The sequence below is a fragment of the Curtobacterium sp. MCBA15_001 genome (assembly GCF_001864835.1).
Classification (GTDB): Bacteria; Actinomycetota; Actinomycetes; order Actinomycetales; family Microbacteriaceae; genus Curtobacterium.
On the sequence record NZ_MJGI01000009.1, the window covers coordinates 55,634 to 105,371 of the forward strand.

At 69.8% G+C, this 49,738-nt stretch carries 52 protein-coding genes and 1 pseudogene; 24 read left to right on the forward strand and 29 right to left on the reverse strand.

The features are described 5' to 3' along the window. Window positions 1-45 precede the first annotated feature (45 nt). From BIU90_RS05015 to BIU90_RS05030, 4 genes are all read right to left on the reverse strand, one after another. Window positions 46-252: a hypothetical protein gene (locus tag BIU90_RS05015; protein ID WP_071299191.1), complete on the reverse strand. Its 207-nt coding sequence runs from the start codon at window positions 250-252 to the stop codon at window positions 46-48. 109 nt (window positions 253-361) lie between these two features. Beyond that, on the reverse strand, window positions 362-931 hold the full coding sequence (locus tag BIU90_RS05020; RefSeq protein WP_071299143.1) for a hypothetical protein: 570 nt from the start codon (window positions 929-931) through the stop codon (window positions 362-364). A 26-nt stretch (window positions 932-957) separates the two neighbouring features. Further along, window positions 958-1,173 carry a hypothetical protein gene (locus BIU90_RS05025; RefSeq protein ID WP_071299144.1) on the reverse strand — a complete coding sequence of 72 codons (216 nt, stop codon included), beginning with the start codon at window positions 1,171-1,173 and terminating at the stop codon, window positions 958-960. Between the two features lie 55 nt (window positions 1,174-1,228). Then, a complete protein-coding gene (locus BIU90_RS05030; RefSeq protein ID WP_071299145.1) occupies window positions 1,229-1,783 on the reverse strand; it encodes a TetR/AcrR family transcriptional regulator in 555 nt (184 codons plus the stop codon). Between the two features lie 166 nt (window positions 1,784-1,949). Here BIU90_RS05030 and BIU90_RS05035 point away from each other — a divergent pair, with 166 nt between their 5' ends. Next, window positions 1,950-2,609 (forward strand): hypothetical protein, encoded by a 660-nt coding sequence (locus tag BIU90_RS05035; RefSeq protein WP_217640898.1) that lies wholly within the window; start codon window positions 1,950-1,952, stop codon window positions 2,607-2,609. A gap of 20 nt (window positions 2,610-2,629) precedes the next feature. Here BIU90_RS05035 and BIU90_RS05040 read toward each other — a convergent pair whose 3' ends face one another. Together BIU90_RS05040 and BIU90_RS05045 are read right to left on the reverse strand one after the other, a co-directional pair. Continuing rightward, complete coding sequence (locus BIU90_RS05040; protein ID WP_083403713.1) at window positions 2,630-3,760, reverse strand: GDSL-type esterase/lipase family protein; 1,131 nt, start codon at window positions 3,758-3,760, stop codon at window positions 2,630-2,632. A gap of 99 nt (window positions 3,761-3,859) precedes the next feature. After that, window positions 3,860-4,801, reverse strand: a complete 942-nt coding sequence (locus tag BIU90_RS05045) for a LysR family transcriptional regulator (protein ID WP_071299147.1) — start codon at window positions 4,799-4,801, stop codon at window positions 3,860-3,862. 72 nt (window positions 4,802-4,873) lie between these two features. On the opposite strand from BIU90_RS05045, the gene BIU90_RS05050 reads away from it, so the two are divergent. From BIU90_RS05050 to BIU90_RS05085, 9 genes are all read left to right on the forward strand, one after another. Then, entirely contained in the window at window positions 4,874-5,854 is a 981-nt protein-coding gene (locus BIU90_RS05050; protein ID WP_071299148.1) for a putative oxygenase MesX, read from the forward strand. Between the two features lie 40 nt (window positions 5,855-5,894). Beyond that, window positions 5,895-6,944, forward strand: coding sequence for a methionine synthase (locus BIU90_RS05055; RefSeq protein ID WP_071299149.1), 1,050 nt, complete (start codon window positions 5,895-5,897; stop codon window positions 6,942-6,944). A 131-nt stretch (window positions 6,945-7,075) separates the two neighbouring features. After that, complete coding sequence (locus BIU90_RS18200; RefSeq protein ID WP_139195115.1) at window positions 7,076-7,465, forward strand: hypothetical protein; 390 nt, start codon at window positions 7,076-7,078, stop codon at window positions 7,463-7,465. An 83-nt stretch (window positions 7,466-7,548) separates the two neighbouring features. Then, complete coding sequence (locus BIU90_RS05065) at window positions 7,549-7,836, forward strand: hypothetical protein (RefSeq protein ID WP_139195116.1); 288 nt, start codon at window positions 7,549-7,551, stop codon at window positions 7,834-7,836. A gap of 18 nt (window positions 7,837-7,854) precedes the next feature. Beyond that, complete coding sequence (locus BIU90_RS17835; protein ID WP_175470139.1) at window positions 7,855-8,196, forward strand: SdpI family protein; 342 nt, start codon at window positions 7,855-7,857, stop codon at window positions 8,194-8,196. Window positions 8,197-8,317: 121 nt separating this feature from the next. Then, on the forward strand, window positions 8,318-8,743 hold the full coding sequence (locus BIU90_RS05070; protein ID WP_071299152.1) for a PRC-barrel domain-containing protein: 426 nt from the start codon (window positions 8,318-8,320) through the stop codon (window positions 8,741-8,743). Between the two features lie 299 nt (window positions 8,744-9,042). Then, a complete protein-coding gene (locus BIU90_RS05075) occupies window positions 9,043-9,696 on the forward strand; it encodes a hypothetical protein (protein WP_071299153.1) in 654 nt (217 codons plus the stop codon). A 25-nt stretch (window positions 9,697-9,721) separates the two neighbouring features. Next, on the forward strand, window positions 9,722-9,913 hold the full coding sequence (locus tag BIU90_RS05080; protein ID WP_071299154.1) for a hypothetical protein: 192 nt from the start codon (window positions 9,722-9,724) through the stop codon (window positions 9,911-9,913). Window positions 9,914-10,195: 282 nt separating this feature from the next. Then, window positions 10,196-11,347, forward strand: coding sequence for a DUF6183 family protein (locus BIU90_RS05085; protein WP_071299155.1), 1,152 nt, complete (start codon window positions 10,196-10,198; stop codon window positions 11,345-11,347). A gap of 24 nt (window positions 11,348-11,371) precedes the next feature. Here BIU90_RS05085 and BIU90_RS05090 read toward each other — a convergent pair whose 3' ends face one another. Continuing rightward, window positions 11,372-12,649, reverse strand: coding sequence for an MFS transporter (locus BIU90_RS05090; RefSeq protein ID WP_071299156.1), 1,278 nt, complete (start codon window positions 12,647-12,649; stop codon window positions 11,372-11,374). 122 nt (window positions 12,650-12,771) lie between these two features. Continuing rightward, complete coding sequence (locus BIU90_RS05095; RefSeq protein ID WP_071299157.1) at window positions 12,772-13,140, reverse strand: hypothetical protein; 369 nt, start codon at window positions 13,138-13,140, stop codon at window positions 12,772-12,774. 137 nt (window positions 13,141-13,277) lie between these two features. Here BIU90_RS05095 and BIU90_RS05100 point away from each other — a divergent pair, with 137 nt between their 5' ends. The 4 genes from BIU90_RS05100 (at window position 13,278) to BIU90_RS05115 (ending at window position 16,792) form a co-directional block, all read left to right on the forward strand. Beyond that, entirely contained in the window at window positions 13,278-13,556 is a 279-nt protein-coding gene (locus tag BIU90_RS05100) for a hypothetical protein (RefSeq protein WP_071299158.1), read from the forward strand. After that, the gene (locus BIU90_RS05105) at window positions 13,553-15,424 is read left to right on the forward strand and encodes an alpha/beta hydrolase (RefSeq protein WP_071299159.1); all 1,872 of its coding nucleotides are present in this window, start codon (window positions 13,553-13,555) and stop codon (window positions 15,422-15,424) included. Before BIU90_RS05100 ends, BIU90_RS05105 begins: the two co-directional genes overlap by 4 nt. Window positions 15,425-15,524: 100 nt before the next feature. Then, window positions 15,525-15,977, forward strand: coding sequence for a hypothetical protein (locus BIU90_RS05110; RefSeq protein ID WP_071299160.1), 453 nt, complete (start codon window positions 15,525-15,527; stop codon window positions 15,975-15,977). Window positions 15,978-16,339: 362 nt separating this feature from the next. After that, window positions 16,340-16,792 (forward strand): hypothetical protein, encoded by a 453-nt coding sequence (locus BIU90_RS05115; protein WP_071299161.1) that lies wholly within the window; start codon window positions 16,340-16,342, stop codon window positions 16,790-16,792. 78 nt (window positions 16,793-16,870) lie between these two features. Here the strand turns inward: BIU90_RS05115 and nrdF are convergent, their stop codons facing one another. The 4 genes from nrdF to nrdH all read right to left on the reverse strand — a co-directional run bounded on the left by nrdF (window position 16,871) and on the right by nrdH (window position 20,833). Beyond that, window positions 16,871-17,845, reverse strand: coding sequence for a class 1b ribonucleoside-diphosphate reductase subunit beta (gene nrdF, locus BIU90_RS05120; RefSeq protein ID WP_071299162.1), 975 nt, complete (start codon window positions 17,843-17,845; stop codon window positions 16,871-16,873). A gap of 105 nt (window positions 17,846-17,950) precedes the next feature. Continuing rightward, window positions 17,951-20,056: a class 1b ribonucleoside-diphosphate reductase subunit alpha gene (gene nrdE / locus BIU90_RS05125; protein WP_139195118.1), complete on the reverse strand. Its 2,106-nt coding sequence runs from the start codon at window positions 20,054-20,056 to the stop codon at window positions 17,951-17,953. A 17-nt stretch (window positions 20,057-20,073) separates the two neighbouring features. Continuing rightward, window positions 20,074-20,490 (reverse strand): class Ib ribonucleoside-diphosphate reductase assembly flavoprotein NrdI, encoded by a 417-nt coding sequence (nrdI, locus tag BIU90_RS05130; protein WP_071299163.1) that lies wholly within the window; start codon window positions 20,488-20,490, stop codon window positions 20,074-20,076. Between the two features lie 109 nt (window positions 20,491-20,599). Next, window positions 20,600-20,833, reverse strand: coding sequence for a glutaredoxin-like protein NrdH (gene nrdH / locus BIU90_RS05135; RefSeq protein ID WP_071299164.1), 234 nt, complete (start codon window positions 20,831-20,833; stop codon window positions 20,600-20,602). Window positions 20,834-21,199: 366 nt separating this feature from the next. On the opposite strand from nrdH, the gene BIU90_RS05140 reads away from it, so the two are divergent. Further along, window positions 21,200-22,405, forward strand: a complete 1,206-nt coding sequence (locus tag BIU90_RS05140) for an MFS transporter (RefSeq protein WP_071299165.1) — start codon at window positions 21,200-21,202, stop codon at window positions 22,403-22,405. Between the two features lie 314 nt (window positions 22,406-22,719). After that, complete coding sequence (locus BIU90_RS05145; RefSeq protein WP_071299166.1) at window positions 22,720-23,538, forward strand: aldo/keto reductase; 819 nt, start codon at window positions 22,720-22,722, stop codon at window positions 23,536-23,538. Window positions 23,539-23,580: 42 nt separating this feature from the next. On the opposite strand, the gene BIU90_RS05150 is transcribed toward BIU90_RS05145, so the two are convergent. Beyond that, window positions 23,581-23,910 carry a hypothetical protein gene (locus BIU90_RS05150; protein WP_071299167.1) on the reverse strand — a complete coding sequence of 110 codons (330 nt, stop codon included), beginning with the start codon at window positions 23,908-23,910 and terminating at the stop codon, window positions 23,581-23,583. Window positions 23,911-24,136: 226 nt separating this feature from the next. On the opposite strand from BIU90_RS05150, the gene BIU90_RS05155 reads away from it, so the two are divergent. Beyond that, entirely contained in the window at window positions 24,137-24,985 is an 849-nt protein-coding gene (locus BIU90_RS05155) for a hypothetical protein (protein ID WP_139195119.1), read from the forward strand. Window positions 24,986-25,075: 90 nt separating this feature from the next. Continuing rightward, window positions 25,076-25,597 (forward strand): ribonuclease H, encoded by a 522-nt coding sequence (locus tag BIU90_RS05160; RefSeq protein ID WP_071299169.1) that lies wholly within the window; start codon window positions 25,076-25,078, stop codon window positions 25,595-25,597. On the opposite strand, the gene BIU90_RS05165 is transcribed toward BIU90_RS05160, so the two are convergent. Then, window positions 25,594-25,845: a DUF6458 family protein gene (locus BIU90_RS05165; protein ID WP_071299170.1), complete on the reverse strand. Its 252-nt coding sequence runs from the start codon at window positions 25,843-25,845 to the stop codon at window positions 25,594-25,596. The two genes, BIU90_RS05160 and BIU90_RS05165, sit on opposite strands and share 4 nt — an antisense overlap. Window positions 25,846-25,928: 83 nt before the next feature. Next, complete coding sequence (locus BIU90_RS05170) at window positions 25,929-28,478, reverse strand: RNA helicase (protein WP_254786950.1); 2,550 nt, start codon at window positions 28,476-28,478, stop codon at window positions 25,929-25,931. A 163-nt stretch (window positions 28,479-28,641) separates the two neighbouring features. On the opposite strand from BIU90_RS05170, the gene BIU90_RS05175 reads away from it, so the two are divergent. Further along, a complete protein-coding gene (locus BIU90_RS05175) occupies window positions 28,642-29,652 on the forward strand; it encodes an LLM class flavin-dependent oxidoreductase (protein ID WP_071299172.1) in 1,011 nt (336 codons plus the stop codon). 428 nt (window positions 29,653-30,080) lie between these two features. Here the strand turns inward: BIU90_RS05175 and BIU90_RS05180 are convergent, their stop codons facing one another. Beyond that, window positions 30,081-32,588, reverse strand: a complete 2,508-nt coding sequence (locus BIU90_RS05180; RefSeq protein WP_139195120.1) for a glycoside hydrolase family 3 protein — start codon at window positions 32,586-32,588, stop codon at window positions 30,081-30,083. A gap of 148 nt (window positions 32,589-32,736) precedes the next feature. Between BIU90_RS05180 and BIU90_RS05185 the strand changes: the two genes are divergently transcribed. Next, window positions 32,737-33,327 (forward strand): TetR/AcrR family transcriptional regulator, encoded by a 591-nt coding sequence (locus tag BIU90_RS05185; RefSeq protein ID WP_083403716.1) that lies wholly within the window; start codon window positions 32,737-32,739, stop codon window positions 33,325-33,327. 166 nt (window positions 33,328-33,493) lie between these two features. Beyond that, window positions 33,494-34,357 (forward strand): NAD(P)-dependent oxidoreductase, encoded by an 864-nt coding sequence (locus tag BIU90_RS05190; protein ID WP_071299173.1) that lies wholly within the window; start codon window positions 33,494-33,496, stop codon window positions 34,355-34,357. A 56-nt stretch (window positions 34,358-34,413) separates the two neighbouring features. Here the strand turns inward: BIU90_RS05190 and BIU90_RS05195 are convergent, their stop codons facing one another. Together BIU90_RS05195 and BIU90_RS05200 are read right to left on the reverse strand one after the other, a co-directional pair. Next, on the reverse strand, window positions 34,414-35,994 hold the full coding sequence (locus tag BIU90_RS05195) for a class I SAM-dependent methyltransferase (protein WP_071299174.1): 1,581 nt from the start codon (window positions 35,992-35,994) through the stop codon (window positions 34,414-34,416). A 32-nt stretch (window positions 35,995-36,026) separates the two neighbouring features. Continuing rightward, the gene (locus BIU90_RS05200; protein WP_071299175.1) at window positions 36,027-36,398 is read right to left on the reverse strand and encodes a helix-turn-helix transcriptional regulator; all 372 of its coding nucleotides are present in this window, start codon (window positions 36,396-36,398) and stop codon (window positions 36,027-36,029) included. Between the two features lie 101 nt (window positions 36,399-36,499). Here BIU90_RS05200 and BIU90_RS05205 point away from each other — a divergent pair, with 101 nt between their 5' ends. Continuing rightward, window positions 36,500-37,747, forward strand: a complete 1,248-nt coding sequence (locus tag BIU90_RS05205) for an MFS transporter (protein WP_071299176.1) — start codon at window positions 36,500-36,502, stop codon at window positions 37,745-37,747. An 11-nt stretch (window positions 37,748-37,758) separates the two neighbouring features. Here BIU90_RS05205 and BIU90_RS05210 read toward each other — a convergent pair whose 3' ends face one another. Then, the gene (locus BIU90_RS05210) at window positions 37,759-38,172 is read right to left on the reverse strand and encodes a TIGR02611 family protein (RefSeq protein ID WP_071299177.1); all 414 of its coding nucleotides are present in this window, start codon (window positions 38,170-38,172) and stop codon (window positions 37,759-37,761) included. A gap of 97 nt (window positions 38,173-38,269) precedes the next feature. After that, window positions 38,270-38,602: a TraR/DksA C4-type zinc finger protein gene (locus tag BIU90_RS05215; protein WP_071299178.1), complete on the reverse strand. Its 333-nt coding sequence runs from the start codon at window positions 38,600-38,602 to the stop codon at window positions 38,270-38,272. 55 nt (window positions 38,603-38,657) lie between these two features. Between BIU90_RS05215 and BIU90_RS05220 the strand changes: the two genes are divergently transcribed. Together BIU90_RS05220 and BIU90_RS05225 are read left to right on the forward strand one after the other, a co-directional pair. Continuing rightward, window positions 38,658-39,689 carry an LLM class flavin-dependent oxidoreductase gene (locus BIU90_RS05220; RefSeq protein ID WP_071299179.1) on the forward strand — a complete coding sequence of 344 codons (1,032 nt, stop codon included), beginning with the start codon at window positions 38,658-38,660 and terminating at the stop codon, window positions 39,687-39,689. 98 nt (window positions 39,690-39,787) lie between these two features. Beyond that, a complete protein-coding gene (locus tag BIU90_RS05225) occupies window positions 39,788-40,237 on the forward strand; it encodes a DUF2510 domain-containing protein (protein ID WP_083403717.1) in 450 nt (149 codons plus the stop codon). A gap of 34 nt (window positions 40,238-40,271) precedes the next feature. On the opposite strand, the gene BIU90_RS05230 is transcribed toward BIU90_RS05225, so the two are convergent. The 9 genes and pseudogenes from BIU90_RS05230 to BIU90_RS05265 form a co-directional block, all read right to left on the reverse strand. Further along, window positions 40,272-41,309, reverse strand: a complete 1,038-nt coding sequence (locus tag BIU90_RS05230) for a site-specific tyrosine recombinase XerD (RefSeq protein WP_071299196.1) — start codon at window positions 41,307-41,309, stop codon at window positions 40,272-40,274. 60 nt (window positions 41,310-41,369) lie between these two features. Beyond that, window positions 41,370-41,945 carry an NUDIX hydrolase gene (locus BIU90_RS05235; RefSeq protein ID WP_071299181.1) on the reverse strand — a complete coding sequence of 192 codons (576 nt, stop codon included), beginning with the start codon at window positions 41,943-41,945 and terminating at the stop codon, window positions 41,370-41,372. A 110-nt stretch (window positions 41,946-42,055) separates the two neighbouring features. Then, window positions 42,056-43,735, reverse strand: a complete 1,680-nt coding sequence (locus BIU90_RS05240) for a CTP synthase (protein ID WP_071299197.1) — start codon at window positions 43,733-43,735, stop codon at window positions 42,056-42,058. 154 nt (window positions 43,736-43,889) lie between these two features. Further along, complete coding sequence (gene recN, locus BIU90_RS05245) at window positions 43,890-45,584, reverse strand: DNA repair protein RecN (RefSeq protein ID WP_071299182.1); 1,695 nt, start codon at window positions 45,582-45,584, stop codon at window positions 43,890-43,892. A gap of 87 nt (window positions 45,585-45,671) precedes the next feature. Further along, the gene (locus tag BIU90_RS05250; RefSeq protein ID WP_071299183.1) at window positions 45,672-46,592 is read right to left on the reverse strand and encodes an NAD kinase; all 921 of its coding nucleotides are present in this window, start codon (window positions 46,590-46,592) and stop codon (window positions 45,672-45,674) included. Next, the gene (locus tag BIU90_RS05255) at window positions 46,589-47,404 is read right to left on the reverse strand and encodes a TlyA family RNA methyltransferase (RefSeq protein WP_071299198.1); all 816 of its coding nucleotides are present in this window, start codon (window positions 47,402-47,404) and stop codon (window positions 46,589-46,591) included. Before BIU90_RS05255 ends, BIU90_RS05250 begins: the two co-directional genes overlap by 4 nt. A 61-nt stretch (window positions 47,405-47,465) precedes the next feature. Continuing rightward, window positions 47,466-47,624 (reverse strand): hypothetical protein, encoded by a 159-nt coding sequence (locus BIU90_RS18600; protein WP_175470140.1) that lies wholly within the window; start codon window positions 47,622-47,624, stop codon window positions 47,466-47,468. A gap of 10 nt (window positions 47,625-47,634) precedes the next feature. After that, window positions 47,635-48,609 (reverse strand): HAD-IIA family hydrolase, encoded by a 975-nt coding sequence (locus BIU90_RS05260; protein ID WP_071299199.1) that lies wholly within the window; start codon window positions 48,607-48,609, stop codon window positions 47,635-47,637. 31 nt (window positions 48,610-48,640) lie between these two features. Beyond that, a pseudogene (locus BIU90_RS05265) lies at window positions 48,641-49,738 on the reverse strand (hypothetical protein); the annotation flags it as partial.

A 49,738-nucleotide genomic window follows, 5' to 3' on the forward strand; every position in this document is an offset into this window, starting at 1 on the left:
ACCGCGCCTCCCGTCCGCGAACTGGTCGCGACCCGACCCGACGCGTCAGTCGGCGAGCGCGGCGATCGCGTGCGCCCAGAGGAAGTGCTTGTTCCTGCCCAGGTCGCCGATCGTCGTGATGTTGAACGCCGCCTTCAGGTGCTCGGCGTCACTGTCGCTGACGCCCTGCAGCGAGGCGACGGGGAGCGCCGCCAACTCGTCGAGCGGCGTGTTCTCGTGGGCCTTGTCGAGCTTGTCCTTGATTCCACTCATGACCATCTCCGTCGTTGGACCGGCAGCACCGGACGATGCCGCTCGGATCGGAACGTAGGCTCCTGAGCGTCGCGTCGTCAAGGACGACTTCGAGGCGGTCTGACGGGCGTCAGCACGACGGTCGGATCCAGTCCGTCAGCGGCGTGAACCTCGCCCGTGGCAGCGTCTCGTCCGGCGACACCGGACGGACCTGCGTCACGATCGTGACCTCGGCACCGTCCATCCGCCGCCGTGCGATCCCGTCGCGCTCGTCCACCACGAGCGTCGTGCGGAACGCCGGGTCGTGCTGGTGCTCGAAGGTCACGAGGATCGAGTGGACCCCGACGTGCTGTACGAGGACGGGCGAGAAGCTCTCGGGTCCGCGGCCCCAGCAGACCAGGCGGTCCGGCAGCGCCATCCGGACGACCCCGCCGGCCGCGGTGCTGTGCTCGAACGTGTCCTCGAAGTCGCTGTCCTCGGAGTGCAGGACGCCGTCCCGGAACGAGATCGTCGGCATGCGCTGTCGGTCCAGCGTCCAGGCCTGACGGACGTCGTCGATGTCGAGCCGGAACTGCCGATGCTCCCGCGCTGACACCTGGTGCACGCCGTCCAGGACGAACCGTCCGGGCGTGCGGAGCGCGGCGAGCTCCTCGGCGATCGCGCTGCCGTCGGACCGGCACAGGACCTCGTCGAACCGCATCGTTCCATCCTGCACGCGCTGCGGGGTCAGTACCCGCGTCGGTACAGCGACCGGAAGACGAACACCCACGCGATCAGGACGACCAGGCCGGCGATGCCGATCCACGCGCCGACCGCGCCGCCGTTGAACAGGGCCCAGAAGCACAGCATCGTCAGCGCACCGGTGGCGACGCCCAGCGGCTTCCGGTACTTCGTCGTCCAGGTCTCCAGCGCGGCTGGGTCCTGGTCCTCGGGGTCGGTCATGACGCGAGCGTAGACGCCGGCTGTCTCGACCGTCGCGGCGCCCTGCCCGATCCGCTCACGCCCGGTCGAGGCCGGCCACGTACGCGGTCAGGACCCTGTGCGCGTCGAGCGGCGCGACGTCGGCGGTGCGGTACAGCAGCAGCGCGTCGATCAGCCCGACGAAGTCGATCGCCGCGCGGTCCGGCTCGACGATGCCGAGTGCGCTGAGCAGCGCTCGAGCAGTCTCGACGAGCTGCGCGCGGACGGGGTCGGCTCCGGTGAGCGGGAGGCGGAGGTCGTGGTCGTCCCGGAGCTCCAGCAGGAGCGCGAGTCGTGCCGCCTGCGCGTCGGCGCGCTGTGCCAGGCCTTCGAGGAACCCCGTCGCGATCTGCACCACCGCGACGTCGTCGAGGTCGTCCGGCAGATGCACCGCGGCGAGGTCGGTGGCGAGCTGCTCGGTGACGCGTTCCGCGACCAGCACCGTCAGGTCACGGCGCGTGCTGGCGTAGTACGAGGTCGACCCCGGCGGCAGCCCGGCCTCGGCATCGACAGCGCGGTGCGTCAGGGCTCGCATCCCGCCACGCGCTGCGAGTCGGATGCCCGCGTCCGCCAGGTCTCCGAGCCGGGCCATGCCTTCCCCTCACTGTCCCGACGAGTGTAGTGTCCTCTACAGATGTAGAGACGTGTCGGCGGCGACGGCGTCACGAAGGGTGGGTGCGGTCATGCGGGTAGCGGTCGTGGGCGGCGGGGAGTCCGGTGCGGCCATCAGCCGGGCAGTGGCAGCGCGAGGATGCAGCGTGACGCAGCTGTCGCGGACGACGGGGTTCGACGTGCTCCACGACGATGCGATGGCCGCAGTCTCGGGCGCGGACGTGGTCGTCGAGGCTACCGGACGCTTCACCATGAGCCGGCGGTCGGCGACGCGCTTCTTCACGGCATCGACCAGCGCGATCGGCGGGGCGGCCGCGGCGACCGGAGCCCGGCACGTGCTGCTGTCGATCGTGCACTGCATGCGGCCGGAGGTGCAGGGGTACGGCTACTTCGCCGGCAAGACGGCACAGGAGGCAACCGCTCGTTCCGTCAGCCCGGACCTGACCATCGTCCGGTCGACGCAGTGGTTCGAGTTCGCTCGCCAGAACCTCCAGCGGATGCACCTCGGACCGGTGGCGCTCGTCCCGGTGATGACCATCGCACCCGTGGCACTCGACGCGGTGGCCGAGGTGATCGCCGACGTGGTCGTCGGCGACCGCACCGCGACGGAGATCGACGTCGCCGGACCGGAGACCACCACGCTGTGGTCCATGACGACAACGCTCAGGGGCCGCGGCCCTGCTCCGGTCCTCCTCCCGATCCCGGGCCGGACAGGACGCGCGTTCCGCGACGGTGCGCTGCTCCCCGCCGCCGGCACCGAGGTCGTCGGACCGCGCTTCCGCGACTGGGCCGCAGGGAACGGGTAGCGGCAAGCCCCGCCCGAGCGTCAGCCCGCGTGCGCGTCGAGCGTCGACAGCACGAGCTTCGCGATCCGCTGCTGCCCCGTGTCGTTCGGGTGGATGCCGTCCTTCGAGTAGATCCCGGCGCCGGAGTAGTTCGCCTTCGGGAAGGTGTCGTCCATGCTGACGTACGCGGCCCCGACCTTCGCGGCGGCCCGCTTCGTCGCGGCGAGGTACTCCGACCACGGGCTCGACATGTTGCTCGTCATCGAGGACGCCGGCGTGAACTCCCCGATGACGACCAAGGACGGCTTCGAGGGCAGTGCGGCGAGCGCCTCGAGGAACGCCCGGTACTGCGTGCCGAGCTCCGCGGGCGTGATGTGCTGCGCGTCGTTGCCGCCCAGCGTGACGGTGACCAGGTCCGGTGCGGCCCGGCGCATGGCCGTCAGGAACCCCGCCTGGTCCTCGGTGAAGGTCGAGATCGTCGCCCCGGAGTGCGCGGAGTCGTACAGCTGGATGCCCTTGTCCCGGTCGCCGTCGTAGATCGTGAAGCCCTGCAGCGAGAACGACCCGACCGCGGTGACGGTCACGGTGTGCTTCCCGCGCTGCAGACTGTCCACCTTCGTCACGGTGCCGGTGCTGGCCGTGCCCGTCGTCGACACCGTCCGCTGGGCACCGCCGTCGATGCTGTAGGTGAAGTCGCCCGATCCCTCGTAGCGCGTCCACCAGATGTCGATGCCGGTCCCGGTGAACGGGTACGTGCGCGACGCACCGGCCTGCATGGCGACGGACCGGTAGCCCAGGTCTGGCACCGTCTTGTCGAACTGGCTCGACCCGGAACCGTCCGTCGCCCAGTCGCCCCAGGTCGAGTCCGGCGCGTACACGGCGAACTGCGCGGGCAGGTACCCGGCGCCACCGCGGGCTCCGGACGTCGGGTGGTCCTTCCGGAGCTGGTCGAGCGTCAGGTCCATCCAGCGCGTGGACCGGGACGATGCCCCCTGGCCCTCGGTGATCGAGTCCCCGAGCGCCACCCACCGCGCGGGCGCGTCGGTCCGGTCGGCCACCGCAGCGTTCCACGCCGCGAGCGGCTCGTCCTCCGTGGTCTGCGACGAGGCGCACCCGGTCGCGAGGGTCGCGACGAGTGCGACGATCAGCCCGGCGACCATGCGTGATGCCATGCGGTCACAGTAACGGCCCTGGCCGTGTGGGCGGCTGGCCGACGGACGGGAGGCACGTGGCGGGCCCGCCACGCGCCTCCCGTCCGGTGCCCGGTCCGCTCACCCCAGCGGTTCCACGCCGTAGCTGGTGACCACCGCCCGCAGCTCGTCCAGGTACGTCTGCGCCTGCACGGTCAGCGGGACCGAGGCGTGGGAGATCCACCCGATCTCGATGCGCTCGTCGACGTCGAGCGGGATCGCGACGATCTCGGGGTCCAGGTCGTCGCTGATCAGTCCGGTCGAGATCGTGTACCCGCCCAACCCGATCATCAGGTTGAAGATCGTCGCGCGGTCGGAGACCCGGATCTCCCGCTTGCTCGACATCGTCGAGAGGATCTCCTCGGCCAGGTAGAAGGAGTTGTTCGCGCCCTGGTCGAACGTCAGCCGGGGCAGGTCGGCCAGGTCGTCGAGCGTCGCCCGCTCCCGTGTAGCCAACGGGTTCCGCCTGGCGACGAAGATGTGCGGCTGGGCGACGAAGAGCGGGGTGAACACGACGCCCGCGTCCCGCAGCAGCTTGCCGAGGACCTGCTTGTTGAAGTCGTTGCGGTACAGGACGCCGACCTCGCTGCGCAGGGTCCGGACGTCCTCGATGATGTCCCACGTCCGGGTCTCCCGCAGCGAGAACTCGTACTCGTCGGCCGCCGCGGCCCCGACCATGCGGACGAAGGCCTCCACCGCGAACGAGTAGTGCTGTGCGGACACCCCGAGCAGCCGCCGCGAGGCCTGCCCGCCGACGTACCGCTGTTCGAGCAGCGAGACCTGCTCGACGACCTGTCGTGCGTAGCCGAGGAACTCGACCCCGTCGACGGTGAGCACGACGCCCCGGGCCGAGCGGGTGAACAGCGCCCGGCCGATCCGCGCCTCCAGGTCCTTCATCGCCGCGGACAGCGTCGGCTGCGCGACGTAGAGCAGGTCGGCGGCCGCGCTGATCGAACCCTCCGTCGCGACCTCGATGAAGTAGCGGAGCTGCTGCAGGGTGATGTCGTTCGACACACGGGCCATAGGCGCAGGCTATACGACTGCATAGCGACTCGGTATTACCTGATGACTGACGCTTGCCGCGATGATCGGGACATGGCGAATGACCTGACCTTCAGCATCACGCGGACGCGGTTCGACGAGGACTACTCCCCCGCGGACAGCTCCCGGCTGACCACCAACTTCGCCAACCTGGCCCGCGGCGAGCACCGGCAGCAGAACCTGCGCAACGCCCTCGCCATGATCGACCGCCGATGCAACGACCTGGCGTCTGCTCCCGGCGCTGGTGCGTCCGCTGACCGGTTCCGGGTGGAACTCGACATCGTCTCCGTCACGGCGCACTTCGTCGACGGTGACTCCTCGGGTTCATTCCCGTTGCTCGAGATGCTCGACGTCGCGATCCTCGACCAGCACACCGGCGAGCGCCACCAGGGCATCCTCGGCAACAACTTCTCGTCCTACCTGCGCGACTACGACTTCGCCGTGCTGCTGCCGTCGCTCCCCGCGCTGCCCGCCGACTTCGGTCACCTGCACGGGCAGCTGTTCCAGCGCTTCCTGGAGTCGTCGGCCTTCCGTGCGGAGTTCGACCTCGAGCCGGTCGTCTGCATCAGCGTCTCGACCAGCCAGACCTATCGGCAGACCGGGTTCGTGCACCCCGTCCTCGGCGCCGCGTACGCGCACGAGCACTCCTCGCTCACCGACGACTACTTCGGCCGGATGGGCATGCGGGTGCGGTACTTCATGCCCCCGCGCGGGGCGGCCCCGCTGGCGTTCTACACGCGCGGCGACCTGCTCAGCGACTACTCGGACCTGCAGCTCATCGGCACGATCAGCACGATGGAGACGTTCCAGCAGATCTACCGCCCGGAGATCTACAACGCGAACACCCCCGCGCCGAGCACCTACCGGCCGAGCCTGGCGCACGAGGACTACACGGTGCCGCCCGTGTCGTACGACCGCGAGGAGCGCAGCCGCCTCGCCGTCACCCAGGGCCGGTACACCGAGGAGCACCTCGTGACGCCGCACCGTGCGCTCCTCGAGCAGTGGGCATCCCGTCCCGCCGCCGTCGCAGTCTGACCACCTTCTTGCTGTTCCAACCGTCTGGATCCTCCACGCCATGAGCACCCTCCTGCCCACCGCCATCGTCGGCAGCCTGCCGAAGCCCTCCTGGCTCGCCGAGCCCGAACAGCTCTGGTCCCCCTGGCGTCTCGACGGCGCCGCACTCGCCGAGGGCAAGCAGGACGCCCTCCGCGCCGCCGTCCACGAGCAGGAGCGCGCCGGACTCGACATCGTCAGCGACGGCGAGCAGACCCGGCAGCACTTCGTCACCACCTTCATCGAGCACCTGGACGGTATCGACCAGCAGCGCAAGGAGACCGTCCGCATCCGAGACCGCTACGACGCGGCGGTCCCCACGGTCGTCGGCGCTGTGAGCCGCCCCGCTCCGGTGTTCGTCGACGACGCTCGCTTCCTGCGCGCCCAGACCGACCGGCCGATCAAGTGGGCGCTCCCCGGCCCGATGACGATGATCGACACGCTCTCCGACCAGCACTACAAGAGCCGCGAGAAGCTGGCGTGGGAGTTCGCCACGATCCTCAACCAAGAGGCCCGCGAACTCGAGGCCGCCGGGGTCGACGTCATCCAGTTCGACGAGCCCGCGTTCACCGTCTTCCACGACGAGGTGCAGGACTGGGGCGTCGCCGCACTCGAACGCGCTGCCGAGGGCCTGCGCGCCGAGACCGTCGTGCACATCTGTTACGGCTACGGCATCGAGGCGAACAACAGGTGGAAGGAGACCCTCGGCGCGGAGTGGCGGCAGTACGAGCAGTCCTTCCCGCTGCTGCAGCAGTCGTCGATCGACACCGTGTCGCTCGAGTGCATCCACTCCCACGTGCCGCTCGAACTCGTCGAGCTGATCCGCGGGAAGAAGGTCATGCTCGGCGCGATCGACGTCGCGACCGAGACAGTGGAGACCCCGGACGAGGTCGCCGCGGTGCTGCGTCGGGCGCTCGAGTTCGTCGATGCCGACAAGCTCATCCCGAGCACCAACTGCGGGATGGCGCCGCTGGCGCGGGGGGCTGCGCTGTCGAAGCTCGGCGCGCTGGCCGCCGGTGCGGACATCGTCCGCGCCGAGCTCGCTGGCGTGACCGCCGGGGCGGTCCGGTAGCGCGGCGTCGCGTCGGCCGCATGGCTGGCTCGGTCCTGCCTGGAGGCTCTACCGACGTCCGCCCCTCAGCTCGCGCCCATCGCCTCTACAGCAGCTTCACGCGGGTGAACCATCCATGCCAGCATGCGTCCATGCGACTCTGGCCGAACCGCCCTCGACGCCAACCTGCTGATGAGGAGATCGACCCCCGGGTCCCGAAGCTCGCTGACTGGGATCGGAACGGCATCATCGGCACGATCGGATCGGGACCCGCAGCAGGGTCGACGGTGGTGGCTCATCCGCACTGGAACGAAAACGGCTTCGACTGGTACGAGCTGGAAGTACTGGATGGCCCCGAACAGATCCTCGACGAGGCTGGTCGGCTGGTGATGGACGACTGCGTCGTGGACCAGCGGGTCCCTGGCGAAGAAGGCGGACTCATCGACGCCGTCACCCGCGAGGTCGACGTCCGCTGGTGGACAGACAGGGAGCGCATCGACGCCTTCTGGGCCACGCACTGGGGCTCGACCTCGCCCACCTGACCAGCGCCCCCTCCGGTCCAGACGCGTGGGACCATCCGCCGCTGGTATTGCAGATACTCCTGATTGTGGGCATCCTGCTGTCCATGAAGAAGTGGATCCGCATTCCCGGGGTCGCCATCGGCGCAGCCGCCACGGCGTTCGGATGCCTGTACCTCAGTCCGCTCCTCGCCGGATGGGCTGGTGCAGTCACGCTGTGGCTGGCGACGACTCGTTGGGGGACGAACCCGCCGGTCGACCTCCCCGCCAACACCGAGGTCGACCCGGCCGACGTCCGGCGCTACCGCGAAGAGCACCCCGGGACATCGATCGAAGCAGCATTCCGGGCAGTCGCCGATGCGACGACAGCGCCTCCCTCCGATCGGGCGCGGTGAGACGGCATGGGTGGAGCGATGGTGTTTGCGTTGGTTCTCGAGATCGGTACCGCTGTCCTCGTGACGTGGGTGACCTGGATCGCAGCCGTTGGACGACTTTCCCGCAATCCGCTCGCCGGTGTCCGGACGTCGGTCACGATGTCCAGCGAAGCGGCTTGGCGGATCGGACACCGGGCAGCTCTGAGTCCGACGATGATCTCCGCAGCGATGACGGTTGTCTGGTGCGCGCTGAGCATCACCATCGTGCCGCTCCGCACGCCGAGCTCGGTGATCGTCGCTGCAGGCGTCCTCGTGGCTGGCGCGCTGATCTCTGTCCCGGTGGCACACCGTGCCGTGCGCCGAGCCTCACCCGAGCGCTGACTCGGTTCGAGTTCGGTCTGCCTGAGCCGCAGTCCTGGTGGCATCTGCGCACGCGGTGAGTGCTCCGGCGACGGGCACGGCCTGACACGATCGGGTCAGGCCAGGGGCGTTGACTACGCCCATGATCACCAAGAGCATGATCCACGAGGTCGAGAACGCGACCGTCCGAGATCGCAACGGCGCATCGGTCGGCAAGGTCGCGCAGGTTTTCCCCTCAGATGACGACGGCAGCGCAGCGTTCGTCAGCGTCAAGGCAGGGCTCTTCCGGGGCGAGACCACGCTCGTCCCGGTCGAGGACGCCTCGTTCGACGGCACGGACCTGCACGTCAGCTACACGAAGAGCGCGATCAAGGACGCACCCTCCTCCCCAGCCGGGAACCGCCTGTCGCCCGCCCAGGCGAACGCCGTCCGCGAGCACTTCGGGCTGTCGCCCATCGGCAGGGCGACCGGCGACATGGGTGACCCGTACGAGAACCTCGACCAGGCAGGCAGCGGTCCGGCAGGCGCAGACGACACCGAGGGCGCGGGCACGACGCCCCCGGCGTGAGCAGCACCGGCTCGACGATGTTCACGTCCTCCCTCGTGGACATCAGCTGCCGGACAGCACGGCCGCCCGAATGAGCTCTGCGAACCTGCAGTCCCGTGGCATGCTCCTGTCATGAACGAGCCGGCGCTGGCTGGTCCGTGTGCGACGCGCCGGCGGGCCACCACATAGGCAACCGGTCCGTTGCGTTGCCGGAACACCAGAGTTGAAATACCCGGTTGCGCGTGTCGCGTTTCACGTGCAAGGTGGTCCTCATCGAGCAACCGCTCGAGCTAGCAACGTCGCTAGATCAGGAGACCGCCTTGAATCTCATCACCGCCCCCAAGCGCCGCCTCGCATTCGTCGCGACTGCGGCTGTCGCATTGCTCGGCTCATCGCTCATCGCAGGACCCGCGCACGCCGCGGAACTCGGCGCCGATGAGTCGACTTTCATCTCCGCCGGAGAACTCGACTCGCTGGCTCCGAACGGCAGTGCCGCTCTGGATCCGAACGTCTTCCTCGAAGGAATCGAGCAACTCGAAGCATCCAGCGTGCCGCGACAGACGATCACCGAGGGAGGTCGCACCTACCACCGGTTCGTCGTCGCCGAAGGCGCGATCACGCTGCCCAGTGCGGATGATCTCCGTGGGGCCATCGCGGAGACGAAGGAGTCCGAGAGAGCAGACGGCACGATCACGACGTTCCTCGAAGCCCACGTTTCCGGTATCCGGACGGCAATCGGGTTCAACACCGTCGACCAGCAAGCACTCGCGGCAGGAGGTGGAGCCGCCATCGGCGCTGCGATCTGTCTGATCCCCGGCGTCGGTTGGGCAGCATGCGCGGCCATCAGCGTCGTTGTCAGCGTCGCGACGACGTACATCTTCAAGAACGGCATCTGCAGTAGTGGACGGCAGCTCTGGTGGTACGACGTCAACGGCGGTTCGACCGTAGGCTGCCGCTCATCTGCACCGTTCTGATCCCGCGCCAGGAAGGAGAATTCGCATGAACGCATGGCTGCTCTACATCCTGATCGTCATCGCTGCCCTCGCAGCACTGCTCGCGATCGCTCACGGCCTGCCCTCGGCATCGTCCTCCGTCTTCTTCATCGGCACTCCAGTGGTCGTGATCGGGGCCGGACTCGGCGCGAAGTTCGTCAAGGAGACACGGAAGAGCCGTCGCGCTCACCGGTCCTGACTTGCGCCGACCGAGGTGGATCGGGCGAGGCAGCGCTCGAACGCTCAGCGCTGCGCATTCCGGTCCGACTGGAGGCGCGGTGCCAGCTGGCACCGCGCCTCCAGTCCGCAGCCACTCCGACTCGTGGGACAGATCATGAGATGGTGACAGCGGCCGCGCGCTCGGGACCACCCTGGTCCAGAGACCGGGCCCGCCGAGCCCGGAGCAGTTCGCTACTGTCGTCCCGTGGGGTCCTCGTCCCTGCCACCGACAGCGACGAGGCGCATCCGGCGAGGGGGGCCGATGGACGACGACAGCGCATCTGCGCCGGGCAGCGACGACGTCGACGCGTTCGTGGAGTGGGTGCTGACGCTCACGAGCTGGGGTGCAGCGTGGGACCTGCTCGCAGCGAGGGCGGACGAAGGCGACTTCCGATTCCTCGGCGACGTCGTGATCGCTGCACAGGAACGGCAGCGGACGGACAACGACCTGCCCGCCTCACTCGGCAGCGTGAGCGACCATGCCCGAATGCTGCTCGCCAGCTCCCCGACCGGCGCTGCGGCGGTGGAGTACCCGCGCACCGCTGCGGCCGCATCGGACCGTCGCCTGGCACACGATGCCGGCAGCGTTGCGGGCCGTCAGCCGCTCGCGCTCGCGGTGCAGTCCTTCGCGGGGCCAGCGGACACGGAGCGAGCCCACCGGTTCCGCGAACTCCTGGCCCAGGAGCTCCTCCTCAGGAACCCCGGCGCCGACGCGGACCCGACGCTCGCGGCGTGGTTCGCCTCCGAACGCCCGTCGGATCCGCTGCAGTGGCTCCCTCCGGTCCTCGCGGACTTCGAGCGCGACGCGCTGCTCAGGGAGTACAACGGCCGCGGGAGTTCCTGGCGCATCCCGTTCGGTCCGGTCTGCAGTGTGACGAGCAACGTGGCTCCGACTGCTCGCCCGCATCGACCGCTCCCGTGGCGGCCGCAGGCGGAGGATCCGGAGCGTGCCGCTCGTCTCGTCGCGTCGTTCGAGGACTTCTGGAAGACCGAGATCCGCACGGTCTCGTTCGACGCACCCGTCGGCTCGGACGACATCCCGGACGCCCTGCTCTCGCTCGGCATGGACGCACTCGCCGGTGTCGAGTTCGGGCCGAACCTGTGGTGCAAGGAAGTCACAGCGCACGAGGTCTGGGAACAACTGTTCGGCGCGTCCGCGACCGGGGGTGCGTACGGCTCCGGCTGGGGTGGCGGCATCGGCCGCTCCGTCGCTGCGAAGGGCCTCGCTGCGCTGATGGGCCTCGGCGCGGACGTGCCGTTCGCTGCGATCGAGGGCTCCGTCGCTCAGTTCCGGTGGTTCCGGTTCGACGCGCAGTCCGACTGGTACGAGCAGGTCGCATGGGACTCCGGCGTCGCCTGTCTCACGAGTGACCGTCGACACCTGGCCGTCGTCGCGGCGTCCGACACCGACTGACCGAGTCTCCGGTTCCAGCGAGGCTCACACCCTGTTGGCCGCTGCCCTCGCGGCGTACCCCCACGCGACGAGCGCCCCGACGACCAGCACCGCCGAGAAGATCGCGATCGCGCCGTTCACCCCGAGCAGCGTGCCGACCACACCGAGCGTCACGCCACCACCGGTTCGCAACCCCGACGCGAACATCCCGAACACGCCCAGGGTCCGCCCGCGCTCACCCGCCGGCGCCTCGAGCTGCACCAGGCTCTGCGCGATCGACATCGAGGCGATCTCCCCCATGCCCGCGATGACGAGTACCACGAGGGCGACCACGACACTCGAGGTCAGCGAGAACGCCAGGACCGCGCCGCCGAACACCACGGTCGCCAGGACGGCGGCGCGCAGCGACGGCTTCAACAGTCCGGTCGCTTCGAGCAGGAACCCGCCGACCACTCCCCCGAGGCCCATCGCGAACAACAGCGCACCGTACGTCGCATCCGCGCCGGAACGCCCCGCCAGCCCGTTCGCGAACTCCGGCATCGCCGAGGGCAGCGCGTTGCCGACCGTGATCGCGACCAATCCGCCGATCACGATCATCGCGACGATGACGTGGTTCGACCCGATGCTGCGCAGCACGCGCACGACCTCGCAGAGCGTCATCCGCGGAGGCGTGTCCAGATCAGCAGCATCCCGCACGTGGCCGGTGAAGCGCGTCCGCCCCATCTGGATCATCATCGGCAGGTAGAGCAGCACGTTGACGAAGATGCCGACCGTCGGTCCGAGCTGCAGCAGGAGCACCGATCCGACGACCGGACCCAGCAGGATCCCGAGGCTCTGGAACGTCGAGTTCATCCGCACCGCGCTGGGCAGGTCGCGCTTCTCGACGAAGTCGTGGAGGAGCATCTGCTCCGCCGGAGCCCACAGCGCACCTGCAGCACCGTGGCCGAGTAGCAGGACGCACGCCCAGCCCACGCTGAGCGAATCGGTCAGGAAGAGCACACCCCACCCGATCGAGACCAGCATGAACAACGCCTGCGCGACCTGGATGATCCGCCGGCAGTCGTACTTCTCCGCGAGAGAGCCGGACCACACCGAGAGCAGCAGGAACGGCAACCAGTGACTGATCACCTGGAACCCGACCAGTGTCGGCGAGTGGAACGTCTGCCAGAGGACCCAGTAGCTGATCACGTGCTCGGTGTTGTCCGCCATCATCGACAGCCCCGACGTGAACAGGTACGGCCGAGAGCTCCGGTTCCGGAGCGCCGCGAATCGTCGCGGCGCCGCCGTCCGCACGTCGGGAACGGGCGGCTCGAACTCAGTCATGTCGTGCACTCCGATGGAGGTCTGTACCCACGCTCCCGAGTATCGCGCCTCTCGGCGCCCTCCTCAGGACGCCAGTCGCCTCGGCTCCTTTCCCGGCTTTCCACCCAGCCTGGAGGCCCGGCTCAGTCCTCACGATCAGGTCGCGTTGCAGGGCAGACGACCAGAGCGTCCGCCCGGTCCCGCGCATCGTCCTGCAGCAATGACTCCTGAAGCGCACGGGCGGCCAGCTCATTCGTCCCGGCGTCAGTGCTCGCGAAACGTCGACGCCGCCGTCCGTTCGCGTTGATGAGTTCGACGACGAACGGCGATCCGACTTCCGCTGCGAGCCGCATCGCTGCCTCCTCGCCGAGGAGGACCCGCTCGGGATGCCGCGCGTACTTGTCCAGCAGGGTCTGGAGACCGGCCGTCAGCTGCATCTCGTCCCAGGCAGGCTGATCGTCCGCGAAGGCATCGACGCGGATCACGTACCCGTCCTCGCGCTCCTGCTCCATGAGTCGAGCTTGCCATCACGAGTGACGGAGGAGGGAACCGACTCTGCGCCTTGACATCTGATGTTCTGCTGGACCAGAGTGAGTACGGGGGTTCGACGCATTGGTTCGCAGCGTGTCGAAGAACGAAGGGGGCCACGTTGGGGGATCTGACGGTCGAGGTCACCGTGATGCACTCCGTGTCTGCGAAGGCGAAGCGAGCATCGGCGGAGTTCGGCTCGGAGCCCGCGCTGTCGGGGGCCCATTCCGGCTGTCTCGGATCTGACGTCGCGGCATCCGCATTCGTCTCCTCGGCGCGGGCCCAAGATGCAATGATCCGCTCGCTGGGGCAGGACGCGGACACCTTGGGTGGCTTCGTGGAGGAAGCCGCAGCGACCCTGCTGCAAGCAGACGAGGGACTGGCGGTGAAGGTCCAGTGACTGCTGACCCGTTGGCCGGCGACCCGGACGGCATCCGCCGTCTCGCACGCCTGCACGAGCAGCATGCAGACGCGGTCAGATCCGGCGCGCGGCACGTGCTGGAAGCGGCAGAGGCTGCGCAATCGGGTTGGGCTGGAGCAGCGCAGGAGCGGTTCGTGGCGGTCGCCGCGACGGTGCCGGCAAGCGCACAGCGTGTCGCGGCTCGGCTGGAGGAGGCCGCATCCGCGTTGCGAACGTACGCGCGTGAGGTGCAGGAGATCCAGGACGAAGCCCAACGGGTGCAGACCGCGCAGCAGAACGCTGCCGACGACGTCGAGGCGAACGCGCGCGCGATCCGGAGCGCGACGGCCACTGTGCAGAGCTCGGACGCGGTGGAGTCCGACACCGTTCGGCTGCATCAGCTGCAGAACGGCGCGGCGGGGCTCGCAGGTCTGCAAGGACGTCTCTCGATGCAGTGGGAGGAGCTCGCCGCACGTCGCGCGGCGGCCGACCGACGGGTTGCGTCCGCGTTGGAAGCGTCTGACGTGATCGGGAAGCTCCAGTCCGCGGCGGTCCTCGCCAAGATGAGTGACGGGCAGTTCCTCACATGGTTGGGCACGCTCGACAAGGAGACGATCGCCGCGCTGCACGACGATCCGGAGATCGCCTCGCGATTGAGCAAGATGAACCCCGAGGACGTGGCGTCGTGGTGGCACGCGTTGTCCGGACCAGGAGGCGCACACTCGACATCCCAGGATGCGTTCGTCGCTGCCATCCCCGCCGTGATCGGCAATCTGAACGGTGTGGCGTACTGGGCCAGGGCGCGAGCCAACGCAACGGTGCTCGAAGACAAGCTCGCTGAAGCCGACCGCCAGACGAGCTTCTGGGAGCAGCAGCGTGATTCCGCCTCGAGCCCTGCTGCCGCCGCCGCCGCCCGGGCGCAACTCGCGATCTGGGAGCGCCAGCGGGACGGCTACCAGAACATCCAAGACACGTTGGACACGAAGCCGGTTTCGCTGATCTCGCTCGTTGATGACCGGCCACCGTTGGCCCAGATCGTCTCGGGTGACATGGACACCGCGTCGCACGTGACGTACGTCGTACCGGGTATGAACACCGCCACGTACCAGGACGGGACCGTCCAGAACTACGCAGCGATCGCCGCCGGTCTGCGATCCGAACAAGCGCTGCTCGGGAAGACGGCGCCGTCGAGCGTCGCGGTGGTTGCTTGGATTGGGTATCACGGGCCGATGGCGGACGACCTCTCGTTCGCGTCCGTCGTGGCGAACGGGCGGGCACGCACCGGCGCTGATGCGCTCGTCGCTGACCTCAACGGCTTCGATGCGGTCCGGGCGGCATCGGGCCACGACGCGGACCTCTCGCTCGTCGCGCACTCGTACGGCACCAACGTCGCAACGATCGCGCTCACGAAGACCCACGCCGATCACGTCGTGGTCCTCGGTTCCGCCGGGGTCACCGATGCTGCTCCGAACGCCGCGGCGTTGCAGGTCCCGCAGGGGGAAGTGTTCGCGAGCCAGGGAGCGAAGGACGGATGGGCGATCACCGGTCAGAACCTCTCCGGCCGGCAAGACCCGACGGACCCGTCCTGGGGTGCTCACGACTTCAGCTCAGAAACCCAAGGGTCGGGTGCTGATGCGCTGCACGGCATCACTCATCACGGCCCCTACGACGGGAAGAACGACGAGGATCGGTACTCGTACTTCGACAACGGCACAACCTCTCAGTACAACACCGCGAGGGCCACGATGGGCCTCGGGGATCGGATTCCCGAGCAGGGCGCTCCATTCGACCGGATGCAACAGCAAACAAGGGACAATTGGCTCATGTTCGACTGGCAGACAGGGCTTTCCGGTGACCCGACGCTCTGAACGAATCATCTCAGTTGCCACGTTCTGCGTGGTACTCACGAGCCTCCTCACGGGATGTTCCGACACCGGGCCACATGCCCCTGCCAGCAAGGAAACCTCAATGACGTTGCAAGCCTCGCACCAGAATGTGCTCGCCATCTTCTCGGCGATCAAGTCGGTCGTCGGCGAGGAGGGCTGGCAAGCGGGGACAGAATCGGAGTGGAACGGCTGTTCCTCGAACGGCGAAGCGGGTGCGCAGTTCATGCTCACCGCGATCCGAAATGAGACCCTGTCCGGCACGCCCGATGAGATCACGCAGCGCGTCGCGGAGACGCTTGAGACCAAGGTGGGTCTGACGGGCATCCAGATTCAACACGACAGCACCCTTTCGCCTACCCGGACGGTGATCGGTTACCCGAACGGGTACAACGGCGGGACCGCTGACGATGGTTTCGGGTTCCAGTTCCAAGCCGACCCCAGCTATGTCGGAGCGATCATCTACGGGCACTGCGCGGCCGGCAAACCGCCGAAGCTCGGGACGCCCCTCAACCCGCGCCCCTCCAACGCTCCGTAGGCACAAGCGGATCCTCGTGATTGCTCGACGCTGTCCCCGGAGTGCCTCCGCGGGTGCTATCGGTAAGCGAATGAGCCGCGACTCGTGTTCGACTCGAGAACAGAACTGACCGGTGATTCGACCTTGGATCTCCCTCTGATGCGCCGTAGCCACGATCAGTTCGACCGGCTGCCAGGCTCCCGGTTGATGGGATGCGCTGAACGATTGATGCAAACCACCGTGGTCAGCATGAAAGCATGGATGTGGTGATCCACCGATGGAGGCGCCTCACCCGGTCAGGCCTGTTGATGACATCCGCCGCAGTACTGTTGACCGCCTGTGCCGCCGACACTCCGCATGCCCCGGCGAACGCAAGAGCGGCGATGACGCTCGAGCAATCGCACGACAACGTCCTGGGCATCTTCCGCGCAGTACAGTCCGTCGTGGGCGAAGCGGACTGGGAGGCAGGAACCGAGTCCGAGTGGAACAACTGTTCGTTCGGAGGTCGAGACGGTGCGCAGTTCACGCTCATCGCGATCCGCAAGCACGCGCTGCCGGCGACGCCAGACATCGTCACCAGCGAGGTCGTTGCGGCGTTGCAGTCATCGGTCGGCCTGGATGACGCGCCGGTCCAACACGACGACACGCTCGAGCCCCCGCGAACCGTCGTCGCGTACCCATACGGGTACAACGGCGGTACCGCCGCCGATGGGTTCGGCGTCGAGTTCCAGTCCGGCACGGACTTCGCCAGCCTGCTCGTGTACGGACACTGCGTGCCCGGCGAACCGCCGGAGCTCGGGACCCCGCTGAACCCGCGTCCGTCCGACGCACCGTAGCCATGGTGGCCTCGGCCCGAACCGACGAACGCCCCGCCGACCGAAGCCAGCGGGGCGTCCCCACGAGTCAGAGCAGGCTCAGAAGTCCCAGTCCTCGTCCTCGGTGTTCACGGCCTTGCCGATCACGTACGACGACCCCGACCCCGAGAAGAAGTCGTGGTTCTCGTCCGCGTTGGGCGACAGGGCAGAGAGGATGGCCGGGTTCACGTCGGTGATGTTCTTCGGGAACATCGGCTCGTAGCCCAGGTTCATCAGCGCCTTGTTGGCGTTGTAGTGCAGGAACTTCTTGACGTCCTCGGTCAGCCCGACCTCGTCGTAGAGGTCCTGCGTGTACTGCACCTCGTTCTCGTACATCTCGAACAGCAACGAGAACGTGTAGTCCTTGAGCTCGTCACGCTCGGGCTGCGTGAGCTGCTCGAGGCCCTTCTGGTACTTGTACCCGATGTAGTACCCGTGGACGGCTTCATCGCGGATGATCAGGCGGATCAGGTCGGCGGTGTTGGTGAGCTTCGCCCGCGAGGACCAGTGCATCGGCAGGTAGAAGCCCGAGTAGAACAGGAACGACTCGAGCAGCGTCGAGGCGACCTTGCGCTTGAGCGGGTTGTCGCCCTGGTAGTAGTCCATCACGATGGACGCCTTCTTCTGCAGGTTCGGGTTCTCCTCGGACCAGCGGAAGGCCTCGTCGATCTCACGCGTCGACGCGAGGGTCGAGAAGATCGACGAGTAGCTCTTGGCGTGCACGGACTCCATGAACGCGATGTTCGTGTAGACCGCTTCTTCGTGCGGAGTGACCGCGTCGGGGATCAGCGAGACGGCGCCGACGGTGCCCTGGATGGTGTCCAGCAGCGTCAGACCGGTGAAGACGCGCATCGTCATGGTCTGCTCGGCCGGCGTCAGCGTGTTCCACGACTGGACGTCGTTCGACAGCGGCACCTTCTCGGGCAGCCAGAAGTTGTTGACGAGACGGTTCCAGACCTCGACGTCCTTGTCGTCCTGGATTCGGTTCCAGTTGATGGCCTGGACCCGATCGATGAGCTTGAGCTTCTCGACCAACGCACGTTCCTTACAAGAGATGATGATTACAGAACGGACTGGAGGCTCGTGGCGGGCTCGCCACGAGCCTCCAGTCCGGGTGGTTGTTGCGTCAGCAACCAGCGGTCACAGCATGCACGAAACGCAGCCCTCGACCTCGGTGCCCTCGAGCGCGAGCTGGCGGAGACGGATGTAGTAGATCGTCTTGATGCCCTTGCGCCATGCGTAGATCTGCGCTTTGTTGATGTCACGCGTGGTGGCGGTGTCCTTGAAGAACAACGTCAGGGACAGGCCCTGGTCCACGTGCTGCGTCGCCGCGGCGTACGTGTCGATGATCTTCTCCGGGCCGATCTCGTACGCGTCCTGGTAGTAGTCCAGGTTGTCGTTCGTCATGAACGGCGCCGGGTAGTAGACGCGGCCGAGCTTGCCTTCCTTGCGGATCTCGATCTTCGACGCGATCGGGTGGATCGACGACGTCGAGTGGTTGATGTACGAGATCGAACCGGTCGGCGGGACGGCCTGCAGGTTCTGGTTGTAGATGCCGTGTTCCTGGATGGACGCCTTCAGCGCCTTCCAGTCGTCCTGCGTCGGGATCGTGATGTTCGCATTGTCGAACAGCGATGCGACACGGGCGGTCGACGGCGTCCACGCCTGGTCGGTGTACTTGTCGAAGAACTCACCCGACGCGTACTTCGAGTCGCGGAAGCCGTCGAAGGTCTCCCCGGTCTCGATCGCGATGTTGTTCGAGGCGCGCAGGGCGTGGAACAGCACCGTGTAGAAGTAGATGTTCGTGAAGTCGATGCCCTCTTCAGAGCCGTAGTACACGCGCTCACGAGCCAGGTAGCCGTGCAGGTTCATCTGGCCGAGGCCGATGGCGTGCGACTTGTCGTTGCCGTCCTCGACGGAGCGGACCGACGTGATGTGGGACATCTGCGAGACCGAGGTCAGGCCGCGGATGGCGGTCTCGATGGTCTTGCCGAAGTCCGGCGAGTCCATCGTCAGCGCGATGTTCAGCGAGCCGAGGTTGCAGGAGATGTCCTTGCCGATGGCGTCGTAGGACAGGTCCTCGTTGAACGTCGTCGGGGTGTTGACCTGCAGGATCTCCGAGCACAGGTTGGACATGTTGATCCGGCCCTTGATCGGGTTCGCCTTGTTCACCGTGTCCTCGAACACGATGTACGGGTAGCCCGACTCGAACTGGATCTCGGCGATCGTGGTGAAGAAGTCGCGCGCCTTGATCTTCGTCTTCTTGATGCGCGAGTCGTCGACCATCGCGCGGTAGTTCTCGGAGATCGGGACGTCGCCGAACGGGACGCCGTAGACCTTCTCGACGTCGTACGGCGAGAACAGGTACATGTCCTCGTTGTTCTTCGCGAGCTCGAACGTGATGTCCGGCACGACGACACCGAGCGACAGCGTCTTGATGCGGATCTTCTCGTCGGCGTTCTCGCGCTTGGTGTCGAGGAACTTCATGATGTCCGGGTGGTGGGCGGACAGGTACACCGCGCCGGCACCCTGACGGGCACCGAGCTGGTTGGCGTACGAGAAGGAGTCTTCCAGCAGCTTCATCACGGGGATGATGCCCGAGGACTGGTTCTCGATCTGCTTGATCGGGGCGCCGGCCTCGCGGATGTTCGAGAGCAGCAGGGCCACGCCGCCGCCGCGCTTGGAGAGCTGCAGCGACGAGTTGATGCCGCGGGAGATCGACTCCATGTTGTCTTCGATGCGCAGCAGGAAGCACGAGACGAGCTCGCCGCGCTGGGCCTTCGCGGTGTTCAGGAAGGTCGGGGTCGCGGGCTGGAAGCGCCCGGCGATGATCTCTTCGACCAGGTCGATCGCGAGCTGCTCGTTGCCCTGCGCCAGGCCGAGGGCGGTCATGACGACGCGGTCCTCGAAGCGCTCGAGGTAGCGCTTGCCGTCGAACGTCTTGAGCGTGTAGCTCGTGTAGTACTTGAACGCGCCGAGGAAGGTCTGGAACCGGAACTTCTTCGAGTACGCCAGGTCGTTGAGCTGCTGGATGAACTCGAGCGAGTACTGGTCGATCGTCGCCTGCTCGTAGTACTCGTTCTCGACCAGGTAGTCCAGCCGCTCCTTCAGGTTGTGGAAGAAGACGGTGTTCTGGTTGACGTGCTGCAGGAAGAACTGCTTGGCGGCTTCGCGGTCCTTGTCGAACTGGATGTTGCCGTCCGCGTCGTAGAGGTTGAGCATCGCGTTGAGGGAGTGGTAGTCCATCCCCGTCGTCGGCGACGTCAGATCGACGTCTGCAACTGCTGCGTCCAAAATGCATCCAATCCTGAGTTGACCGCGGACACGTCGTCCGGCGTGCCGAAGAGTTCGAAGCGGTAGAGCACGGGCACGTGGCACTTCTGTGCAACCACGTCGCCCGCGAGGCCGTAGGCCTCACCGAAGTTCGTGTTCCCCCCGACGATGACGCCCCGGATCAGTGCCCGGTTGCGTTCGTCGTTGAGGAACTTGATGACCTGCTTGGGGACCGCGCCCTCGCCGTTGCCGCCGCCGTAGGTGGGCAGCACGAGGACGTACGGTTCGTCCACGTGCAGGAACGGCTCGCTCGGGTAGAGCGGGATCCGATCCGCGTCGCGGCCGAGCTTCTCGATGAAGCGCGCGGTGTACCCGGAAACGCTCGAGAAGTAGACGAGTCGGCTCATGATGTCGCTCCTTGTCGAAGGTGCGGACAGACGGACCGGGGGTGTCCGCGGGAGGTGATCCGGGCCTCCTGAACGGACCCGGGTCACCACCCGACGGACGGGTGGCGGACTACGCCAGTTCGGCGGAGAGCGTCGCGATCTTGTCGGGACGGAAGCCCGACCAGTGGTCGTCGTCGGTCACGACGACGGGGGCCTGCAGGTAGCCGAGGCTCTTGACGTGCTCGAGCGCGGCGGCGTCCGTGGAGACGTCGTGCACCTCGTACTGGATGCCCTTGTTGTCGAGGGCGCGGTACGTCGCGGTGCACTGGACGCAGGACGGCTTCGTGTAGACGGTGACGGACATGGTTACCCCTGGTTCTTGCTGGTGTCGTACGTGCTGTGGAGTGGTGCTGATGCCTGTTCGCAGTCGTGTCCGACGAGGGGCCGCTGCGATGGCTCCACACTACATCTAGTGGCTGGCCGCGGCACCGACCACAAGAGGAAGTGTTACAGCCGTGTAGTTCTCCACAACGCCGTCCACAGTCTGTGGATTCCCGGGAGCCCCGGTATTCCGCCAGTCTGCGCCCGACCACCGACACTTCCCCACACCCGTGGACAGTCCCGATCCACACGTGTGGAATCAGCACGTCGGCGTGTCGCACGGCCCGCGAACGGAACCCTCCCCCCGGACGGGTGACGGCCCCGACCGGCCGGTCCGTACACTCCTCTTGTGAGCACCTACGGGCCCCTGCTGAAGACCCATGGCGTCGGTCGGGTGATCGCCGCGCAGCTCACCGCACGCTTCCCGTTCGGGATGCTCTCGCTGGCCTACCTGCTGCACGTCGAGCACGTCTTCGGCTCGTACGGCGCCGCCGGCCTGGTGCTCGCGACGACGAGTGTCGGACAGGCCATCGCCGGGCCGCTGACCAGCCGGTGGATGGGCAGCTGGGGCATGCGCCCGGTGCTCCTCCTGACCAGCCTGGTCGCCCTCGCCAGCATGGGCGTCATCGCGTTCGTGCTGATGCCGCTGTGGGCGTACGTCGTGATCGGGTTCGTCGGCGGCCTGGCCGTCCCGCCCGTGCAGCCCGCGGTGCGCACCATCTACCCGAAGATGGTGACGTCGGCGCAGCTCACCCCGCTGTTCTCGCTCGACGCCAGCGCGCAGGAGCTCATCTGGGTCGCCGGCCCGGTCATCACCACGTTCGTCGCGACGCAGATCGGGACCGTGCAGGCGATCGTCGTCGCGATGGTGTTCCTGGTGATCGGCGGGACGTGGTTCATCGCCTCTCCCGAGCTCGGCCGGGTCCGCATCCCCCGGTCGAAGCGGGCGTTCGGCGTCGTGCTGAAGCGCCCCTCGGTCGTCGTCGCCACCCTGACCGGGCTGCTGCTGATCGGTGCCTGCGCCGCGGTCGAGGCCAGCGTGACCAGCGTCTTCGGCGAGGGCAGCCCGAACGCGGGCATCGTCCTGGCCGTCTTCGCGGTCGGGTCGCTCATCGGCGGCCTGACCCTCGGCCACCTCCCCATCTCCCGCAACACCCTGTGGACGCGCATGGCGATCGTCTTCGTCGGCCTGGCCCTGGCAGTGGGCGGCACGGACTTCTGGTGGCTCTGCATCGCGCTCGTGATCGCGGGTGCGGGCATCGCACCGGCCCTGGCGGTGATGTTCGGCTCGGTGTCGGCGACGGTGAAGTTCTCCGACACGGCCGAGGCCTACGGGTGGATGGGCACCGGGCAGCTCATCGGTGCCGCTGGTGGGTCCGCGGTGGCTGGGTTCCTGATCGACGGGCAGGGCGCGACCGGCGGGATGATGGTCGGCGCCGTGATGGCTGCGGCGGGCGTGGTGCTGCCCCTGGTGACGAAGCGGTGGCTGCCGGACCTGCGGGGCCGTGACGCGAGCCCCCTTCCCGACACCGAGCCCGTGGTCCTGCCCTCATAGGGTGCCGTCGGGGAACTCTGACCCCGAACGACATCCCCGCTGTCGTACGACGACGTACTTGTCGCGGGGCACCGCGCCCGCCCTCTCACCCGCCCTCTCGCCCACCAGGGGAGGTCGAAACGCGCGTACGAGGTCGGATCGCGCGTAGATGGTCAGTTCCTCGGCCCGACCACGCGCGAATCGACTTCCCATGAAGAGCGACATGGGAACGAAGGTGCACCGCTGACGTCCTCCACGATCCGGCGCGCAGGCCCGTTGTCCACAGACCGGCCGGGAGGCCCGTCCACCTCCGCCCAGACCGGCAGGATGGACGCATGGTCACCTCCATCCCCCTCCGCGACGGCCGGTCCGTCCCCGCGATCGGCTTCGGCGTCTACAAGGTCGACGACGAACAGGCCGAGACGGCGGTCGGCATCGCGCTCGACGCCGGGTACCGCCACGTCGACACCGCCGAGATGTACGGCAACGAGCGCGGTGTCGGGAAGGCGGTCCGCGCCTCCGGTCTGGACCGCGACGACGTCTTCGTGACCACGAAGGTCTGGAACGACCACCAGGGCCGCGACGCCACGCTGCGGGCGTTCGACGCCAGCCTCGACCGGCTCGGACTCGACGCCGTCGACCTGTACCTGATCCACTGGCCCGCCGCCGCGAACGACCGCTACGTCGACACGTGGCGAGCGCTCGTGGAACTGCGGGCCCAGGGTCGAGCGCGCAGCATCGGCGTCTCGAACTTCCAGGTCCCGCACCTCGAGCGCATCATCGACGAGACGGGCGAGGTCCCGGCACTCAACCAGGTCGAACGCCACCCGTGGCTGCCGCAGACCGAGCTCCTCGCGTTCCACCGGCGGCACGACATCGCCACGGGCGCCTGGTCACCGCTCGGCCGCGGGCGCCTGGTGGACGAGCCGGTGCTGACCCGTGTCGCCGATGCCCACGGGGTGAGCGTGGCGCAGGTCCTCGTGCGGTGGAACGTGCAGCAGGGCGTCGCGGTGCTGCCGAAGTCGGTGACGCCCGCGCGGATCCGGTCGAACCTCAACATCGAGGGTTTCACCCTGACCGACGCCGACCTCGACGCGATCGCCACCCTCGAGTCAGGCCAGCGCACGGGATCACACCCGGACAGCGTGTCCTAGCGGAGGGCGCCGGACGCCTGGACCAGCACTCAGCCCGAACGCTCAGCCCTCGCGGTCCTCCGACGACTGCCACGGCAGGTGCAGGTCGCCCGGCTCCGGCTCGACGTCGCCCGCGTCGTCCGCGCCGCCCGTCCCCGGTGCCGCGACGATCCGCGAGGGGTCGATGCCGTCCTCGCGCAGGTCGTCGTCATCGCGCTGCAGGGTCTGCGAGGCCTCGGTCTCCCGCTCGCTCGACGGGCTGTACGAGGTGTCCGCCGCGCGCTGCTCGTCGCGCGACGCCGCGTCGACGTCGTCGCCGTGTGCGGCGTCCTGCAGGGCTCCGGATCGCGCGCGGTCGTCGGACGGCTCGGGGCCGGTGATGTCGCTGCTCATGGTGTTCCTCTCGTCCGCTCCGACGCTAGGCGCGGCCGAACCGACCCCTCCCAGCGGTCTGTGCCCCGTTCCCAGAAGCAGCCCGAGCGGTGCGCTGACCGGATGACCGCACACGCACCCGCACGTCGCCGCGCACAGCTCGTCCACCGCGGGGCACAGTCCGGTCACGACCCTTGTCGCTCGCCGCTACCCGGCCCTACGATCGTGCTCGGAACGAGGGGGAAGCATGCGCCGACGGGGGTTGCGAGCGACGACGGCGGCAGCGGCAGCGGCAGGCACGGTGGTGCTCGCACTCGCGCTGTCCGGGTGCACCCTGCTGCACGGCGGTGACGACCGGGTCCCGAAGCCGGCCCGGACGTCGAGCGCCACCGGCCCGGACGCCGACCCCACGGCTGACCCGACCGTGCAAGCCGCGTCGCTCAACCCGCCCACGATGCGACCCGGCACGCTCCTCACCGAGACGGATCTCACCTCGCCGAGCGGTCGGACGACCATCCACGTGCGCGTGGTCGTCGGCGACCACGGCACCTTCACGACCGAGCTCTCCGGGTACCGCTCGACCGAGGCGCAGGCGATGACACTCGAGTTCCGCCGGACGGTCCCGAGCCCGGGCGACGGGTTCGACGTCGAGTACGGCCAGGTGCAGTGGCAGGCCGGCGCACAGCCCCCGGCCTCGTCGCCCCTCGACGGCGTCGGCGCCCGACCGGACTTCCTGCGGAGCGTCGTGCTCGTCCCCACCCTGGTGACGGACGCCGACGGGGACATCGCGGACCAGCACGACTGGACCGGGCACGTCCTCGCGGTCGCGCCGCTGACCTGGCACGTCCCGTCCCCGTACCCGGACCTGCAGGTGACGATCGGCGCGGCGCGGCCCGGCGCGTACGGCATCGTCAGCGCGCTCGGCACCCGGACGCATGACTACCTCGTCGCGCACGGCGACGACCAGATCACCGTGGCGAAGCGGTTCGGCATCACCGTGCCGGAACTCCGGTGGATGAACCCGGACATGCAGGTGGCGCCGAACGGCTGGCTCACCGAGGGCGACCACCTCAACCTGGACCCCACGGGGCGCTGACCCGGGTCGTGTCCGGCCAGGAGGCTCCGGTCACCGCCGCGCGTCCGCTAGCGTTGACGGGCGCTCCCGCCCCACCCCCAGGAGGTCCCCGTGACGATCGTCGCAGCCGCAGACGGCTCAGCCCTCGGCAACCCCGGCCCGGCCGGCTGGGCCTGGTACGTCGACGACGACCGCTGGGCGGCGGGTGGCTGGCCCCGCGGCACGAACAACCAGGGTGAGCTCACGGCGGTGCTGCAGCTCCTGCGTGCGACCGAGGCCACGGGCGAACCGCTGCACGTCCTGTGCGACAGCCAGTACGCGATCAAGGCCTGCACCGAGTGGCTCGCCGGGTGGAAGCGGAAGGGCTGGCGCAAGGCCGACGGCAAGCCGGTGTTGAACGTCGAGATCATCAAGGAGCTCGACGAGGCCCTGCAGGGCCGCAAGGTCACCTTCGAGTGGGTCCGCGGTCACATGGGCCACGAGATGAACGAGGCCGCTGATGTCCGTGCCCGGGGTGCGGCGACGGCCTACCAGAACCGCACCGAGGTCCCGACGGGCCCGGGCTGGCCGGGCGTCGACGTGGCCGAGCCCGCGGCGCTGCCCGAGCCGACCCCGCCGGCGACGCTCTTCTAGTAGGTGCCGTCCCGGCGGTCCTGACGGGTGATCTGCTCGCCCGAGGCCGGGTCGACGCCGGACCGGGTCGTGGTGGTGGTCCGACGACCGCCGAACCCGACGGCCAGGCTGATGATGAGCAGGACGACGCCGGCCGCGATCAGGATGTAGCCGATGAGCTTCAGGTCGATGCCGGCGACCTGGTAGTCGACGGCGAAGGCGATGATCGCGCCGATGACGATCAGGGCGATGCTGGATCCGATGCGCATGGTGGTTCCCTTCCGTGGAGTCACGCCGAACGTACCCGGATGCGCACCCCACCGTTCCGGACCGTCACGGTGCGACAGCGCCGTCAGTCGACGTCGACCTCGGCCCATCCGTCGAAGCGGCCGATCTCGGTGACCCGCACCACGGCCTCCCCGGCGTCGTCCGACGCGTCCAGGTCGATCGTCGCGGAGAACCCGAAGTCCCGGTCCCCCGACGGGTCCGCGAAGGTCTGCCGCGCCCGCCACACCCGCGGGGACGCCGAGGCGCCCGCTTCGTCCAGCGCCAGGAACTGCATCGAGCGAGCGTCAGCGTCCGTGCCGATCGTGTCGTGCTGGTCGTAGTACTCCTCGAGCACCGCGTCCCACTCGTCCTGCCCGAAGCCGGCGGCACCGTCGAGCGCTGCGAGTCCCTCGACGTCGTCCCGGGCGGCGAGCAGCACGCGCTGGAACAGGGCGTTGCGCACGAGCACCCGGAAGGCCCGCACGTTGCCCGTGAGCCGAGCGGGCTGCGGCGGTGCGATCTCGTCGTGTTCGGCAGCGGCCTCCGCCACGTCCCCGTTGACCAACGCCTCCCACTCGTCGACCAGGGACGAGTCGACCTGGCGCACGAGTTCCCCGAGCCACTCGATCAGGTCCGCGAGCTCCGGGGTGCGCTGGTCCTCGGCGATCGTCTGCCGCATGGTGCGGTACGCGTCGGAGAGGTAGCGCAGCACGAGGCCCTCGGAACGGGTGAGCTGGTAGAAGCGCACGAAGTCGCCGAAGGTCATCGCGCGTTCGTACATGTCACGGACGACGGCCTTGGGCGACAGCGTGAAGTCGAGCACCCACGGCTGTTCAGCGGCGTACGCCTCGTACGCGGCGGTCAGCAGTTCGTCGAGCGGCTTGGGCCAGGTGACCTCCTCGAGCAGCTCCATCCGCTCCTCGTACTCGATGCCATCCTGCTTCATCCGGGCGACCGCTTCGCCGCGCTCCTTGAACTGCTGCTGCGACAGGATCGCGCGCGGGTCGTCGAGGGTGGCCTCGACGATGGAGACCATGTCGAGCGCGTACGTCGACGATTCGGGGTCGAGCAGCTCGAACGCGGCCAGGGCGAACGGCGACAGCGGCTGGTTGAGCGCGAAGTTCGGCTGCAGGTCGACGGTGACGCGGTACGTCGCCGGGGCGTCGCCGACCCCGGGCACCCGTTCGATGACCTGCGCGGTGACCAGCGTCCGCGCGATCGTCAGGGCACGACGGGCGAGGGCGAGCTGCCGGGCGCGCGGCTCGTGGTTCTCGAAGACGAGCTCCCGCACCGCGTCGAACGCCGACCCGCCGCGACCCACGACGGCGAGGACCATCGCGTGCGTGATCCGCATCCGGGACACCATCGGCTCGGGCTCGGCGCCGATGAGCCGCTCGAACGACGCCTGTCCCCACGAGACGAACCCGTCCGGCGCCTTCTTGCGCTTGATCTTGCTCTTCTTCTTCGGGTCGTCGCCGGCCTTGGCGACGGCCCGGGCGTTCTCGATGTCGTGCTCGGGCGCCTCGGCGACGACGTCACCCTCGGTGTCGTAGCCGGCGCGACCGGCTCGTCCGGCGATCTGGTGGAACTCGCGGGCGGAGAGCTGCCGCATCTTCGTGCCGTCGAACTTCGTCAGCCCGGTCAGCAGCACCGACCGGATCGGCACGTTGATGCCCACGCCGAGGGTGTCCGTCCCGCAGATCACCGGCAGCAGCCCGCGCTGGGCCAGCTGCTCGACGAGCCGCCGGTACTTCGGCAGCATGCCCGCGTGGTGCACCCCGATGCCGGCGCGGATCAGACGTGACAGGGTCTGCCCGAACCCAGCGCTGAAGCGGAACCCGGCGATGGCCTCAGCGATCTCGTCCCGTCGTTCGCGGCTGGCGACGCGAGCGGACATCAGCGCCTGGGCCCGCTCGAGCGCCGCGGCCTGCGCGAAGTGCACGATGTAGACCGGCGCCTTGCCCTCCTCGAGCAGCCGTTCGACAGTCTCCTGCACCGGCGTCATGACGTACTCGTAGTCCAGCGGCACCGGCCGCGAGACCCCGGTGACCCGCGCGGTCGGCCGTCCGGTCCGGCGGGACAGGTCGTCGGCGATGGTGGTGACGTCGCCGAGCGTGGCGGACATGAGCAGGAACTGCGCCCGCTCGAGCACCAGCAGCGGCACCTGCCACGCCCAACCCCGGTCGGGGTCGCCGTAGAAGTGGAACTCGTCCATCACGACGACGTCGACCTCGGCGTCCGGACCCTGGCGCAGTGCCGCGTTCGCGAGGATCTCGGCCGTGCAGCAGATGATCGGCGCGTCCGCGTTGACGCTCGAGTCGCCGGTGACCATGCCGACGTTCTGGGCACCGAACAGCTCGACGAGCTGGAAGAACTTCTCGGACACGAGCGCCTTGATCGGTGCCGTGTACCAGCTCCGCTTGCCCTCGGCCATCGCGGCGAAGTGTGCGCCGGCGGCCACGAGCGACTTCCCGGTGCCGGTCGGGGTGCTCAGCACGACGTTCGCGCCGGACACCAGCTCGATCACGGCTTCGTCCTGCGCCGGGTAGAGCGGTCGGCCGCTCCCCTCGGCCCAGTCGGCGAACGCCTGGTAGACGGCGTCCGGGTCGACGACACCGCCGGAGGCCGCCGGCATGGCGGCGACGAGTGGTGGCTGGGTGGTGACGTCGGTCATGGGACCATCCTCCCAGTCCGGACCGGTGCGCGGGGCGGACTGGAGGCCCGTGGCGGGGCCGTCCCGAGCCTCCTGTCCGGCACATGCGAACGCATACTTCTATGCGAGCGCATACACTTGCACCGTGCGCGAACTCGGCTTCCTCTCCTTCGTCCCCAACCACGCGGGCCCCGCCGGCGCGGCCGCCGCACTGGAGGACGGCCTGCGGCTCTTCGAGACCGCCGAACGCCTGGGCTACGGCACCGGCTGGGTCCGCGGTCGCCACTTCGAGCCGTTCCTGACCAGCCCGATGACGTTCTTCGCCGCCGCGGCGCAGCGCACGAGCACCATCGGCTTCGGCACCGCCGTGCTCGGCATGCGGTACGAGGACCCGGTGCGCCTTGCCGAGGACGCCAGCACCGTCGACCTGCTGAGCGGCGGCCGCGTGCAGCTCGGGATCAGCACCGGCATCGCGGGGTACGGGCCGATCCTGGACCCGGTGTTCGGCGCCGTCGACCGGAGCTTCCGCGACGAGGCCGAGGCCCGCGCCGCCCGGCTGCTCGAAGTGCTCGACGGTGAGCCCCTCGGCACGGCGGGCAAGGGCTACGAGAGCATCCCTGCCGGTGCCGACCTGACCCTGCAGCCCCTCAGCCCGGCCCTGCGCGGACGGGTCTGGTGGGGCGGCGGCAGCATGGGCACCGCGGTCCGCACCGCCGAGAAGGGCCTGCTGCTGCACTGCTCCACCCTGAACACCGAGGACACCGGCGAGCCGTTCGCCGTCGCCCAGGCGGCGCAGATCGCGGCGTACCGACAGCGCTTCGACGAGCTGCACCCCGATCGCTCGCCGAAGGTGGCGGTCGGCCGCATCGTCGTCCCGCTGCTCGACGACCACGACCGGCAGGTGCACGAGGAGTTCCTCACCGGGTACGCCTCGGGGATGGACGACGATGGGCGCCCCCTCGCCGGTCCGCCGTTCCGCTTCAGCAAGGTCGTCGCGGGTGAGCCGGCCGCGATCGTCGATGCGCTCCGGGCCGACCCCGCGGTGCGCGCCACGGACGAGCTCGTCATCACCCTGCCGGCGAACGGGGACACCGCTGCCCATGAGCGCATCCTGACGGTGATCGCCGAGCAGGTTGCGCCGCACCTGCGCGACTGACGCTGGTGGAGCATCCGGCCGGGGCCACTCCGGGTCGGTGAGGTCCGGGGCCCCCGGGCCGGATGCACCATCTCGTCCCTGATCCGTACGAGATGGCGTCCTCCACTGTTCCACCGATCTCGTCGTTTGTCACAGCGAGAACGACCATCGCTCAGCAAATCGTGATGGTTCGTCATGTGATGTTCCGAACGGTCTGGTGACGGACCAGAACGACGATGCGCCCCCGCGAGAACGCGGGGGCGCATCTGGCGCACCAGGACCACGGGGGCTCCATCAGCCGGATCAGGAGGCGATGTCGCACGCGCAGTGGTCCCATGTCGGTGCGAGCGTCGACGGTAACCAGCCGCCTGACGCCGCGTTCATGCTACTGAATCGACATCACACTTGCGCGGAAACCGGATCGTGTTCAGGAGAAGCCCGCAGAACCCTCAGGAGAGGGTGACCTCCGCGCTCCCCGCCTCGTCGGCCACGGAGGTCCCGACGTGCAGCGTGAAGACGCCCGGTTCGAAGGCCCAGGCGCCGTCCCAGTGCGCGAACGCCCGGGCCGGGACCTCGATGGAGACCTCGGTCGACGCGCCCGCGGCCAGGCGCACGGGAGCGAACCCGACCAGCCAGCGCACCGGTCGGTCGACGGACGACGCCGCTCGCGACGCGTAGACCTGCACGACCTGCTTGCCCGCGCGGTCGCCGGTGTTCACGGCGATGGTCGTCACGAGCACGGCGTCGCCCTCGGTCACGGTCGGCGTCGCGGCGATGCCGTCGAGCGTCCAGGTCGTGTAGCCGAGGCCGTGCCCGAACGGGTACGCGGGGGTGACGCCGGCGCGCAGCCACGCCCGGTAGCCGATGTGCACACCCTCGTCGTAGGACACCTCCCCGTCGACCGGGGTGACGTCGAGCACGGGGACGTCCGCCATCGCGACCGGCCAGGTGGTGGGCAGGCGACCGCCGGGCTCGCGCGCCCCGGTCAGCACGTCGGCGACCGCGTTGCCGTACTCCTGCCCGCCGAACCAGGTCAGCAGCACCGCGGCGACGTCGTCGCGCCAGGGCATCTCGACCGGCGACCCGGCGTTCACGACCACGACGGTGGCCGGGTTCGCGGCGACCACGGCGGCGACGAGCTCGTCCTGGTGACCGGGGAGGGCGAGCGACGACCGGTCGTACCCCTCGGACTCGACCTTGGAGTTCGTGCCGACGACGACCACGACCACGTCGGCGTCACGGGCGGTCTCGACGGCCGCGGCGATGAGCGACGCGGGGTCCTCGTCCGAGGGCTCGGTGCCGAACTGGTACGCCAGCACCCCGCCGAGGGTCTCGTCCTGCACGATGTCGTACTCGATCCGGATCGCGACCTGCTGCCCGGCGGTGACCGACACCGGGACCGAGCGCGCCGGCGGGTTGAGGAACGCCGCACCGAGCTGGTCACCCTCGTACGGCACGTCCTCGTCGAGCACCAGGGCGTCGTCGATCCACATCCGCGACCGACCCGCTGCGCCGACGCCGATGCGCACGGTGCCGGTGGTCTCGGCCGTGTACGTCGTGGTGATGTCGAGGCGGTCGGCCTCGCGCGTGGGGGCGTCGCCACCGAACCAGAACAGCGCGGTCGCCTGGCGGTCCTCGACGTACAGTTCGGTGCCGTCCGCGACGAACGCGACGCGGGCGCCGGGCTGACCGGTCCCCGGGTTGGTGATGCTCGACAGCGGGAACTCGGCGATGCCCTCCTGCACGACGGCCCCGATGGCGTAGTCGACCGTGGCAGACGGGAACGCGGCGCGGATGCCGTCGAGCGGGGACACGACCGACGACGGCACGACGGTCGCCGAGCCGCCGCCCTGGGTCCGGGCCTGGTCGGCGTTGTGGCCGATCACCGCGATGCGGGTCGGCGCGGCGGTGTCGGAACCGGTGCCGGAGTCGCTGCCGCTGCCGAGCGGCAGGATCCCGGTGTTGCGGACGAGCACGGTGCCCTCGGCCTCGGCCTCGCGGACGAACGCGACACCGTCCTCGACGGTCACCGGGGCCGCGGCCACGGCGTCGAAGCCCTCGAGTGCACCGACCCGTGCCGCGAGCGTCAGGATGCGGTGCACCTTGCGGTCGATCGCGGCCATCGGCACCTCGCCGGAGCGGACGGCGGCCAGCAGCGGGCCCTCGCTCCACCACGGGTTCGGCCCGGGCATCGCCACGTCCTGCGACGCCTTCGCGGAGTCGACCGAGCGCACTCCGGTCCAGTCCGACACGACGATGCCGTCGAAGCCCCACTCGGAGTTCAGCGGTGTCTCGAGCAGGTCGTTCTCCGACGCGGTCACGCCGTTGATGCCGTTGTACGAGGACATCACCGCCCAGGCGTGTGCCTCGGTCACGGCCTTCTCGAACGCCAGCAGGTACAGCTCGCGGAGCGCCCGGTCGGACACCTCGGTCGACGCCGTGAAGCGGTCGGTCTCGTAGTCGTTGGCGATGTAGTGCTTGGGCGTCGCTGCGACACCGTTCTCCTGCACGCCCGCGACGTAGGACGCCGCCAGGTCCCCGGTCAGCACCGGGTCCTCGCTGAAGGCCTCGAAGTGGCGGCCGCCCAGGGGCGAGCGGTGCAGGTTGATGGTCGGGCCGAGCACGACGTCGACGCCCTTGCGCCGGGCCTCCACCGCCGCGGCGGCGCCGTAGCGCTTCGCGATCGCGCGGTCCCAGCTCGCCGACAGCGCGGTGGCCGACGGCAGGTTCAGCGACGGGTCACGCTCGTCCCAGACCTCGCCGCGCACGCCGGACGGACCGTCGGACATGAGCATGGGGCGCAGCCCGATCTCGTCGATCGGCCAGGTGGTCCAGAAGTCGCGGCCGGTCAGCAGCTGCACCTTCTGCTCGGTGCTCAGCCGCCCGACGAGCGCGTCGATGCGCTCGCCCAGGGGCTCGGATGCGGAGGCGGTGCCCACGGTGTCGACGGTCGTCACGTTCGATCGGTCCTCTCGTTGCTGCTGGAGGTCGCGCGTGGCTGGACCAGTGCGAGGTGGACCGTCGACGGCGACGCCGCTGACGCTACCACCAAAACCGTGCATGGTTTGGTTTTCACAGGCGGAGGTGGGGCGGTACAGTCCTGCCATGACACGACGGGGTTCGTACGCCAAGGGCATCGCCAAGCGCGAGGAGATCCTCACCGTGGCGCTCGACCTCGTCGCCCAGCAGGGGTTCCGTCGCACCAGCATCAAGGACATCTCCGACGCGGTCGGTCTGACTCAGGCTGGGCTGCTGCACTACTTCGACTCCAAGGACGAGCTCTGGGTCGAGATCCTCCGCCGCCGCGACGCCATCGACGAGGCCACCGACTGGCAGGCGAAGGACCCGGGTGACCTGCTGTCGCTGATCGTCCGGCACAACGCCGAGGTCCCCGGGCTCGTCCAGATGTTCGTCAACCTGTCAGCTGCGGCCGCGACGGACCCGGACCACCCCGCCCACGCCTACTTCCGCGAGCGGTACGAGAACTCCCGACGCAACATGACGGCTGACTTCCGCGCGATGCAGGAGGACGGCCGGCTCCGCGCGGACCTCGACCCGGAGCAGCTGACGAGCGTGCTGCTCGCCGTCTCCGACGGCATGCAGATCCAGTGGCTCTTCGACCCCTCCCGCGACATGGCCACGCACGTCGAGCTCGTCACCCGCCTGGCCGTCGCGCAGGTCGCCGCCGCCTCGTAGCGCTGGTCCGGACCGTCCGGTCCGTCCGCGTCGGACTGGAGGCCCGGCGCGGCCCCGGCGAGCCAGGTACCACCAGTGCCTGGTCGCGTCCAGGGCGCACACGGCAGGATGGGACCCGCCGACAGGCACGGGCGGTGCGCCCGGTTCGATGGAGAGCGGAGGCGCGATGACGCGCGTAGTGGTGACCGGTGGCAGTGGCAAGCTCGGACGTGCCGTGGTGCGCGACCTCGACGAACACGGGTACGACGTGGTCCTGCTCGACCGCGTGCCGTCCCCCGACAAGCCGGAGCGGGTGCAGTTCGTCCGCATCGACCTGACCGACTACGGGCAGGTGCTGAACGCCCTGCTCGGCATCGACGACCGGTACGACTCCGTCGACGCCGTGGTGCACCTCGCCGCGGTGCCGGCGCCGGGTCAGGTGCCCGACGTCGCACTCATCACGAACAACGTGACCGCATCGATCAACGTCTTCCACGCGGCCCGGGCGGCGAAGATCACGAACGTGGTCTGGGCGTCGAGCGAGACCCTGCTCGGCATCCCGATGGGCGAGCACCACCCGCCCTACCTGCCCGTCGACGAGGACTTCCCCGTCCGCCCCCAGTCCTCGTACTCCCTCGGCAAGGCCGTGGAGGAGGAGATGGCCCGACACTTCACCCGCTGGGACCCTACGCTCAAGATGATCGGGCTGCGGTTCTCGAACGTCATGGACGAGACCGACTACCCGTCGTACCCGTGGGACGCCACCCCCGAGGCGAAGACGTTCAACCTGTGGTCGTACATCGACAGCCGCGACGGCGCCCAGGCGGTCCGCAAGGCCCTCGAGAGCGAGCTGACCGGCTTCGAGGCCTTCGTCATCGCCAGCCCGGACACCGTCATGGACACCCCGACGATCGAGCTCGTCGAGCGCTTCGTGCCGGACATCGAGCGCCGGTCGGACATCGACGGCGTCAGCTCCCTGCTGTCGAGCGAGAAGGCCCGCGAGCTGCTCGGCTACGACCCGCAGCACTCCTGGCGCGACCACCGCTCCTGAGCAACAGCAACCCCACCCGCCCGAGCAACGCCCTGCCCGTCTGAACGTCCCCGGCGTCAGGCGGGCAGGAGCAGGCCATCGAGCACCAGGTCACGGGCGGCGGGCAGCAGGTCCGCCGCCAGTGCCTGCTCGTCGACCCCGGTGATCTGCGCCAGCGCACCGACGATCGCCGCCACCGACAGGTCACCGTCGCAGGCGCCGACGAACGCGGCGAGCGCCGTGTCCGCGTCGACCCGTCGCCCGAGTCCGCCGCCCTGCACGAGCGTCATCACGGTCGGGTCGTCGTTGCCCGGCCAGTAGTACCGCTCCTCGGTCACGTCGCCGGCGACCCGCAGGTGCGCCGCGGCGAGCGCGGTGTCGTCGTGCTCGGCGAGCCAGCTCGCGGCGTCGAGGACGCGGGCCACCGTGGCTCCGAGCCCCGCGGGGTTGGAGCCGAGCGTCTCGGGGACACGCTCGAACCGTCGGAGCCGAGCCGCGCCTCCTGGCTGGGGCCGGCGGACCACGACGTAGCCGAAGCCGACCCCGGTGACCTTCCGCGTGGCGAAGTCGTCGAGCCAGGCGGCCATCAGGTGGTCGGACTCGGGCGTGCCGGGCTTGGTGCCGCCGTCGCGGATCCAGGTCTCGGCGTACGAGGCCGGGTCCTGTCGTTCGCGTTCGATCACCCAGGCGTCCAGGTCGGTGTGCTCGAACCAGGCGCGCACCCGGTCGAGTCCGTCGACGCCCCAGTGGTACTCCCAGTTGCCGAGGAGCTGCGCGGTCCCGCCGGGTTCCAGGTGGTCGGCCAGCCCGGTCAGCACCGTCTCGACCAGGACGTCGCCGACCATGCCGCCGTCGCGGTACTCGTAGGACGGCACACCCTCGGCGCGGGGTGTGATGACGAACGGCGGGTTCGAGACGATCCGGTCGAACCGCTCCCCCGCGACGGGCTCGAACAGCGAACCGAGCCGGAACTCGATGCCGTCGAGACCGTTGAGCTGCGCGTTGAAGCGGGCGATGGCGAGGGCCCGGCGCGAGATGTCGGTGGCGACCACCTGATCCGCGAAGCGTCGGGCGTGCATGGCCTGGACGCCACAGCCGGTGCCGAGGTCGAGCACGCGGCGGACCGGCACGGGCACCTGCAGGCCGCTCAGCGTGGTCGTGGCGCCGCCGATGCCGAGCACGTGCTCCTCGTCGAGGGCGGCGCCGAGGGCCAGCTCCCCCAGGTCCGAGACGATCCACCAGCTGCCGGCACCCGCGTCGTCGACGAACCCGTACGGACGCAGGTCCACCGTCGGCGCGACCTGACCCGCGGCCGTCCGGACCAGTCCCGCGCGTTCGAGGGCGCCGACACCGGTCCGTGCGAACGCCTGGTCGGCATCGGACTCGGCGACGGGCAGGCCCAGGACGAACAGCGTGGCGAGGGTCCCCAGCGGCGAGGGTCCGCGCGCGTCGAGTGCTCGGAGTGCGGCGACGCGGGATCCCCGGTGCAGGGACGCCGCGGCCTCGGTACCCCAGAGCGCGTCGACCCCCTCGACGGTGAAGCCCGCGGCGGTCAGGTCGGCGCGCAGGGCATCGGTCACGGCGACGTCGGCGTGCACGTCGGGCAGCGTGTGGGCGCCGTCGGTCGTGCGGTCGGTCGTGCGCCTGTGGTCGGTCATGCGCCTGCGGTCGTTCATCCGCCTGCGGTCGGTCATGCGCCCAGGTCCTCGCGCATCAGCGTCGCGGGCACCTGCCAGTCGACGACCAGGTCGAGCAGCCCCGGGAACCGCTGCTGCACGTCATCGACCCGGACGCGGCTGACGCGGGTCAGACCCTCGAGGTGCTGTTCGAGCAGGCCGGCCTCGCGCAGCACACGGAAGTGGTGCGTCAGCGTGGACTTCGGCCGGTCGACGCCGACCCAGCCGCACGAGCGCTCGCCCCCGGCGGCGTCGACCAGGTAGCGGTGCAGGATCGCCAGGCGGATCGGGTCGGACAGGGCGTCCATCACGACGGGCAGGTCCATCTCGGCGACCGTCGGCTGCGGCAGGCGCTCGGGCGCCGCCAGCTCCACTCGTTCGGGCATGGACGGGACGCTACCACCGTTCACCTCGCTGTACGACTTGCGTCGTACAGCCGCGGTACTGTACGACTGGTCTCGTACAACAACGCTCGGAAGGTGCGCTCATGCAGTCAGCCCGCTCGGTCGCCGGGTTCTGGATCATCGCGGCGATGCTGTTCGTGGCACTCGCCTCATCAGCGGTGCCCTCGCCGATCTACCCCGTGTACGCCGCGGAGTGGCACCTGACGCCGCTCATGCTCACCGGGGTCTTCGCCATCTACGTCGCCGGGCTGCTCGTCAGTCTGCTCGTCGCCGGCCGCCTGTCGGACCACGTCGGACGCAAGCCCGTGCTCGTCGTCGGCGGGCTCGCCCTCACCCTGTCGCTGGGGTTGTTCGCCGTGGCGGACGGGCTCGGCGCGCTCATCCTCGACCGCATCGTGCAGGGCGTCTCCGTCGGACTGCTCATCGGTGCGCTCGGAGCCGCCCTCATCGACAACTCCCTCGAACGGCACCCGAGCCTGGCGGGCGTGCTGAACGGCGCCGTCCCGCCGTTCGCCCTCGCCGCGGGCGCGATGTCGAGCGGCGCCCTGGTGGAGTGGGGTCCAGCGCCTGAGCAGTTCGTCTACCTGCTGTTCGGCGCCCTGCTGCTGCTCATGGTGCTCGCGCTGTTCGTCGTCCCCGAGCAGGTCCAGCGTCGCCCGGGCGCCCTCCGCTCCCTCCGCCCGACGATCTCGGTGCCGCGGTCCTCGCGCGCGCTGTTCCGCGGCGTCACCGGATCGCTCATCGCCAGCTGGGCGCTCGGCGGCCTCTTCCTGTCGCTCGTCCCCTCGGCGCTCGGGCAGGTGTTCGGCATCGAGAACCACTTCGCCGCCGGTGCGCTCATCGCCGTCGTGACGGGGGCCGGAGCGCTGACCGGCCTGGCGATCCAGCGCATGGACGCGCGGAGCGCCCTGCTGATCGGCCTCGTCGCGCTGGTCCTCGGTCCGATCGTCACCGTGGCCTTCGTCTTCGCCCACTCGCTGCCCGGGCTCGTGGTCGGCAGCGCCATCGCCGGCGTCGGCTTCGGCGCCGGGTTCCAGGCCCCGCTCCGGATGCTGCTCACCACGGCGGCACCGACGCACCGTGCGGGGCTGCTCTCGACGATCTACGTCGTCAGCTACCTGGCGTTCGGCATCCCGGCGGTGGTCGGCGGGCTGCTCGAGCCGGCGGTCGGCCTGGTGCCGGTGCTCGCCGGGTACGGGGCGTTCATCGTGCTCGCCGCGGCGGTCGCCCTCGTGCTGCAGCTCGCGTCGCGCTCGGCCGCGCAGGTCGAGGAGCAGGCGTGCGAGGCGCTCGAGCGCACCGCCACGGGCTCGATCCGCACGGCGGAGTAGCCCGGGCGCCCCTAGTGCGTCGGCCGCGGCGGACGCCGCATGCTGCGGTGCGCCTCGGCGTGCGCGGAGTCGACGTCGGCCTTGCCCCGGTCCGCAGCGCGACGCAGCCACTGCGGCCCGTGCGTCTTCGCCCAGTCCCAGAAGCGGTGCAGCTGCGCCCGGAGCCACGTGATGATCCGGTGGAAGAAGTGGAACTCGCTCGCCAGGATCGTGAGGCCGATGAACACGACCAGCCATCCGGGCCCGGGCAGCGGCACCAGGATCAGCCCGATGACCACGACGAGCCCGCCGACGATGCCGATCAGCACCTTCCAGAACAGGTGCACGTGCGGCCGGGCGTGGATCCAGGCGCGCATGTCGTGGAACCACTGGAAACGGTGGGGTCGCGCTGCACTCGCCGTGCGGTCGTCCGGGTCGCCGTCCATCCCCGAACGGTAGGACCCGCGGCTGGGAATCCGCGGCGCAGCGGGTGCCGATCAGCCGGGTGCGGCGGTGCCGTCAGTGCGACGGACGGGAGGCACGTCATGCGTGCGCGACGCACGTCGCGGCCCACGGGACGGCGGCGAGTCGGGCCTCCTGGATGGGTTCACCGCCGACCACGCACGTCCCGTAGACACCCGCGTCGAGCCGCGCGAGCGCGGCGTCGACCTGCTCGACGCGCCGACGCGCGTCATCCCGCACCGCGCCGAGCGACCCGCGCTCCCAGGCCAGCGTCGCCCCCTCGGGGTCGTGCTCGTCGTCCGTGTTCGCGCCGTCGCGGGCGTCACTGACGTCGCGCATGCTCCGCTCGACGTCGGCGAGCAGCTTGACCGAGCGGCCGCGCTCCGTCAGCAGGGCCTCGCGAGGGTCGTCCATGCCGACGACGCTAGTCCTGCGGAATGGACTCCATCGCGGATGCGTTCGCATCGACATGACGAAGATCGGGTTCCTGTCGTTCGGACACTGGCGCGACGTGCCGGGGTCCCGGGTCCGCAGCGGGCGTGAGGCCCTGGTGCAGGGCATCGACCTCGCGGTCGCAGCCGAGGAGGCCGGCGTCGACGGGGCGTACTTCCGCGTGCACCACTTCGCGCAGCAGCAGGCCGCCCCCTTCCCGCTGCTGTCCGCGATCGCCGCGAAGACCAGCCGCATCGAGATCGGCACCGGCGTGATCGACATGCGGTACGAGAACCCGCTCTACATGGCCGAGGAAGCGGCGGCCACCGACCTGATCTCCGGCGGCCGGCTCCAGCTCGGGGTGAGCCGGGGGTCACCCGAGACCGCCCTGGCCGGGTACCAGTCCTTCGGGTACGTGCCCGAGGCCTCCGACCCGAACGGCGCCGACCTGGCCCGCGCGCACACCACCGTTCTCCGCCGCGCGATCGCCGGCGAGCCGATGGCCAACGCGAACCCCCAGATGACCGGCTCCGAGGGATCGCTGCCGATCCTCCCGCTGTCGGACACGCTCCAGGACCGGATCTGGTGGGGCGCCGGCACGCGGGCGACCGCCGAGTGGACGGCCGAACAGGGGATGAACCTGATGTCGTCGACCCTGCTGACCGAGGACACCGGCGTGCCCTTCGAGCAGCTGCAGGCCGAGCAGATCGAGCGCTTCCGCCGGGTCTGGGCGGAGTCGGGCTGGGAGCGCACCCCGCGGGTCTCCGTCTCGCGCAGCATCATCCCGATCGTCGACGACGAGTCACGCCACTACTTCGGCGTGCGGGCCCAGGTCGAGGGATCGGACCAGGTCGGGTACCTCGACGGTGGACTCGCGCGCTTCGGCCGCTCCTACATCGGGTCGCCCGAGGACCTCGTCGTGGAGCTGGCTGCCGACGCGGCGGTCCGCGCTGCCGACACGGTCCTCGTGACCGTGCCGAACCAGCTCGGCGTCGACTTCAACGCCCGGCTGCTGGCGGCGGTCGCGGACGTCATGCGCGAGGTGGACGCAGCGCCAGTCCCGGCCTGACGTCCCCCTTCCTGCCGACACCCGGGTTGGGACTGGGAGGGCGGAGCGGCGGACCGTAGCGTCGAGAGGCACCATCCACTCGTCCTCAGGAGCTCCTCGTGACACTGCCGGCCGCTGGCTGGTTCCCGGACCCCCGGGACGCCGGTCGTCTCCGTTGGTGGGACGGGCACGCCTGGGGTGAGGGCACGCGGCCGCTGCCGGCCCGAGGACCAGCGGCGATGGTGCCGGTGACGGTGACCCCGACCGGGCCGTCCTTCTCGGTGACGCCCCCGCCCGTCGAGCACCGGACCTGGGCCTATGGCGCTGCGACCTCGCGGCGACTCTGCGCGTTCGCGGCGTCCGCGGCGGTCCTGGCGATCGCGTCCGTGGCGCTCAACCCATGGGGTGCGTTCAGTGTGCTCGCGGTCCTGGCCGGCCTCGTCGGTGTCGTCCGCCCGGGTGCGACGGACCGATGGCGGTTGCTGGCGCGGAGCGTGGCGGTGTCCGCGATCGTGGTCGCCCTCGCCACGGGCCTGGTCGCGCTGAGCACCCACGCACCCGTGTCCTGACGCAGCACCGGGCCGGCCCGGGCCCGCGCCAGCCCTACCGCCGCGCCCGCGGATGCGCCGTCTGGTACACGTCGCGCAGCAGGTCCGCGGTCACCATCGTGTAGATCTGCGTCGTCGCGACACTCGCGTGCCCGAGCAGTTCCTGAACCACCCGGACGTCCGCACCACCCTCGAGCAGGTGCGTCGCGAACGAGTGCCGGAACGTGTGCGGCGACACGTGCTCCACCAGGTCCGCCCGCTCAGCCGCCGCCTGGATCACGAGCCACGCACTCTGCCGCGAGAGCCGCGCACCCCGCGCCCCGAGGAACAGCGCCGGCGTCGACGGTCCCCGAACGGCGAACACCGGCCGCGCCCGCACGAGGTACGCCTCGACCGCAGCCCGGGCGTAGCTGCCGAGCGGCACGATGCGCTGCTTGTTGCCCTTGCCCGTGACCCGGACCACCGCGATGCCGTCATCCCCGGCGACGTCATCAGCCCCGGACCCGGCCCCAGACCCGGCCCCGGCCCCGGCCCCGGCCCCGGCCCCGGCCAGCGTCGTGACGTCGTCCACGGACAGCCCGACCGCCTCGGAGATACGCGCCCCGGTGGCGTAGAGCAGTTCGAGCAGCGCCCGGTCCCGCAGCGCCACCGGGTCGTCCCCCTCGGTGGCCTGCAACAACCGTTCCATGTCGTGCACCGAGATCGCCTTCGGCAGTCGCATCGGGGCCTTCGGCGGGCGGACGGACGCGCCGGGGTCCATCGGCAACCAGCCCTCACCGGCGGCGAACGTGGCGAAGGACCGTACCGAGCTGAGCATCCGGGCGATCGACCGCGGCGCCAACGGCCCCTCGGGGCGCGTCGCGAGGTGCGTCACGAACCCGGACAGGTCAGCACGCGCCAGCCGCCCGACGTCCTGGAGCACGCTCGCTCCCCCGGCCCGGTCCGCGCCGGACGACTCGACGACGGGCTGCGTCGCGATCCACACCGCGAACGTCGCGAGGTCGCGCCGGTACGCCGCCAGGGTGTGCTGCGACAGCCCCCGCTCGATCGCGACGTGCCGCAGGTAGACGTCGACGGCCCGTTCGAGCGGCACTGCACCCGAGGACAGCGCCGCACCCGCGAGCGGAACGGCACCGGAGGTCACCGGACGAGGCTACTGCTCCGCACCACGCTCGAGCGCGTCCACGGCGAGCGCCGCCACGATGAGCGCCGAGTTGTGCAGCCGACCCGCGAAGATCCCGGCGATGACCTCGGCCCGTGGGACCCACCGGACCTCGATGTCGGCCTCTTCGGCTTCACGCTCGAACGTGGAGCCCGTGGGCCGGACGTCGCGCGCGCGGTAGATCTCGATGAACTCGTTGCTGCCGCCGGACGAGGTGTTGTAGTGCACCAGCGGCTCCCAGGTGTCGGCCTCGACGTCCGCTTCCTCGGCGAGTTCACGCTGCGCAGCGACCAGGTGGTCCTCGCCCGGGTGGTCGAGCAGTCCGGCGGGCAGCTCCCAGTCGCGCAGCTGCACGGGGTGCCGGTACTGCTGGATCACGAGCACGCGGCCCTCGGCGTCCTCGGCCCAGACCGCGACGGCACCGGTGTGGTCGATGTACTCACGGACCATGCCGTCCCCGTACGCCACCTCGTCCCGCCGGACGTCCCACACCGCGCCCTCGTAGACGACCGTGGAGTCGGTCACGTCGAAGGAGGTCGGGTCGTCAGCGATGGGTGCGTCGGTCACGTGACCATCCAACCAGCGACCACCGTCACGTCCCACACCGACCCACAGACGGACGGGAGGCCCGTGGCTGCGCAGCCACGGGCCTCCCGTCTGTCACGTGGTGACGTCGACTACGCGACCTCCACCGACTCCGACGCGGACTCGGTCTCCGGGTCGAACAGCCGCGAGGACTCGTTGCGCTCGATCGCTGCCCCGACCAGACCCGCGAACAGCGGATGCGCGTGGTTCGGCCGCGAGCGCAGCTCGGGGTGCGCCTGCGTGCCGATGTAGAACGGGTGCTCGCTCCGGTCCAGCTCGACGTACTCCACCAGCGTGCCGTCGGGCGAGGTGCCCGAGAACCGCAGGCCCGCGTCCGCGATCTGCTGGCGGTACGTGTTGTTGACCTCGTAGCGGTGGCGGTGCCGCTCGGACGCCTCGGGTGCCCCGTAGAGATCGGCGGCCAGCGAGCCCTCCGTGAAGTGCGCGGGGTAGAGGCCAAGGCGCATCGTGCCACCCAGGTCGCCGCCGGCGATGATGTCCACCTGCTCGGCCATCGTCGCCACGACCGGGGTCGGCGTCTCCGGGTCGAACTCGGAGCTCGACGCGTCGACCAGGCCGGCCTCGTGACGGGCGTACTCGATGACCATGCACTGCAGGCCGAGGCACAGGCCGAGCGTGGGGATGTGGTTCTCGCGCGCGAACTTCAGCGCACCGAGCTTGCCCTCGATGCCACGCACGCCGAACCCACCCGGGACGCAGATGCCGTCGACGTCGCCGAGCTGCTTCGCGGCCCCCTCGGGCGTGGTGCAGTCGTCGGACACGACCCACTTCAACGTGACCTTGGCGTTGTGGGCGAAGCCGCCTGCGCGCAGCGCCTCGGTGACCGACAGGTAGGCGTCGGGGAGGTCGATGTACTTGCCGACCAGGGCGATCGTGACGTCCTTCTTGGGCTCGTGCACGGCCTGCAGGACCGGGTTCCACGAGGTCCAGTCGACGGGCCCGGCGTCCAGGTGCAGCGCGTCCACGATGACCTGGTCGAGGCCCTGGCTGTTGAGCAGCGTCGGCAGGTCGTAGATCGAGGGGACGTCCACGGCGTTGACGACCGCGTCCTCGTCGACGTCGCACATGAGCGCGATCTTCTTCTTGTTCGAGTCCGAGACCGGGCGGTCGGAGCGGAGCACGAGGGCGTCGGGCTGGATGCCGATCGAGCGCAGCGCGGCGACGGAGTGCTGCGTCGGCTTCGTCTTCTGCTCACCCGAGGCGTTCATGAACGGCACGAGCGACACGTGCACGAAGAACACGTTGTTGCGGCCGAGCTCGTGCCGGACCTGACGTGCCGACTCGATGAACGGCTGCGACTCGATGTCACCGACGGTGCCGCCGACCTCGGTGATGATGACGTCGGGCTGCGGGTCGTTCTCCGCCTGCTCGCGCATCCGGCGCTTGATCTCGTCGGTGATGTGCGGGATGACCTGCACGGTGTCGCCGAGGTACTCGCCGCGACGTTCCTTCGCGATGACCGTCGAGTAGACCTGGCCGGTCGTGACGTTGGCCGACTGCGCCAGGTTGATGTCGAGGAAGCGCTCGTAGTGCCCGATGTCCAGGTCGGTCTCGGCGCCGTCGTCGGTGACGAAGACCTCACCGTGCTGGAACGGGTTCATGGTGCCCGGGTCCACGTTGAGGTACGGGTCGAGCTTCTGCATGACGACCTTGACGCCGCGCGCCGTGAGCAGGTTGCCGAGGCTGGCCGCCGTCAGGCCCTTGCCGAGCGACGAGACGACCCCGCCTGTGACGAAGATCTGCTTCGTCACCTTCGGGGTCGAGGTGTTCTGGTCCGTGTTCGCCTGGGTACCGCTGGAAGTGTCCGCCACGGGATTCCATCGTACGTCAGAACTGCCGGGAGGCGCGACCCGCGTTCGCCGTGCGCGTGTCCGCCCGGCGGGTGGCCGGGCGGGGCAGTGCGCGTCAGGCGGACTGCGCCGCGACCTCCAGCAGCTCGCGAGCGTGTTCCATGCCGCTGGCGCTGTCGCCGAGGCCGGAGAGCAGCCGCGCCATCTCCTGCAGGCGGTCGTCCCCTTCGAGCCGCCGGACGCTCGACGACGTCACCGCACCGCTGGCGTCCTTCACGACGTTCAGGTGGTTCGTCGCGAACGCCGCGACCTGGGCCAGGTGCGTGACGACGATGACCTGGGTGCGCTCGGCGAGCTTCGCCAGGCGACGCCCGATCTCGATCGCCGCAGCGCCGCCGACGCCGGCGTCCACCTCGTCGAACACGAAGGTCGGCACCGTCGTGCTGCCGGCCATGACGACCTCGATCGCGAGCATCACCCGCGAGAGCTCCCCGCCCGATGCGCCCTTGCTGATCGGCCGCGGATCGGTGCCGGAGTGCGGCTGGAGCAGGATCGCCACCTGGTCGCGACCGTGTCGGCGGTACTCGCCGGCGTCGGTGACCTCCACCACGAGGGTCGCACCGGCCATCGCGAGCGTCCGCAGCTCCGCCGTCACGCGCTTGGCGAGGTCGTTCGCCGCCTTCGTGCGCGCCGTGGTCAGGGTCGCCGCCGCCGTATCGAGCGCCGCTTCGTCCGCTTCGACGGCCTGCTCGAGGCGGATGATGCGGTCGTCGTCGCCGTCGAGTTCGAGCAGGCGGTCGCTCGCCCGCTGCCCGAAGGCGATGACGTCGTCGACGGTCTCGCCGTACTTGCGGCTCAGCGCGGAGAGCACCGCGCGGCGTTCGTTGATGAGCTCGAGGTCGTGCCCTGCCTCGGGCTCGAGGGAGCCGAGGTAGCTCGACAGGCTCGCCGAGGCCTCACTGGCCTGGATGCCGAGTTCGGTCAGCTGTTCCAGCACGGGCTGCAGTGCGCTGTCCGCACCCGTGACGCGTTCGATCGCGCGTCGAGCCGCCTCGACCAGGCCGATGACGTCGGTCGCGCCGTCGAGGGACTCCGACGAGATCGCCTCGTGCGCGAGGCCCGCGGACAACCGCAGTTCCTCGAGGTTGCCGAGCCGCTCCGCGCGTTCCGCGAGCTCGTCGTCCTCGCCGGGCTGCGGTGCCGCGGCCTCGATCTCGTCCGAGGCCTCGCGCAACCGAGCGGCTTCGGCCAGGCGGTCGTCGCGGTCCCGGGTGAGGGTCTCGAGTTCGGCCGCGTGCTCCTGCCAGGCGTCGAAGGCACGCACGTAGGCGGCGAGGGCCTGTTCGAGGGCACGGCCGCCGAAGCCGTCGAGCGCCGAACGCTGCGCCGTGGACGAGGTCAGGCGGATCTGGTCGGACTGCCCGTGCACGGTGACCAGTTGGTCCGCCAGCTCGCCGAGCACCGCGACGGGCGCACTGCGCCCGCCGACGGTGGCGCGGCTGCGTCCCTCGGCCGAGACGGTCCGGGTCAGGATGAGCTCGCCGTCCTCGACCGCTCCCCCGGCGTCCTCGACCCGTTCAGTCACCGCGGCGTGGTCCGGGACGTCCCAGCGCCCCTCGACCACAGCGCTCGCAGCACCGCGTCGGACGGATCCGGCGTCGGCACGCGCGCCGAGCAGGAGCCCGAGCGCGGTGACGATCATCGTCTTGCCGGCGCCGGTCTCGCCGGTGACCACGGTGAAGCCCGGCCCGAGCTCCAGCGTCGCGTCGCCGATCACTCCGAGGTCCGAGATCCGGATCTCTTCGATCATGCGTCACCCCGTGTGTGTTCCGCGAGGATCCGGATGCTGCGCAGGTCCCTGGCGATCATGCGTCACCCCGTGTGGGTCGCTCGGCGATCATGCGTCGTCGTCCTCGGCAGGGCCACGCCAGCCAGCGACGGGCAGCTGGAACTTCGCGACCAGGCGGTCGGTGAAGGGGGCGTCCTTGAGCCGGGCCACGCGGACGGGCTCCGGCGAACGTCGCACCACCACGCGAGCCCCGGGCGGCAGGTCGTGGGTCCGTCGGCCGTCGCACCACAGCACGCCGACGCCGCTGGTCCGCCGGAGCACCTCGATCGCCAACACCCGGTCCGGACCGACGACGATCGGCCGCGAGAACAGCGCGTGGGCGCTGAGCGGGACCATGAGGATCGCGTCGACGTCTGGCCAGACGATCGGGCCGCCGCCGGAGAACGAGTAGGCCGTCGACCCGGTCGGGGTCGCCACGACGACGCCGTCGCAGCCGAAGGACGACAGCGGCCGACCGTCGACCTCGGTCACGACCTCGAGCATGCGCTCACGCGAGGCCTTCTCGATCGTGGCCTCGTTGAGGGCCCACGACGAGTAGACCTTCTCGTGTCCGACGACGACGTCGACCTGCAGCGCGACGCGCTCCTCGACGTTGTACTCGCCGGCCAGCGCACGCTGCACGGTCTCGGCCAGGCCGTCGCGCTCGCTCTCCGCCAGGAACCCGACGTGGCCCAGGTTGACGCCGATGAGCGGCGCGTGGGTCCCCCGGGCGAGCTCGGCGGCACGGAGGATCGTGCCGTCGCCGCCCAGCACGATGACGATCTCGAGGTCGTCCGGCTGCACGTCCACCCCGAGGATGTCGACCTTGCCGACGGACGCCTCGGCCCGGCGGATGTCGGCGTACTCGTCGAAGGGCATCACGGGCGTCAGACCGGCGGCCGTCAGCAGGTCGCAGACCTCGACCGCGGCGTCGATGGAGTCGCGTCGGCCCGTGTGCGACACGAGCAGGATGTGCCGTTCGTCGCTCATGGAGCCCCTTCTGCCAGCTCGGTCGCCCGAGTGATCCATTCTGTCGGGTTCGACCCGGCGCCTCGCTGGAGACGCGCGAGGTACTCGTGGTTGCCGTGCGTCCCGATGATCGGTGAGGCAGTCAACCCGGACGTCCCGAGCCCGAGGTCCCAGGCGGCCCAGAGCACGTTCATCAGCGCGTCGTTCCGCAGGTCGGCATCGTGCACGATGCCTTCACGGACGCCCCCACGACCGACCTCGAACTGCGGCTTCACGAGCAGCACGAAGTCGTCCGCCGGCACGGCCTGCGCCAGGGCGGGGAGCACGATCCGCAGGCTGATGAACGACAGGTCACCGACGACGAGCGTGGTGTCGCCAGCCTCGGGGTCGAGCGACAGGTAGTCCTCGGCGGTCAGGTTCCGCGCGTTCACGCCCTCGACCACGGCGACCCGGTCGTCCAGCGCCACGACGGGGTCGAGCTGGCCGTGCCCGACGTCGAGCGCGACGACGCGTCGGGCGCCACGAGCCAGGAGGACCTGGGTGAACCCGCCCGTGCTCGCACCGACGTCGAGCGCCACCCGGCCCGTCGGGTCGATCCCGAACGCGTCGAGCGCACCGACGAGCTTGAGCGCCGCCCGCGAGACCCATTCCTCGCCGACGTCGACCCGGATGTCGGTGTCGGGCAGGACGGGCGTCGAGGCCTTCACGACGGGGACGCCGTCGATGCTGACTCGGCCGTCGAGGATGAGCTTGGCGGCCGTCGTCCGCGACTTGGCCAGGCCGCGCGCGGCGACGGCAGCGTCGAGTCGGACCGGCGTCGGGACCGCTGCCAGCGCCGCAGTGTCCACGGCGCGCAGGTCCTGCCCGGCGCGGTCGACACCGGACGGACGGGACTCAGCCACGCGCGGTGCTGCCGCTCTCGAGCCGCGTCCGCAGCTCGTCGTGCAGGGCGGCGAAGGCATCCGCACGTTCCGGCAGCGGGAGTTCCTCGGCAGCGCGCGCACGACGCGCGACATCGCTGTCGTCGGGCTGCTGCTCGGGGGCGTCTGACACGTCGGACACGCTACTCGCCGCCGTGGAGAGCCGGATCGACATCGAGGCCGTAGATCGCCAGGCCTGAGTCCCAGATCGCAGCGGCACCCGCACGTAGCAGGTCCATGGGGTCGTCACCGGCCTTCTCGACACGCACGACGTGCCGGTGCATGCGGACGGTCGACTCGCCCACGCTGACGTACCTGGTGCCGTCCTCGGCCTCGTGTCGGTGCGTCACCGGGTAGGGCTCGGACAGACCACGCAGGTCACGCAGCACGAAGGTCGGCCGCGAGCGGGCGTCCGCCGCGAGCACCTGCTTCGCCTGGTCGATGCCGGTGAGCACGAGCACGCTCGGGATGCCGACGTCGTTCGCGCCCTTGATGTCCGTGTCCAGCCGGTCGCCGATGAACAGGGGCCGTTCGCCGCCGAAGCGGGCGAGGGCGGCGTCGAAGATGGGTCGTTCGGGCTTGCCGGCCACGACGGGCATCCGACCGACTGCCTGGTGCACCGCGGACACGAGCGTGCCGTTGCCCGGGGCGATGCCGCGCTCGACCGGGATCGACCAGTCCATGTTCGTCGCGACCCACGGGACCTCCGGGTCGGCCAGTGCGAACGACGCCTCGGCGAGCTGCTGCCATCCGAGGTCCGGCGAGAACCCCTGGATCACCGCCGCCGGGGCATCCTCGGCGCTGGCGGTCACCGTGAAGCCCGCCTGCTCGACGATGCTGGTCAGGCCGATGCCCCCGATGACCAGGATCGTCGATCCCGCGGGGACCAGCGTGGCGAGGAGCCGCACGCCGGCCTGCGAGCTCGTCACGACGTCGTCCGGGGTCACTTCCAGCCCGTACCGCTCGAGGTGCTCGGCGACGTCGGACGGACGGCGCGAGGCGTTGTTCGTGATGTAGCCCACGCGCGCCGTCAGCGACGCACGTGTCAGCGACTCGACGGCGTGCGGGATCGCGTTCCGCCCGCGGTAGACGACGCCGTCCAGGTCAGTGAGGACCAGGTCGACGCCGTCCGTCGGCGGCCGAGGGGTGTCAGTCGGCTGCGGAGCCGTCGACGTCGCGGGGGTTGTCGTCGTCGATCTCGCCGAGGTCGTCGTCGGGCTCGTCGAAGTCCTCGTCGGGTTCTCCGAGGGGCGCGAGCTGGTCGGGCTCGCCGGGCTCTGCGGACTCGTCGTCCCCTGCGGGCTCGTCGTGTCCTTCGACTTCTTCCTCGACCACATCCACTGTCTCCCAAGAGTCTTCGTCAGCAGCTTCGGCAAGCGCCTCGGCTGCACGGTCGACGCGCGCCCACCACTCGTCGGCCTCGTCCTGGCGGCCGAGCTCCTCGAGCGTGGCCGCGTAAGCACTGTAGAGCGCCGGCGACCAGCTGTAGGCCGTCGAGGGGTCGAGCTGTGGAATCTCCAGTTCGCCCAGCGCGGCTGTGGGGTTCCCGAGGTCGATGCGCGCGCCGGACATCGCGATCGCGAGTTCGACCTGCACACCGGGCTCGAGCGCTGCGCGGTCCACCGAGCGCCCGAGCTCGAGCGCCCGCTCGGGACGGCCGAGACCGCGCTCGCAGTCGACCATCATCGGCAGCTGGTCGTTGCGCCCGGAGATCCGGCGGTAGGTCCGCAGCTCCCGGAGCGCCATGCTGAAGTCACCGAGACGGTATGCCGTGATGGCCGCGGTCTCCCGCACGACCGCCACACGACCGGCGCGGCGCGCGGCGCTCAGCGCGTGCTGGTTCGCCAGCGCCGGGTCCTCGTCGACGTACATCGCTGCGGTCACCAGGTGGCGTGCAACCCAGTCCGCGTTGTCCTTGCTCAGGGTCTTGAGCTCGGCGCGAGCCTGGGGGTGGAGGTCCCGGGCCTGCACCTCGTCGGGGATCTCCGGGTCGTCGTGACGCGGCCGGATCGACTTCGTGCCGTACGGGTCGCGGTCTTCCCAGTCGTCGCGCGAGGCCTCGCCGAACCGCGAACCAGCCGAACGGGTACCGTCGCCGAACCGCGGTCGGTCGCCGCTGCCTCCGCGAGTGGTGAACTGCCCGCGCTCCGGACGGTCTCCGTCACGACGCGGACGATCGGAGTTGCCGCGGAAGGGGCGGTCGCCCTCACGGCGGGGTCGGTCGGAGTTGTACGACGGACGATCCCC

Coding starts and splice junctions, on each gene's coding strand:
- BIU90_RS17835 (WP_175470139.1), top strand. CDS start 7,855: ATGGTGTTTGCGTTGGTTCTCGAGATCGGTACCGCTGTCCTCGTGACG.
- BIU90_RS05220 (WP_071299179.1), top strand. CDS start 38,658: ATGACGAAGATCGGGTTCCTGTCGTTCGGACACTGGCGCGACGTGCCG.
- BIU90_RS18200 (WP_139195115.1), top strand. CDS start 7,076: ATGCGACTCTGGCCGAACCGCCCTCGACGCCAACCTGCTGATGAGGAG.
- BIU90_RS05210 (WP_071299177.1), bottom strand. CDS start 38,172: ATGGACGGCGACCCGGACGACCGCACGGCGAGTGCAGCGCGACCCCAC.
- BIU90_RS05080 (WP_071299154.1), top strand. CDS start 9,722: ATGAACGCATGGCTGCTCTACATCCTGATCGTCATCGCTGCCCTCGCA.
- BIU90_RS05145 (WP_071299166.1), top strand. CDS start 22,720: ATGGTCACCTCCATCCCCCTCCGCGACGGCCGGTCCGTCCCCGCGATC.
- BIU90_RS05150 (WP_071299167.1), bottom strand. CDS start 23,910: ATGAGCAGCGACATCACCGGCCCCGAGCCGTCCGACGACCGCGCGCGA.
- BIU90_RS05015 (WP_071299191.1), bottom strand. CDS start 252: ATGAGTGGAATCAAGGACAAGCTCGACAAGGCCCACGAGAACACGCCG.
- BIU90_RS05050 (WP_071299148.1), top strand. CDS start 4,874: ATGGCGAATGACCTGACCTTCAGCATCACGCGGACGCGGTTCGACGAG.
- BIU90_RS05110 (WP_071299160.1), top strand. CDS start 15,525: ATGACGTTGCAAGCCTCGCACCAGAATGTGCTCGCCATCTTCTCGGCG.
- BIU90_RS05070 (WP_071299152.1), top strand. CDS start 8,318: ATGATCACCAAGAGCATGATCCACGAGGTCGAGAACGCGACCGTCCGA.
- BIU90_RS05045 (WP_071299147.1), bottom strand. CDS start 4,801: ATGGCCCGTGTGTCGAACGACATCACCCTGCAGCAGCTCCGCTACTTC.
- BIU90_RS05065 (WP_139195116.1), top strand. CDS start 7,549: ATGAAGAAGTGGATCCGCATTCCCGGGGTCGCCATCGGCGCAGCCGCC.
- recN (WP_071299182.1), bottom strand. CDS start 45,584: ATGATCGAAGAGATCCGGATCTCGGACCTCGGAGTGATCGGCGACGCG.
- BIU90_RS05040 (WP_083403713.1), bottom strand. CDS start 3,760: ATGGCATCACGCATGGTCGCCGGGCTGATCGTCGCACTCGTCGCGACC.
- BIU90_RS05055 (WP_071299149.1), top strand. CDS start 5,895: ATGAGCACCCTCCTGCCCACCGCCATCGTCGGCAGCCTGCCGAAGCCC.
- BIU90_RS05155 (WP_139195119.1), top strand. CDS start 24,137: ATGCGCCGACGGGGGTTGCGAGCGACGACGGCGGCAGCGGCAGCGGCA.
- BIU90_RS05085 (WP_071299155.1), top strand. CDS start 10,196: ATGGACGACGACAGCGCATCTGCGCCGGGCAGCGACGACGTCGACGCG.
- BIU90_RS05020 (WP_071299143.1), bottom strand. CDS start 931: ATGCGGTTCGACGAGGTCCTGTGCCGGTCCGACGGCAGCGCGATCGCC.
- BIU90_RS05205 (WP_071299176.1), top strand. CDS start 36,500: ATGCAGTCAGCCCGCTCGGTCGCCGGGTTCTGGATCATCGCGGCGATG.
- BIU90_RS05195 (WP_071299174.1), bottom strand. CDS start 35,994: ATGACCGACCACAGGCGCACGACCGACCGCACGACCGACGGCGCCCAC.
- BIU90_RS05200 (WP_071299175.1), bottom strand. CDS start 36,398: ATGCCCGAACGAGTGGAGCTGGCGGCGCCCGAGCGCCTGCCGCAGCCG.
- BIU90_RS05165 (WP_071299170.1), bottom strand. CDS start 25,845: ATGCGCATCGGATCCAGCATCGCCCTGATCGTCATCGGCGCGATCATC.
- BIU90_RS05115 (WP_071299161.1), top strand. CDS start 16,340: ATGACGCTCGAGCAATCGCACGACAACGTCCTGGGCATCTTCCGCGCA.
- BIU90_RS05170 (WP_254786950.1), bottom strand. CDS start 28,478: ATGCCGGCGGCCTCCGGCGGTGTCGTCGACCCGGACGCCGTCTACCAG.
- BIU90_RS05025 (WP_071299144.1), bottom strand. CDS start 1,173: ATGACCGACCCCGAGGACCAGGACCCAGCCGCGCTGGAGACCTGGACG.
- BIU90_RS05190 (WP_071299173.1), top strand. CDS start 33,494: ATGACGCGCGTAGTGGTGACCGGTGGCAGTGGCAAGCTCGGACGTGCC.
- BIU90_RS05030 (WP_071299145.1), bottom strand. CDS start 1,783: ATGGCCCGGCTCGGAGACCTGGCGGACGCGGGCATCCGACTCGCAGCG.
- BIU90_RS05090 (WP_071299156.1), bottom strand. CDS start 12,649: ATGACTGAGTTCGAGCCGCCCGTTCCCGACGTGCGGACGGCGGCGCCG.
- BIU90_RS05215 (WP_071299178.1), bottom strand. CDS start 38,602: ATGGACGACCCTCGCGAGGCCCTGCTGACGGAGCGCGGCCGCTCGGTC.
- BIU90_RS05250 (WP_071299183.1), bottom strand. CDS start 46,592: ATGAGCGACGAACGGCACATCCTGCTCGTGTCGCACACGGGCCGACGC.
- nrdH (WP_071299164.1), bottom strand. CDS start 20,833: ATGTCCGTCACCGTCTACACGAAGCCGTCCTGCGTCCAGTGCACCGCG.
- BIU90_RS05095 (WP_071299157.1), bottom strand. CDS start 13,140: ATGGAGCAGGAGCGCGAGGACGGGTACGTGATCCGCGTCGATGCCTTC.
- nrdI (WP_071299163.1), bottom strand. CDS start 20,490: ATGAGCCGACTCGTCTACTTCTCGAGCGTTTCCGGGTACACCGCGCGC.
- nrdE (WP_139195118.1), bottom strand. CDS start 20,056: ATGGACTACCACTCCCTCAACGCGATGCTCAACCTCTACGACGCGGAC.
- BIU90_RS05185 (WP_083403716.1), top strand. CDS start 32,737: ATGACACGACGGGGTTCGTACGCCAAGGGCATCGCCAAGCGCGAGGAG.